This is a genomic window from Methylobacterium sp. J-072 (assembly GCF_022829425.1).
In the GTDB taxonomy this organism is placed as follows: Bacteria; Pseudomonadota; Alphaproteobacteria; order Rhizobiales; family Beijerinckiaceae; genus Methylobacterium.
Genome location: NZ_JAKSYK010000034.1, coordinates 1 through 50439, shown reverse-complemented (window position 1 = coordinate 50439; position 50439 = coordinate 1). Strand labels below are relative to the sequence as shown.

Below are 50439 nucleotides of genomic sequence, written 5' to 3'. Positions count from 1 at the left end.
ATGTTCTTCAGACGCGCCTCGTGACGCGTCCGATGTCGGTCCGTCCACATCTGCTCTCCACCCCGCCCCGCCAGGCGGAATTTGTGTTGCTACACGAGACAGATGGGGACGGCCGGCAGAGGCGCTCAAACAGGCTCTTAGTGAGCGGACAGGTGGATATCGCTCAGAACGCTCCATTCGGCGAATTAAACTTTGAGGATCCCTTGCCCGGAAGCGGACCACCGCAAATCCACCCCTTCCGACCGTAGGTCACTGCCTCGCCGAAGGACCCGCAAGGGGACGTTCCCGGCTTCTGCAGTGTGTCGTGAGCAGACCCGGCAACGATGTCTGCTTCCATGCATCGCTGCCCCGTACCGGACCAGCTGCAAACCACCCATCACGGACCTTCATACAGGCTATCTGCAACGGCGGGATCTGGCCGGAAGCGGCATGTCGGCTTTGGAGAAGGTCGGCCGGAAAAGCGGACAGGCCCTACCGACGTGTCCCGGTCGCTCCTCACTCGCTTGAGCCTGCTCGAGAGCGGACGTTCTTGACGTCAGGATGGAGACCCGAGGCGAGCACCCATTGGGCGATCCGTACAAATGCCGGGGCAGCATCAAGCAGGCGTTCCGGGGTTCAATCAGTCCCTGATCGGCCGGAGGATCCTCATCGGCGCGACGCCCTTCGAGCAGGCGAGATCCCGAGCGAGCACCGCGCCGAGGGTGTAACGGCAGTCCGAGCGGGATGGGGCTACCGGTGCGCGGGTACCCGGCGGCCCAGTTGAAGATGCGGTGGGCGTTGAAGAACCACCGCTCCTGCGCACGGCTCATCACCCGCAGGAGGCTGGCCATCGTACGACGAGCAGAGGTGAGGATCGCACCGATCGACGGCGCCTACGCATGGTGCCAGGAGTGATGGACGAATAGCGGCGCGAACGCCGGGATGATCGCGGCGGAGCGGGTGGGTGGAAGCGGCATGGCGGCGTCTCTTGGTAGCACCTCTTGGTAGGGACGCCACCAAACTAGCCTCACGCATGCTCCGTAACGTCACCCGCTCAAGACTCTCCCAACGGCCAAAGTCGAGGTCGGTCGGGTGCTCCTACCGAGCTAAAAAGCTTCAGACACGCGATCGCGAGTCATGGCATATAGATCAGCCGAGCGCTGTCTTTAACGGTCGAGGTCTGAGGCCTGTCAGAGACGAGTCTGACCAACTCACCTGCGGAACCTCATGCGAGCAGCCGTTCTCGCAGAACGTTTGCAGCGTACGTCGATCCAGGCCGACATCGCGCAGCATATCGTCATCCATGGCCGAAAGAATTCTGTAGTTTCTCGCGGCTGCACGCTTTTTCTGAAAAGACCTTACGATCGAAAACATCATGGTCCGCCCTCCGCCAGCCCAAATACGAGCCTCCAGGCACATATCGGCGACAAGTATGATTGCTGTATCCTGATGTACGCGCATCGCTCATTTGAACGATATGGCGGTCCAGCTATGATCTGTTTTGGATTGGCTTGGGGTTTCGAACACCCATCGTAAGCGCCAACAGCAACTTTCAAACTGCATCGACATCAAATTCGAGCGCGAATCGAGAACTATGCACGTGGCACAGCATTGAGATCACACGCGAGATTCCAGCTCGGATTCCAAATGCGATTGTACGGGCCGTACCGCCTGCTATTCGGGGGGTCGGCGAGTAATTTCGTTGTCAAGATAAGTCGCCCACTCAGACAAATTCGTGAGCTGCGAGCCGAACATTTTACTGATCTGATGGAAGCCCAGAGCCCGGTAACTTTCGAACTGGCTTTCCGAAAACCACTGATTGGCCGTACTTTCATGCGGGAAAGCTGTGCTGGTGGTGCCATAGGCGCGGACCTCGGCGGGGATATCCTTGAGAAAGCTTGGCTTGATGTATATTAGAGATGCCGCGTCACGGGCGCCTGGATAGGTGATCGTACCTCGCGCATAGCCCATGGCACCGGCACGTTTGCCCTCACGCTCGATCGTCGAGCGGGAACGAATCCGCATCTCGCCCATCTGGACTTTCGCCAATCCGTCGACCTCCGCCTTGCGGATTACATTGCCGAGATCGAAGAAAGTGCATTTCTCGTCCTGACCCGCATCGATCACCACGATCCGCGCACATCGCCGCCGCAGCATCTCGTAGACGCCGAGATTATCGAAATGGCCGCCATCTGACAGATAAATTGCCTGTCGCACATCGGTGCTGCGGCCGCCGAGTTCGCTCAGGAGCGCGAGCACGGAGTTGGCCGGCTTGGCGAGCTTCAGGTCATCCCGGCGTGCGACCGCGGGGTTGGGTAGCCAGGCCCCGAGCCGAACGTTGAAGAGCGTCATCAGGAAGGCGATCATGCGCGACGAATGATAGCCCCAGTTCGGGCTGACTGCCGCACCGGAGATCGTCAGGAGCCCACCGAGCAGGGGCCCTTTGCCGGCGCTGACTCTGTCGCCCCGGGTTTCCATACCGGCATATTCCGATGTCCGGATATACGCCCCGCGCGGACCACCCGTCCGAGGCATGTCGCGCGCCATGTCCGCGCGGTCTAGGATCGCTGAGCCGCAGGCGAAGGGTGTCGCGGTGAACGAGGCGGCTTTTCGCTCCGCCCACTCGGTGTGTAGGAGGTCCGTGAGATTGAGCGTCATATTGACGACGGGCAACAGCCGCTTTTCCGTCCCGAGTTCGGCGATGCGCGGACTGTCTGCTTCGTCGAAATCGGTGAAGGGATCGGCGTCACGCCGTGTCCGCGCCGAGCCGAGAAAGCCCCGGGTCAGGCGGTTGCGGTAGACGCCGTGCATCGAGAAGCGGTTGACGTTGACGCGGCCGAACAGCCAGACGGCGCCACCTAGGAGCGCGGCCACCACCAGATCCATTATCAGGATCATTCCGTAGGGATTGATGCCACAATCGACACTTGCGTTAATGCCAAGTTGCGTCCAGCGCGGCAGCAGGCAGTCGCCCCATCCATCGTGCACGTAGCCGAGAAAGCGGCCGAGGGACCATCCCATCAGCGCGAATAGGCTGATCCCGAAGACCGCCGCCATCGCGCTCAGGCCCATCATCAGGAGGTCGTCCATCCGCCCCTTGGCGGCCAGAGACTGCGCGCGGGCGAAGACCTGCTTGCCCAGGACGGCGGCGGCCGGGCCGGTAGCGAGGGCGCCCAACGCACTGAACAGACCAGGAAGTTGTGCGTCGTCGCGACCGAGGGCGACGGCAGATAAGATCAGGCAGCACAGGCACAGGCCTGCCCAACCCACCGCGGCCAGCAGGAGTTGCCCGTCGATCCGCGCGACCCATTCGCGGTCGAGGTCGGCGCATTCCGCGCTCTTCCGGAACCCGATGAAGATGACACTCTGGAGAAGGTGGATGACGATCAGCGCGGGTGGGGCCGCGACCGTCAAGATTTGTGAAACCTGAGCCCGCCCGGCATCGAAGCTGGCGGCGGCGTCGCCCACCAGCCAATCGATGCTCAAGCCGGCGCAGATACTGATCAGCGTGGCCGAGACAAGACTGCTGGCGAGCCAGGGGCCGACATTCCGCTCGTACAGCCAAAGGCCCGGATGGCCCTTCGACGTTTGCCATATCAAACCGCTGAGATAGGCTGCGACCTGCACGGTGAAATATCCGACGCCCAGCTGGTACAATGACAAGGGCGATACCGGCAGCGCTTGCTCGAACAGCGCGCGGAGCGTGAACGGCAGAGCAAGGGCCCAGAGGCAGGTCGGCGCGATGATGCCGGCCGCGATCAACGTCGGGGAGGCGTACGCCGTTAGTTCGCCCTTCCGCGGCCGATGACTCGGCAAAAGAGTGCAGGCGCTGAACGTCGCAACGAACAGCGCCGCGCTGCCGAGCACCAAGGGAAGCCACAGCGTACTTCGGCTCGCAGCCTCGAGTGCCGTCCTGTAGGCAAGCAATCCGAGGGGAACGAACAACAATAGTGGAAAGATGAGCAGCCAATTGAGAATGGTGTTTCTTACGTAGAGAACGATGCCTGCCCAGGTGTCCCTCGACAGAATCCCGACTTCCGGGGTCAGGTAGTTCGTGTATCGCCGCAGCTTGGCGAAGATCTCGTTGCCCGAGTCGCCGAGCTGGCGTTCAGCCTCGGCTATGCCGCCGCACTGACGAATGAACGTCTGCAACCAGCCGCCTGCGAAGCCGCCCCCCGATACCGTCGATAGGTAGTGGAATTCGCCGAGCATCCGCCGGTTGGCCAAGGCCTGCAAGGCGCCGAGGCAGAAGGTGGCGCTGCGGATACCGCCGCCGGACAGACACAGGCCGGCGAGCCGGGCTTGGTCGGCCCGCGCCTGCCAGGGCGTTTGATCGCCGGGCTGCGGCGGCCCGCAGAAATGGTCCATTTCCTCTTGGAGCACCTGCTTCGTTTCCAGGTACCACGCGTCGCCGCCCGTCGTCACCGCGGGCAGATGATGTGGAGGGGCGTCCGCCTGAGTTTCTGCGATACTTGTGCTCATCGCTCCTCCCACCGCCTGCGCGGTGCCCGACTTCGCAGTTCAGCCGACGCAGGACAAAGGTGTCCTCGCTCCAATCGACATAGTAAATAATCAAGTAAAATGGCAATATATCGAAGATATAATAGCAAATATTGAAAGATAAAATTCACAATTATAGCATAGGTCGGATATATGACACCGCTTAGCATATGCTTGAAGTGGGGCTGGTCGCGGTAGAATTGCGTCTTTGAGTGATTGCCACACCGGTGATGGCGAGCATTGCCGGTCACCGGAATTTCACCGAAAATCTGTATTCGAACATCATCCATTTGAGGGACGCGCCTGCCTGGATCGGTGCTTATTAGATTTGGTGAGACGTTTCGCGAAGACAGGGTGCCCACCATGTCCCAGGTGCGATCGTGACCCGCTCCAAGGCCGCACATGTGGTCGCGCTCACGGCGATGATCCTGGTCCCGACGCAGGCCGGGTTGCGGGCTGCGGCCCAAGAGCCGGAGGGGAGTCCGCGGTTTCTTCAGCAATCCTGGAATCCGCAGGAGCGAGCGTGGTTCTACGGTGCGAGCCAGGGTTCGCAGATCATGCCCTATGCATGGTTCATGTCGCTGGAGCGTCCGGACGGCGACAGGCTCTTCGTCGAGGATGGGCTCACCCGCTTCGGATACCTGCCGAACCCGTATGACGGGGAGCGCGGATCGATCCGCAGCGGGCTTCCCATCGGCTTCGTGAAGGATGTGGACGATCGCGGCGAATGGATCGGCATGACCTGCGCCGCCTGCCACGTGAACGTGGTCGAATTGCGCGGGCAATCGATCTTGGTCGATGGCGGCCCAGCAAATGCAGACATGTTCGCATTCATTGAGGAACTCAGCCGAGCCGTCGCCCTGACAACCGACGATACGGCGCGTTTTGAACGCTTCGCCCGTCGCGTAATCCCGCCGGAACTGTCGGCGCCGGAAGCAGGTCCATCCGAGGCCGACCGCCGCCGACTACGTATGAGCCTGGCCCGGTTTGCCGAGGACTTCTCCCGTTACGTCGAGTCGAGCCGAACCGCGGTGCCTTGGGGACCAGCACGCCTGGATGCCTTCGGGATGATCTTCAATCGGGCGACGGGCATCGATTTGCACGACCCGCACAACATCGCCCAACCCGATGCACCCGTCAGTTACCCCTTCCTGTGGGATACGTCTTGGCATGACCGGGTGCAGTGGAACGGCTCGGCCCCGAACGGGCTCGCCGTCGAGCGACTGGGCAGGAATGTCGGCGAGGTGCTGGGGGTGTTCGCACATGTCGACATCCGTGAGCCGACCCTGCCGCCGCTCTGGTTCGAGACCTCCGTGGACCGGGTCAACCTTCTGCGGATCGAGAACCAATTGGGCGCCCTCACAGCTCCGGCTTGGCCAGACCGGATCGCGCCGCGCACGGAGGCGCAGAACCAGGACGCTGCAGCAGGAAAGGTTCACTACGACAGGTATTGCGTGTCCTGCCACGCGATCGCCCCGACTGACGCGATCCGCAATCTGAAGGTGACCCTGACGCCGCTGGCGGAGATCGGGACTGACCCGAAGATGGCAACGAATGCTGTGGCCCGGCGCGCGCGAACCGGAATCCTGGAAGGTGTCCGAATGCCGTTTCTGGCAACGACGCCCCCGTTAGCCGCCGAGACGAGCAGCCTCGAACTCGTGGCCGCGATCGTCGCCGGCGCGATCCTGGCGCCGATTGACCGCGGACTGGACCTGTCGGGAATAGGGGCGGACCAGACCATTATCCTCGACCGGTTGCTCAAGCGAGGTGCAGCCGCGCTCGCGTCCCGCAACGAAATGCTCAACGATCTCTCGACGTCCGGCGGCAAGAGTCTCGCTGCCGAATACATCAACGCGCGGAGAGACCGCGATCTTCTGGTTTATAAAGCACGTCCTCTCAATGGTATTTGGGCGACGGGTCCGTATTTGCATAATGGGTCAGTGCCGAATTTGCACGAACTTCTGCTCCCTTCAACCCGACGATCTAAGACGTTCCGTGTTGGCAGCCGCGAACTGGATGAGGCCCGCATCGGCTTCAGGTCCGACACTGGCCCATTCTTGTTCGACACCGCGCTGCCGGGCAATGCCAATACCGGCCACGAAGGGCCTGCTTACGGGACGGGGCAACTTGACGACGTGCAGCGCCGGCAGCTCCTGGAGTATTTGCGAACCCTCTGATTGCGCGCGGTATGCGGCGTAGATTTCTATCGTGGAAGTATTGAATTGTCGTCCGACTGCACTCGCAATAGAATAAATGGTTTCGGCGCTCATCGGATCTGACCGGAAGGTTGGAGATCTAACGACACTCAGAATTCCGCACTCATCGTGGAGCGTGGCCATGCAGGATCTCGAGGCGTATTCGCATCTGGTAGGGTCAATCTACGACCGTGTCGGCCAACCGGAAGAATGGTCGGCTCTCCTAGAGGATCTGACGGGGTTCGTCGGCGGGCGTGTCGGTCAGCTTGCTGTGTTCAGCCTCGAGGGGAACCGCAAGCCGATGTGGGCGGTGTCCGGCTTCGAACGGTCGCGGTACCGCGAGTTCCTCTACCGGCATGCCACCGAGGATCCGCGCCTCCCCTACATCCTGTCGAACCAGGGCAAGGTCATCCGAGCCGAGGAAGGGATCGATGCCGCGCGGTTCCGGGAGACCGCCCTGTTCAAGGAAGTCGTGCAGCCCTTCGAGATCGAGCACAGCCTCGTCACCTACTTTGCCAAGGAAGCTGATGTCATGGCCACGCTCGCGGCCATGCGCGGCGAGGCGGCTGGACCCTTCCGGTCTGACGAGGCGCGGCGCCTGGCAATGCTTGTCCCGCATCTGCGCCGGGCCTTCGAGTTGTACGCGCTGATGCGGCAGGCGTCAGAGCGAACGTCCGATCTCGCTTCCGCCCTGGATCTGCTGGATGCCGCTGTGATCCTCACAGACTCTCGCCTGCACGTGGCGCACGTCAACCGCGCCGCCGAAGCGCTTGCACAGTCCCGCACCGGCGTGTCTTTCGCTAAGGGCAGCCTCGTCTTCAAGGATAGCCAAACCGGACGGCGAATAGCGCGCGCCGCCAGCGAGGCGCTCTCGGCTGCAAGCGGTGACGTCGCAATCACACATGCAGACCACATCGCCGTGACCTGCGGTGAAAGCGGCGTCCTATATCGCGTGTCGTTGCACCCGCTGTCGAAGCGGCCAGCGAGTACCGGGTCAAGGGTGAAGGCTGAACTGGCGATCGTGATCCGGACCGGAACACAGAAGGTCCAGGAAAGTAACGCTGCACGGTTGCAGAAACTGTTCGGGCTGACTGTCGCCGAGTCGATTCTCGCCAACGCAGTGGCTTCGGGACGGTCCCTCAACGCACATGCCCAGGACCGTGGCATCGCGATCTCGACCGCCCGCACACAATTGCGCGCTCTGTTCGCCAAAACTGAAACGCATAGGCAGGGCGAACTCGTCGCGCTTCTGCGTGAGGGATTGGACGTCTCCCTCAACTGACGCACCGAGCATCGGGACGGAACCTTCGAGTTTCACCGCGAAGTAAACTGGAGGGCGCGCATGCGCACCGTCGCTCCCAAGACACCCTGCCTCGAATTCTTAGAGGCCCTGCCGGTGTCGAAGCGCTGGCAGTTCGCCCGGGAATGGATCGCCCGCGCGCCGAAACCCTTCTTCGCGCAGTTGCGTGCGCGACGGACCGCCCTGGATTGCGGTGCGGTTGTCTTGGTCGCCGGCCGCGCCGAGGTCGAAGAAATCCTGTCCTTGCCGCAGGTCTTCTCCGTCGCGCTCTACAAGCCCAAGATGGGCGAGTTCATGCTGGCGCTCGACGGCACGGAGGTGAATTACCGGGATAAGGCGGTCATGCGCGCCGTGCTGTCCTGGCGCGACCTCCCGGCTATCCGGGATTTGGCGGGCAACATCACCGACACAGCCCTAGAAGAAGGCGGCGGAACCATCGACGTCGTCGCGTCGATCTCGCGTTTGGTGCCCTTGCGAATCGTACAGCGCTTTTTCGGGTTCGCGGCATCCGATGCCGACCTTCTGCGCTGGTCATACGCCAACCAGTTCGACCAGTTCAATAACCTGCCCTTCGACGAGCGAGCCGATGCAGACGCGATTCACGCAGCGGCGGATCTGGCACGTGGGGAAATGCGGGCGGCGTTCGCATCGATCATCCCGGCGCGCCTCGCGGCCATCGAATCCGGCACCGATCTGCCCGACGATGTTCTCACTCGGCTGCTCCGGTTGCATCTGCCGGTGGCAACCGGCTTCGGTATGGACCGCGTCGTCATCAATGTCGGTGGGTTGCTCATCGGGGCCATCGAGACGACGTCGGAGGCCGTGGTGAACGCTCTCGCCGAACTCCTGAGCCGGCCGGCGATCCACGAGGCTGCGCGCACGGCCGCCCGGTCCGGTCCTGCCGCCTTCGACGGCTACGTATGGGAGGCGCTGCGCTTCGCGCCGATCGTCGCCTTCATGTTCCGCCAGGCGGAAACCGACCATGTGCTCGGTCGGGGCAGCGCTAACGAGACCGGTATCGCGAAGGGTAAGATCGTCTTGCCCCTCAGCCTATCGGCAATGTTCGACCCGAATGGAGTGCCCGAACCGGAACGCTTTGATCCCACACGCCCGGATCAAACCTACCTGCATTTCGGCAGGGGTCATCACGAATGCCTTGGCCGCTATGTAGCTGGCGCAATGATTCCTGAAATCGTTCGTCGCATCCTCCTTCGAGACGACGTGCGGGCCGACGGCGCCGTCGAGGACGAGGGGACGCCATTCCCGACCGCGTTCAGGATTTCCTATGATGGAAGGTCGATAGAAACCTCCAAGCTCGCTTAGCCGGCCGCACGAATAAAACACCGCCTAGATCACGAGCACGCCGACGGAACGAGGCGAGGCAGCCTTCGAGCGGAGTTCCGACGGTCACGTTGCTTGGTTCACTTGGTCAAATTCTGGCTGAACATTCTTCTGCCCGGAACTCAACGTGCATGTAAACCCTCACGTTTACAGCCAAATTAGTAGATAAATACTATTACATCCCGCTACCTGCTGCATCCAAATTTTTACTATTCCGCAGCCGCCGAATTAATCACCCCTGTTAAAGCTTTGTCAACTCAAATCTCGGAGCATCAACATGCCATCCCTCAAGGATTTTCAGGACGATTACGAGCAAATTTGGGCGTCGCTTCAGATCCGGCCGGAGAAATTTGCATTAGTGCGCAAACTGGCGCAGCAACTCGCTAGTGGCAAGTCACGGTACCAGGAAATCGAGTCGCGCACGGGCGTGCCCTGGTGGTTCATTGGGCTCTGCCACTATCGAGAATCGTCTTTTAACTTTGATACTTATCTCGGTAATGGACAGCCGCTTGAACGACGGACCACTATTGTCCCAAAGGGGCGCGGCCCCTTCACCGGACCACAGGCATTTGCTGAAGGGGCGATCGACGCGCTGCGTCTTGAGGGCTTGGTTGGGGTTAGCGACTGGAGCACTCCGCGAGCACTCTATCGGCTCGAAGGCTTCAACGGCTACGGCTACCACGGCAAGGAGGTAAATTCGCCTTATCTTTGGGGCGGATCGACAGCCTATGGGCCACCAAGCGCGCGCGGTGGAAAGTTTGTGCGTGACCACGTGTTCGACCCGAACGCGATCGACACACAAATCGGTACCGCCGTGATCTTGAAAAGCTTAATCGACATCGACGCATCTATTGAACTCATGGCGCCGCGATCCATAAAGGTCGATGTGTTACGTGAGCCCGACGACGAGCTCGCTGACAGCACGCTATGGGTTCAGCAATCTCTCAATCGCCTCGGTGCGGTGCCGAGCCTCGTCGAGGATGGCCGGAACGGACCGCGGACCATGACAGCCGTTTCGAAATTTCAAGCGCGGTGCGGCTTGGACGATACTGGCCTCTCAGATGCGCACACGATTGCCGCTATCCAAGAAGCGCTGCATCCGGCGGGGCCGGGCAATGCAGTGCTGACACGTATCGATGACTTGGAGCGCCACGTCGCTATGAAAGCGGCTGCTACGACGCAACCCGTCTCGATGCATCCGATGGTGATCTCGTCAGCGAATGTCGCGCCCGCCACGCCGCCCATTGATGTCGCAGCACGGCTCGACGACCTCCTTCAAGCCTTGCGTCGGCAGATCGACGGGGCGCAATTTGCGACCGCGCGGGCGACCCCAGGCTTGGCTTCAGCGGGCCCTGACGGCGCGGCACTCGGACAGGTCAATGGCGCGCTCGGAGAGACGATCGGACAGCTGCTATCTGGCAAGAAGTCGGCAATCGGCATCACAGGCGCTGTTGTGACGCAAATACTCTCACAGGTTCCACTTAGCACAGGTTTGGGTCAAGTTCTGGCACAGCTCACACCGGCTTTCGGACTCAGCCCTTACACAATGCCGATTTTTATAGGGCTTACAGCATGGGGGGTGCTCGGAAAATTCGAGAAATGGGCTGCGGGGGCAATTAGGCCGACATCGTAGCACGCGGCGTATTTTCAGTCGGATCAACCGCGCCTCAGCTTGAGTGGCCAGCGATGTGCCGTAACTCAGACATTCCATCTGTTTGAAGCTTCCGCCGCCAACAAATCCCTGGCGCCGTCGAGGCTAAAGAGCTTAGCGCGAAGCAGACGACTGGGTTTGGCCGAAAGCAGACGGACGGCTTCGGGCGTCAGAACCGAAGAAACCGACCCTCCTTGTTGCAGTTCAGCTCATATCCGCACGAAGGTGCGTATCACCCCTTCACCAACTTGCACGTGCTTTCGGAGAGCGGCCGGAATGCCTGCTCGCCGGGAATGGTCTTCAGGATCTTGTAGAAATCCCAAGGCCCCGCCGACTCTGACGGTGCTTTCACTTGGGCGAGGTACATGTCGTGCACCATGCGTCCGTCCGGGCGCAGCTTGGCGTTCCGCGCGAAGAAGTCCTGGATCGGCAGTTCGCGCATCTTGGCCATGACCCGCAGGCCGTCATCGGTCCCGGCGGCCTCGGCCGCCTTGAGGAAGTGGAGCACGGCCGAATAATCGCCGGCTTGCACCATGGTCGGCATCCGGCCGCCCATCCGCTCGCCGAAGCGCCGGGCGAAGGCGCGCGTCTGCTCATCCATGTCCCAGTAGAAACCCGTCGTCAGGATCATGCCTTGAGCGGCCGGCAGTCCAACGGAATAGATATCAGTTAGGAAGATATTGAGACCGCCCAGCCTCTGCCCGCCCTGCAGGATCCCGAACTCGCTCGCCTGCTTGATCGTGTTGATCGTATCGGCGCCGGCATTGGCCATGCCGATGATCTTCGCCCCCGAGGCCTGCGCCTGCAGCAGGTAGGACGAGAAGTCGGGGTTGGGGAACGGGTGCTTGACCGATCCGAGCACCGTGCCGCCCTTGGCCTTGACGACGCGGGTGACCTGCGACTCTAGGTCGTGCCCGAAGGTGTAGTCGGCCGTGATGAAGAACCATGTATTCTTCGGATCGTCCGCCAGAGCCGAAGCCGTTCCAGCGGCGAGGGAGTACGTGTCCCAGGTCCAGTGGGCACCAGTCGGCGAACAGGCGGCGTTGGTCAGTGCCATGGAGCCGGCACCGGAGTTGATGTCGATCTTCCCCTTGCTGCGCGCGACCTCGCGCACGGCCAGACCGGCAACGGAGGAATTCGTATCGAAGATCGCGTCGACGCCCTCTGTATCGAACCAACGGCGCGCGATCGAAGAAGCGATGTCCGCCTTGTTTTGATGGTCTGCGAAGATCAGCTCGACCTTTCGGCCATCGATCGGCCGGCCAAAATCCTCCACCGCGAGTTGCGCAGCTGTCACGGATCCCCGGCCGGCGAGATCCGAATAACCGCCGGACATGTCGGTCAGAATGCCGATCTTGATGCCGCCATCGGCATATTGGGCGGATGCCGGTACGACGGTGAGGGTGGCGGCGCCGAACGCAACGGCCGCTGTCAAGGAACGACTGATCATTATATCCTCCCGTATTATATTGCTCTCGATGCGACCTCCCGACTTTGAAGAGATCGGGCAGCGCAACCAGGCGACGCTGGTCAGCGACCGCTTACGGCAGAAGACATTCGTTCTGCCGTTCAAAGATAGCTTCGGCCGTCGAGGTAGGCCTTGCGCCAGCGCTTGATCTCGACACGGTCGAACAAGCCCACCTTGTGAAACGGGTCCGCCTGGATGAGTGCCTCGGCTTCCGCGCGGGTGTCGACATCGACAACGTACAGGCCGCCGCCGGCATCGCTCCCGTCGTCGTTCAGCTTCGCGCCACAGGCCAGGAGCCTGTCCTTGATCCGGTCGAGGTAGACGAGATGCTCCGCACGATTGGCCTTGCGAAGGTCGAGGCTTCCGGGCTTGTCGAACGTTTCGATCATATACGGCATGGGCGTTGATCCGTCAGTTGGCTGCGATGGCTGAAGGATGCTGCGCCAGCGGCGTGACGCTGATCGACATGTACGGATAGAGTGGCAGCAAACTCAGGATGTCGTGAAGCTCGTCGTTGCCGGCAGCGTCGAACACGCTGTAGTTGGCATATTGCCCAGCGATGCGCCAAAGGTGCCGCCACGTGCCTTCATGCTGCAGCTTTTGCGCATAGGCCTTTTCCTGGGCTTTCAGGCGATCCGCCTCCACTTTGGGCAAAGTTTCCGGGATGTTGACCTGCATGTGGACCATGTAGAGCATGACGCCGATCCTTTATCGTCGTGACTTCCGAACGCTTCCGACCTCGGACGCATTGCAGTGAACGCTATAGACTATAGACGAGATCAAACTCAAAACGCCGCGGTGCCGTCGAGTCCGACGTGGACCTTCGTGCCCCACACGGCCGATGCTGTGGGCCGCCTTGTGCCTGAGCAGGGCCGGTACGACCCGCACCGCGCCGCTGCTCCTGGAGGGTTATCGGTGAACGGCATGCATCAGGCATCGGCGCGGATCAGGTTGGAAGCCTTCTCGGCGATCATGAACACCGCCGCCTGCGTGTTCCCGGAGACGATGCGCGGCATGACCGAGGCGTCGGCCACGCGAAGCCCTGTCACCCCGCGTACGCGCAGCTGCGGATCCGTGACCGACTCGGGATCGCCACCCATGCGGCAGGTGCCGCAGATGTGGTAGATCGTCTGACCGTCGCGGCGGGCGAAGTCGAGCCAGTCCGCATCCGTCCGGCAGTCCGGGCCCGGGTTGAGTTCGGCGCCGCGGAACTGGTCCATCGGCCCCTGCGCGACGATGGACCGGGCGATCTTCATCCCATCGACCATCGCACGGCGGTCCTCCTCCGTGGCGAGGAAGTTCGGGCGGATCGCCGGGGGCATTAGCGGGTCAGGCGAGGCGGCGTGGATCGTGCCGCGCGACTCCGGCCGCAGTTGCGTGACGCCGATCGTCATGCCGGGCAGGCGATCGAGCTTGCGCTCGGCGGCATTGGCGTAGCTCGCGTGCATGAAGAAGTACTGCACGTCGGGCCCGTCGAGCCCCGGTCGCGTACGCACGAAGCCGTGGGCGAGGCCGGTCCCGAGCGAGAGGATCCCTCGCCGGGTGGCGAGGTAGCGCGCCGCCGCGAGGCCGAGGCGGAGGCCGCGGGTCTGCTCGTTCAGCGTCACTGGCAGGCGCACGCGCCAGTTCATGCGCGTGCAGTAATGGTCCATGTAGTTGGCGCCGACGCCCGGGAGCGCGCGCCGCACCGTCACGCCGAGCCCGGCGAGGATCGCCGGATCACCGAGGCCGGACAATTCCAGGATCTGCGGGGTCTGGGCGGCCCCGGCGGCAAGGATCACCTCCCCGCGGCAACGGAAGAGCCGCTCGCGCCCGCCAACCAGCGCGGCGACGCCGCTCGCCCGATCCTGATCGAATGTCAGCCGCAGGACGTGCGCGTCCGTCACGACGGCGAGGTTCGCGCGTCCCAGCGCAGGCCTCAGGTAGGCGTCGGCGGCGCTGATCCGCCGCCCGCGCCGCTGATTGACCTGGTAATAGCCGAAGCCGTCCTGTCTCTCCGCGTTGTAGTCGGGATTGCGCGGATATCCGGCCGCCTGCGCGGCGGCGATGAGGGCTTCCGCGATCGCCGGCCGCTCGGCGACTTCGGTGAGGGGCAGCGGTCCGCCGCGGGCGCGCAACGGATCCGGCGGCCCGTCATAATCCTCGAGTCTGCGGAAGTAGGGCAGCACGTCCGCGAAGCCCCAGCCGCGGCACCCGGCCTGCGCCCAGGCATCGTAATCCTGCGGCTGCCCGCGCACGTAGATCATGCCGTTGATCAGCGTCGAGCCGCCGAGGCCCCGGCCCCGCGGAACCGCGATCACCCGGCCTCCGGTCGCCTCCTCCGGTTCGGTTTGGAACCGCCAGTTGTAGGACGGGTGCTGGAGCATGCGGCTGAATCCGGCGGGGATCGAGACCCAGGGGCTGCGCGCGCGTCCCCCCGCCTCCAGGAGCAGCACCCGGTGTGTCCCGGATTCGCTCAGCCGGTTGGCCAGCACGCAGCCCGCCGTGCCGCCGCCCACGATCACGTAGTCGAAGTCACCCGCCGCAGCGGCGTCGATATCGATCCGTCCCAACGATCCAGCCTCACAATGCGCCCATGTGGCGGGCCATCAGGGCGATCTGGCGCTCCAGCATCGGCAGGCCCTTCTGGATGCGGCAGCCCGCAGCCTGCGCCGCGGCGAGCAGCGGCGTCGTCTCGGGCGCCATGATCGCCTCGGCGACGAACTGGCCGGCATGGAGGGCGGTCAGATCGAAGGGGGTGGCGTCCTGCGGACGCATCCCGAGCGATGTGCCGTTGACGAGAAGGTCATGGTCCGCCTGGCCTCCCTCGGCCGCGACGGCGAGGGTGGGGTAAGCGGCGCGCAGGCGTTCCGCCAGCGCCTGCGCGCGGTCGGCGGTGCGGTTCAGGATCGTCAGGCGCGCGACGCCCGCCTCCGCGAGCGCGAAGGCGATGGCGCTCGCCGCGCCGCCGGCCCCTGCGAGCGCCGCGCTCCGGCCACGGGGCTCCACGCCCGAAGCACGCAGGGCCTCGACGAAGCCGATGCCGTCCAGCATCGTGCCGACCATGCGCCCGTCCGCCTCGCGCCGGACGCAGTTCACGGCCCCGATCTGCTCGGCCTCGCGGGTGAGCGCGTCGCACAAGCCGGTCATCGCCGTCTTGTGCGGCACCGTGGCGATGAAGCCGCCGAAATTGCGCAGATGCTGGAGTCCCTCGATCACTCCGGCCAAGCCGTCCGCGGTCACGTGGAGCGGGACGAGGATGCCGTCCACCCCGTGACGGGCGAAGAGAGCACCCATCACCTCGGGCGCCTTCACGTGGTAGATCGGGTCCGCCACGATCCCGTAGACCCGGGTCCGTCCGGTGATCCCGGCCGCGGTGATCGCCCCGTCCATGGCCACCCTCCCTTCCATGCCCTGCCTCGACCTGTCTCGGCTCACGTCATGTACAGGCCGCCGGCCACGTCGACGGTCTGGCCGGTGACGAAGCTGGCTTCCGCAGAGGTCAGGTAGAGGGCGAGGTCCGCGACCTCCTCAGGGATACCGAGGCGGCCCATCGGCGTCAGGCGAGCCTGTTCGTCGTTGACCGCGCGGCCCACCGCCCGGACCATCGGGGTCTCGATCCGGCCCGGCGCGATCGCGTTGACGCGGATGCCGAACGGGCCGAGTTCGGCCGCGAGGTGCTTGGTGAGGCCGATCAGCCCCGCCTTCGAGGCCGCGTAATGGCAGGCGACGATCGGCGAGTAGGTCTTGCCCGCCACCGAGGACAGGTTGACGATCCAGCCGCGCCCGGCCGCACACATCGCCGGCGTCAGCGCCCGGACGGTGTTGAACGCCCCCGTCAGATTCACCGCCACGACGCGGTTCCATTCCGCCGGATCCATCTTCCAGACGCGGTGGGCCGCTCCGTCGTGCTTGGGCGAGATGCCGGCATTGTTGACCACCGTGTCGAACGCGCCGTCCAGCGCGGCGGCGGCCTCGGACAGAGCCGCCTCGACCGCCGGATAATCGGCGACATCGAGTTGCATCGGCAGGGCGCGCCCGCCCGCAATCTCGATGGCCGCGACCGTCGCCACCACATCGTCCGGGCTCACGTCGGCGACGCCGACCCGGGCACCACGCGCACCGAAGCCCTCCGCGATCGCGCGGCCTATCCCGCGCCCGGCTCCCGTGACGAGGACGCGCCGGTCGGCATGGCTCGGTCGCCGCGCGATCGCGTTCGGGTTCGTCTCCCGCTCGGTCATCTCAGATCCCCAGATAGGCGCGACGCACGTGATCGTTGTCGAGCAGGGCCGCGGATACGTCGGCGAGCACGATCTCGCCGTTCTCCAGCACGTAGCCCCGATCGGCGACCTGGAGCGTGTGGAACACGTTCTGCTCGACGATCAGCACGGTGGCGCCGGTCTTCACGATCCGGTCGACGACCGCGAAGACCTGCGCCACCACGATCGGCGCGAGGCCGAGCGAGGGCTCGTCGAACATCAGGAGCTTGGGGCGCGCCATCATCCCGCGGGCGATGGCCACCATCTGCTGCTCGCCGCCCGACAGGGAGCCGGCATTCTGGTCGAGGCGCTCGCGCACCCGCGGGAACAGGTCGAGCACCTCCGCCAGCGTCTCCGCCTGCCGCCCCCGCGCCGCGCGGCGGTAGGCGCCCATCAGCAGGTTCTCCCGCACCGTCATCTCGGGGAAGAGCTGACGCCCCTCCGGGATCAGGGTGACGCCCCGCTCCACCATCTCGTGGCCCGAGAGCCGTGTGACGTCCTCGTCCTCGAACAGGATCCGTCCGCGGGTCGGCCTCACCAGGCCGGCGATGGTCCGCAGCGTTGTCGTCTTGCCGGCGCCGTTGGCGCCGACGATGGTCACCACCTCGCCGGCGCGCACGTCCAGCGACACGGCGTGCAGGATGCTGGTCGCGCCGTAGCCGGCATCCACGCACTCAAGCGTGAGCATGGACGAACTCCTTGCCGAGATACGCCTCGATCACGGCGGGATCCCTTACGACGTCCTGCGGGCTGCCCTGGGCGATGATCTGCCCGGAACTCAGGACGATCACCCGGTCGGAGAGCGCCATCACCGCCTGCATGACGTGTTCGATGGCGACGATGCTGACGCCGGAATCGCGGATCGACAGCATCAGGTCGATGGCGCGGCGCACATCGGTCTGGTTGATGCCGGCCATCACCTCGTCGAGGAGCAGCACGCGCGGGCGCATCGCCATCACGCGGGCGACCTCGAGCCGCTTGAGGCCGCCGATGGTGAGGCCGCGGGCCTCACTTTGGAGCCAGGGCGCGAGCCCCATCCGCTCGGCGGTCTCGCGCGCGACCTCCCGCGCCTCGCGCACGTCGCGGTGGCGGTAGAAGGCGCCGACCATGATGTTCTCCTCGACCGTCATGGCCGCGAAGGGCTGCACGATCTGAAAGGTCCGGCCGACGCCGAGGGCGGCGAAGTCCGCCGGTCGGCCCGGTCTGTGCCAGGTCCCATCCGGCGCGCGGACGCTCACCGTTCCGGCATCGGGCTTCAGGAAGCCCGAGATCATATTGAAGACCGTGGTCTTGCCGGCCCCGTTCGGACCGATCAGGCCGAGAATCTCGCCCTCGCGGAGCGTGAAGCCGACATCGTTGGTCACGTGCAGGCCGCCGAAGCGCTTCTGCAGACCCTCGACCTGGATGACGGCATCGCCGACCGGCCGCCGCTCCGCCGCCCGCGGCGCGGCGGCGACCGCACCGGCTTGTACCCCGCGGACGCCGGTTTTCGTCCGTTTGAAGCGCGCGACGAGCCCCATCAGGCCGTTGGGCAGGAACAGGACGACGAGCACCAGTACGAGGCCGTAGACGAGCCCATGGAGCCCGAGCGCCTTCGCGCCGATCCAGCCTCGGGCGAGCTCGGTGATCGGCACGAGGAGGAGCGCGCCGAGCAGCGGTCCGAACACCGTGCCCAGCCCGCCGATCAGAGCGAACATCGCGATCTGGATCGACAGGGTGAGCGAGAACACCGCCGCCGGCTCGATGAAGGTCAGATACATGGCGTGGAAGGTGCCGACCATCGCGGTCAGCGCCCCCGACACCGCCACGGCCACGAGCCGCATGCCCACCGTCGGCACGCCCGCGGCGCGGGCGGCCGATTCCCGCTCGCGGGTCGCAACGAGGTAGAACCCGATCCGGTGGGTCCGCATCCACCACGCGACCGCCAGCGTCAGCAGCAGCAACCCGAAGGCGATGGCCAAGGGCGGCCAGCGATCCCGGAACACCATCCACGCCCAGCCGAACTTCAGCGGGATCATCAGCCCGGTGGCGCCCCCGGTCAGGTCCCGGAAATGCAGGGCCAGCACGCGGAAGACCTCGAGGAAGGCGATCGTCGCCAGCGAGAAGAACGGCCCGTGCAGCCGGAAGCATGGATAGCTGATGGCGAGCGCCACCAGCATGGCGAGCGCGGCGCCCGCCACCATGCCGATCCACGGGCTGATGCCGGCGCCGACGAGCAGCATGCCGCAATAGGCGCCGAGCCCGTAGAAGATGCCGTGGCCGAGGGAGAGCTGGCCGGCATAGCCGCCGACGATGTTCCAGGCGGTCGAGAGCGCCGCGAAGACGCAGATCGTGATGAAGACGTGGTAGACGAACGGATTGCCGATCGCCACCGGGACGGCCACGAGCGCCGCGAGAACGAGGGCCAGCGCCACGGCGCCCGGGCGCGGGAGCGCGGCGCGCACGGGGACCGGTGTCGCGGGGATCGGGATATCGGTCATCGCGGCCCCTTCACGGCGAGACGTGGGACAGCCGAAGCTGTCGCCCGAAGAGGCCCGAGGGCTTCAGGATCAGGATCGCCAGGAACACGCCGAAGACAGCGACCTCGCGCATGTCGGCGCCGACATAGAAGCCGGTGACGCTGTCGATCAGGCCGATCAGGATCGCCCCGACGAAAGCGCCGCGGATCGAGCCGAGGCCGCCGAGCACGACGACCACGAAGGCGATCAGCACGAAGTAGGTGCCGCTGTTGGGCGAGGTCGGATAGAGCGGCGCGATCAGGACCGCGGCCACCCCGACGCAGGCCGCACCGATCCCAAAGGTTAGGGCGTAGATCCGGTTCACGTCGATGCCCATCAGCTCGGCCGCGGCGCGGTTCTGGGCCACGGCCCGGATCGCCCGTCCCGTGCGCGTCCGCGCCAGGAAGGTCTGCAGCCCCGCCACCAGCAGGATCGCCGTGCCGAGGATCACCACCTGCCCGAGCAGCACCCGCACCGGCCCGATCTGCAGCGGCTGGCGCAGGCCCGACGGCGGCGTGTTGGCGATGTCGGCCCCGAAGACGAGAAGGGCGAGGTTGATCAGCACCGTCGACAGGCCGACCGTGGCGAAGATCTGGATGTGATGATCGCCCGCGGCGAGCAGCGGCTGGATCAGGAACCGCTGGGTCAGGGCGCCCAGAAGGAACAGGACGGGGACGACGAGGATCACCGCGGCGAATGGGTGGAGGCCGAGCCCGGTCACGGCAAGGTAGGTCAGGTACATCCCGACCATCAGGAACTCGCCGTGGGCGAAGTTGACCACCTTCACGATGCCGAAGATCAGAGTCAGCCCGACGCTGACGATGGCGAACAGGCCGCCGAGCATCACGCCGTTGGCAAGCACCTGGAGGAAGACGTCCATCCCCGATCTCCGTGACGGCGGTTATCGGCGCGTCTGCATCGGCGCGACGGCGGCGCTCTCGGGATAGACCGTGACGAGCTTGCCGCCCTGCCACTGCATGCCCATCATCGCGGCGCGCTCGTTCTGGTTGTTCTTGCCGAACTTGAACCCGTAGCCGACCGCGGTGACGCCGTCCTTCACGTCGATGCCCTGTGCCGCCTTGACGATGGTGTCGGGCTCGAAGCCCTTCGCCTTGTCGATGGCCTGGAGGATGAGCTTGGCGCCGACGTAGTTGTTGAGCGAATGCCCGGAGCGCGGCGCGGCGCCGTATTTCTTCCGGTAGGCCGCCACGAAGGTCTCGAGGCCCGGCGTGTACTGCGTGTTGACGAGGTACTGGGTGAAATCGGTGTCGAGGACGCCCTCGATGACCTTGTGCCCGACCGCGTCGGCAGTGGGCTGCATCGAGTATCCGCCGCCGCCGCCGATGATGGCGCCCGGCTTGAAGCCCGCCTCGTTGGCCTGCTGGAGGAACAGGACGGAATCGTTCTGGTAGGAGGTCTGGAGCAGGACGTCGATGCCGCGTCCCTTCAGGTCCAGGACGAGCGAGGACATGTCGACCGTCGCGGCCGGATAGCCCTGTGCGGTCACGACGTTGAGCTTGGCCTGGGCGGCATATTTCTTCTGGAAGCTCGCCACCGAGGTGCCGTAGCTCGAATCCTCGTAGATGATGCCGATCTTCAGGTCCTCGGGCTTCTTGCCGAGCCCGGCCGCGACCTTGTTGACGATCATCTCGACCGCGAGCTTGGCCATGTCCTCGGCCGTCGGGTTGGTGCGGTAGAGATACTGCAGCCCGCGCCCGGTCACCTCCTCGGCCACCGCGCCGAGCTCGAAATACGGGATGCCCGACAGCTCGGCCACCTGGCTCGCGGCGATCGAGCGAGCCGACGAATAGGAACCGAAGATCGCCACCACCCGCTCCAGGGAGATGAGGCGGCGCGCCTCGCCGATCGCCTGGTTGTTGTCGACCGCGTCGCCCCGGGCGAGCACGACCTTCTGCCCCTGGACGCCACCCGCGGCGTTGATCTCGTCGACGGCGATCTCGACGCCCCGTGCGCTCTCCTCGCCCAGGAGCGCGAGTTGCCCGCTGAACGGGAAGAGCGCGCCGAACGTCACGTCGGCGGCCCGGGCCGTCGCCTGGGCCGCGGCGCCCAGCGCGAGGGCGGCGGCGAGTGCACGCGCCAGAACTCTCATCGTTTCCTCCCGTGTCAGTCGTCGACCCAGCGCTTCGCGCGCCTTCTCGTCGGGTCGGTCGGCGGCGTCAGTAGGCGAGCGCGTCGTTGCCCTCGAAGCTGGTGATCGGCGGGTAGGCGCGCTGGTCGGTGATCACGTCGATCACCGTCACGGCGCCGCTGGCGAGCGCGGCGTGCAGCGCCGGCGCGAGATCCCCGGGGCGCTCCACGCGCGTTCCGGCGCAGCCGCAGGCCCGCGCGATCGCGGCATGGTCCACCGCCTCGAAATCGCAGACGTCAGTGAAGTCGCCGAACAGGCTCAGCTCCGCGTGTTTCTGGTAGCCGAGGATCTGATTGTTCAAGACGACGACGATGACCGGAAGCCGCATGCGCCGCGCCGTCTCCAGCTCCGACCAGACATGGCCGAAACCGCCGTCACCGGTCACGCAGATCACAGGCGCCTCCGGGCGCGCCGCCTTGGCGCCGAGGGCGAAGGGCAGGCCCCAGCCGAGGCCCGCGATGCCGCGCGGTGTCAGGAAGCGCTGGCCGGACGTCCGCGCAGTGAGGAAGTTGGCGATCCAGATCGAGGCGTAGCTCGCGTCGGCGACGACGATTGTCTCGGGCGTCGTCACCGCGTCGATCTCGGCCATGATCCGCTCCGGCCGGATCGGTGTGGCCTCCATGTCGACGAGGCGGGCCAGGTCGTCGGCGTGGGCCTCACGGGCACGGACGATCGTGTCTTCGAGAGCCGCGCGGCGGCCCTCGAGCCCGGACAGATCGCGCTGCCGAAGGGCCTCGGCGAGGGCGGCGAGCGTCAGCTTGGCGTCGCCGACGAGGCGCAGGGACTCGTAGTTGCGGCCGACCTCGCCCCCGTCCACGTCGAGATGGATGAATCGGGCCCCCTTCGGGTAGAGCGACCAGCTATCGGTGCCGTTCTGGTTGGTGCGGTTGCCGACCAGGAGGACGACATCGGCCTCCGTGACGAGCGTGCGCAGATGGGACGAGCGCCCCCGTGGCGCCATGAAGTAACCGACCACGCCGATCGAGAGCGGGTCGGTCTCGGCGACGGCGCCCTTGCCCATCACCGTGGTGGCAACCGGCAGTCCGAGTGCCTGGAGCGCGATCAGTTCGGGGCCTGCACCCGAGGAATGAACGCCACCACCCGCGATCAACAGCGGGCGCTGCGCTCCGGCGATCAGGTCGGCGGCCTGCGCGATCCGGGCCGGATCGGCGACCGTGCGGTCGAGGGGGTAGGTGCCGAGGCTGGCCGAACGGCGGGGCGCGGCGGCCTCGAAGTCGGGGCGCTCGTCGAGCAGGTCGAGGGGCACCAGCAGCACGGCCGGCCCCGGACGCCCGGAGGCCGCGGCGGCGAAGGCCATGTCGACGTAATCGTCGATGCGCTCGGCGACCGCGACCCGGCGCACCCATTTGGCGACGCCCGCGAACAGGGCGAGGTGATCGAGTTCCTGGAAGGCGTTCCTGTCGGTGAAGCGGCGGTGGACGTCCTGGACGATCGCCACGACCGGAATAGAGGCCTTCAGGGCTTCCGCGAGCCCGGGCACCAGCAGGGTGGCGGCGGGGCCGTTCTGGGCCGCGACCACCGCGACGCGGCCGGAGATCCGCGCATACGCATCGGCCATCGCGGCGCCGGCGTTCTCGGTGCGGTAGCCGATCTGGCGGATGCCGTGATGCGGCGCGGCCAGGAACAGGGCCGAGGGGATGCTCTGGCCGAACACGTCGCGGACCCCGTGCCGGTGGAGCGCGGCGGCGAGGGCGTGGGCGCCGGTCATGTTGGCGCGCTCGAACATCTCGGACATCAGCGGCTCCCTCGCACGGTCTCGCCCATCGCCAGGACGATCTTCCCGATATGCTGGCCCGCATCCATGCGGGCATGGGCCTCGGCGACCCGGTCGAACGGGTACACGGAGTCGATTGGCGGCCGCGCCCGCCCCGCCGCGAGCAACGGCAGGACGTGCTCGGCGAGGGCATCGGCGAGGCGCGCCTTCAGGGCGACCGGACGGGCCCGCAGCGTCGAGCCCGTCAGCGTCACCCGCTTCATCAGGAGCGGCTGGAAGTCGATCTCCGTCACGCGCGAGCCTTGCTGGAAGGCGATCTGCGCGATGCGCCCGTCGACCGCCACGGCGTCGAGATTGCGGGCGATGTACGGGCCGCCGACCATGTCGAGGATCACGTCGGGCCCGCTTCCGCCGGTGGCCGCCCTGGCTGCGGCGACGAAATCGTCCTGCCGATAATCGATCGCGGTATCCGCGCCGAGCCTCAGGCAGGCCGCGCACTTCTCCGGCGAACCCGCGGTGACGAGGACCTTGGCGCCGCGCGCCTTCGCGAGCAGGATCGCGGTCGTGCCGATGCCCGAGGAACCGCCGTGGATCAGCAGGCTCTCGCCCGCCTGCAGCCGGGCGCGCTCGAACACGTTGCTCCACACGGTGAAATAGGTCTCGGGGATTGCGCCCGCCTCGACCGCCAGGAGGCCTTCCGGCACGGGAAGCGCGACGGCCTCGTCGACGACGGCCCATTCGGCGTAGGCGCCGCTCTGCACCAGCGCCATCACCCGGTCTCCAGGCTGAAAGCGCCCGGCACCGGGCCCGAGGGCCTCGACGATGCCGGCGAGTTCGAGCCCGAGCACGTCGGAGGCGCCGGGCGGCGGTGGGTACCGGCCCTCGCGCTGCATCACGTCCGGCCGGTTGATGCCCGCCGCCTCGACGCGCACGAGCACTTGGCCCTGGCCCGGCTCCGGACGAGGTCGCTCGACGATCCGGAGGACTTCGGGACCGCCCGGCCCCGCGGCGATGACCGCTCGCATCCCGGTGCTCATCCCCCCTCCCCCTGCGTTGCAACGGCTTCGGGAAGAAGCAGCACCTTCATGGCCTGCCGACTGCGCGCGAGATCGAACGCCGCCCCGGCTTCGGCGAGGGGGCGTCGATGCGTGATCAGCGCCGCGAGCGTCCCGGCATGGGCGGCGAGAAGGCGGATCGCCTCGTCGAAGGCACGCGCCGTGGTGTCGTGGGCCGCACGAAGCTGCTTCTTGCTGCGAACGAAGCCGGTCAGATCGAGGTCGAGGGATCCGGAGTGGATTCCGGCCACCACCAGCACGCCGCCCGAACGCAGCACGGCCAACCCCTCGACCACCGACCGGGCTGATCCCGTCGCCTCGATCACCCGGTCGGCCTCCCCGCCAAAGGCATGCCGGACAGCGGCTTCCAGGCTGCCGCCGGTGAGATCTGTGGTCTCGCGGATGCCGATCCGGCGGGCGAGGTCGAGGCGGGCGGTGTCGTCGAGGCCGGCGAGCAATACGGCCGCGCCCCGGAGCTGCGCCACGAAGGCGATGCAGAGCCCGATCGGGCCCGGCCCGAGCACCACCACTCGGTCGCCAGGCCCCACCTCCGCCACGTCGACGGCGTTGACCGCCACCGCCAGGGGCTCGGCCAAGGCCGCGACGGTCAGAGGCACGTCGTCAGGGAGACGGCGGCAATTCGCGGCCGGAACGACGACCTGTTGGGCAAAGGCCCCGTCGGCGTGCAGGCCGACGACCCGCCGGCCCTGGCAATCCTGCGGCCGGTCGGCGGAGCAGGCCGCGCAGTCCCCGCACGCCACCGTGGGCCAGCACGTGACCCGGTCGCCCACCGCGAGCGCCGTCACGCTGTCTCCCACAGCCCGGACCGTACCGGCGAACTCATGGCCGAGGGTGACCGGCATGAAGGCGGTCATGAAGCCGTAGCCCGGCGTCCACTCGTAGGCGTGGATGTCGCTGCCGCAGATGCCAGCAGCGGCAACCGCGATGGTCACGCGGCCCGCGCCCGGGCCGGGCGGTGCATCGACGTGGACGAGGTCTGCCCCGAAGGCAGCCGTCGCCTTGCGCAACGCAAGCATTTCCGTCCCCTGTCTACCGCTCGGCCTCGCGGCCCGGCAGCCCGCGACGCGGTGCGAGCCGTCGACGCAGTATGTAATTTGTTATAACAAACATCGCGCAATGAGGCGGAATATGTCAAGCGCTTCGGCGTCAGAACCCGAAACCGGCGAAATCTTGCCGGACTGGGTCCGTCCGATCGTCAAGGAGAGCCTAAGCGAGCGCGCTTATCGCGAGCTTCGCGTCGCGCTGATGCGCGGGCAGCTGCGACCAGACACGCGATTGCGTCTCCGCCCGATGTCGGCCCGGTTCGGCATCAGCGCGACACCCATGCGCGAGGCCCTGCTCAGACTCGTCTCCGAGAAGGCGCTGGCCCTCGATGCGCGCGGCAGTGTCGTTGTGCCCAGGCTGGCCCTGGATCAGCTCCTGGAGATCCGGGCGATCCGCACAGACCTCGAGGGACGGGCGGCTGCCGCGGCCATCGCTTCACCTGTCGCGGAGATTGATGCTCTCGAAGCGATCCACGCGCAGATCTCACAGTGCCATGCGAGCCGCGACTTCGCGCGCGCCGTGAACCTCAACACCGAGTTCCACTTGTCGCTGTGCAGGCTCGGAGGGATGCCGATCCTGTATGAGATCGTCGAACTGCTATGGGTGCGATGCGGCCCGATCCTCTCGCACCTCTATGACGACGGTGTCCCTGATTGGGAGCCCCATCCCCATCGGCGCATCATCGACGCCTTGCGCCGGGGCGACTCGGACGCGGCGCGCGATGCGGTCCGAGAGGATATCGAGCGCGGTGGCAGCGGGTTGTTTGCCCATGTCCGCGCGTCTCCCGCGGGGTGATCCGGGGAGGGTGCCTGGGACCCGCCGAAGAGATCTTTGGCCTGCCCCTCCAGCATCTGGCCGTAAGCTCTGCGTTGCCCGCCGCGCCGCGTGGATCGGACTCGATCAGTCAGCCGGAACGGGCGGCGATGGCAAGGTTTCCTTCGCGTCGGCGGGCGGCTCGACCTTGGCGACATTCAAGGTCATGCAGACGAGGTCGTAGTAGCCGCTGACTGCGATGAGATCCATCGCCCCCTGTTCTCCGAACCGGGCGACCACCGACTTGTACAGGGCGTCGGACACTTGCCTGTCACGATGAAGCTGGGTCGAGAAATCGTAGATCAGCGCCTCGTCGGTACTCATGCTGGCCGGCCGCCGGCCGGCCTTCAAGTGCTCGGCGATCGAGGGGCGAAGGCCAGCCTTAATGGCCAGCGGATGATGCGCGTACCATTCATAGCCGGAACTCCATACCCGGCCGGTGATCAGGATTGCGAACTCGTTGAGATCACGAGGCAGGCTCGTATTGAACCGGAGGTACTCGCCGACTTTTTGTAGACGATTGCTGAGTTCGGGTGAGCGCAGCCACGCATTGAACGGGCCGTCAAGGGATTTTCGCGGTCCGGAGAGGATCGCGTCCGCGGCGCTCTTCTGGGCTGCCGTCATCTGATCTGGTTGCAGAGGCGGGAAACGCTCGACGGTCTGCACTGAGGTGTCGTTCGCAGCCAGCAGCAGGCTGACGGCGGCTAGAACTAGCACTTTCATCGGCGCTCCTCCCATTCCGGATTTTGCAACCGAATACGGTCATGTTGGCCAAACGAACCGTTTGTGTCTATCCGTCCGTCAATATGAACAGTCTTCATGGCGGCATTGATCTCTGAATGCCGACTCCCTGCCCGAAATGCCCGCCATGCAGATCGTCCGCGCTGCCCTTCCGGAAGCCTTCGCGAGGGCGCTCGGAATGGAGTTGCTCGTCCCGCCCGAAATTCAAGTTGTGTGACCGGCAGCGTCCAGATTCGAAATCTGCGCGGCCGCAGCGTTCGCTATCAAGATGCTGACAGCGTCTGCCCACAGACCGGACTGGGCTCGTTTCAACCGTCGAGGGCGATCGTCATCAACATACTGCAAGCCGCGCTTGCCGGCCCGGCAGTTGGATACCACTGAGCGCATCTCGGTCACTCGTTTAGGCCGGGATCCGCGTGCCATCCCAGGCGAAGACGCCGCCGGTATCCTTCACGCCGAGGCTATCGAGCACGCGTAGAAGACGGGACGCGCTCACGTCGGGTTGAACGACATTCTTAGTCGGATCTGACCGGAAGGGCCGCGACAAGGCGGAAGCGACCGTACCCGGATGCAAGCCGACGACGAGTGCCTCCGGTCGAGTGCGAGCCACTTCGATCGAGAGGGTCCGCAGGATCTGGTTCAACGCCGCTTTCGACGCGCGATAGGAGTACCAGCCGCCCAACCGGTTGTCGTCGATGGAGCCAACCCGCGCCGACAACGCCGCAAACACGCAGCGTCCCCGGCGCGCCAGCACCGGCACGAAATGCTTGGCGACGAGCGCCGGGCCGATCGTGTTGACCGAAAAGACAGCGGCCATCGCGGCGGGATCGAGCGCCTTGAATGTCTTCTCGGGCGAAACGCCGTCCTGATGAAGGATGCCGGTTGCGATGATGACCAAACCGACAGGTCCGGCCGCACTGACGTTGGCCGCAGCCGCAGCGATCGTCGCCTCATCGCCGAGGTCGATCGGAACGGTGCGAACGCCTCGGGGAGTTGACGGCTCCGAACGGGAGAGCGCGAAGACCGGGGCGTAGGCTTCGCTGGCAGCGAGGGCGCACACCAGAGCACGGCCTATCCCGCCCGAGGCGCCGATGACGACCGCGCTGGTCGAGGCTGGCGCCGTCAACGCGAAGCCCTGCCGACGTTCGCAGAGGGTCGGTCCAGCTTGCGGAAGATCAGGCTGAGGTTGTTGGCGGGCATCGCGACGCGCTCGGCGAGATGGAGCCCATGCGTGTCGGCGGCAACCGCGACGGCCTCGACGTCACGGACACCCCAGGACGCGTTCCTCGTGCGCAGGCCATCGTCGAACGCGGCGTTGCTCGGCGCGGTGTGGGCACCATCCTCCCGAAATGGGCCATAGAGGTAGAGAATTCCCCCCACAGGAAGCGTCGCACCCGCGCCGGCCATCAGCCCGGTTGTCGCGTCCCAGGCCGCGATATGGATCATGTTGATCGCGACGATCGCGTCGACCTTCGCCACCGGCCATAGCTGCCGGGTTGCATCGATCGCCAGCGGGGCCCGGAGATTCGCGAGGCCAGAGGCACGCGTATGGGCGACGATGCTGCGGCGCGCCACCTCGTCCGGATCGCTGGGCTGCCAGTCGAGGGCAGGCATCGCCCGGGCGAAGTGGACGGCGTGCTCGCCTGATCCGCTTGCGATCTCCAGAACGAGGCCGCTGGGTGGAAAGACGCGCCCCAGGATTTCGACGATCGCCGCGGCGTTGCGCGCAACGGCCGGCGAGAACAGGGCATCCGACATGGGGGGCTTCAAGCGATGATCCCTTGGGGCCGCGTGGTCTTCCACCGCAGCATGTCTGTTTTTGGCGGTTCGCGCACGCTCCCCGAATGGCCAGCATGGGCGCAAAGCCGAAGGTCCGCTTCTGGGCGTGGACCCAACTTCTGCTCCTCACACCCGTTGCAGACTTCGCGAGTGAGTATCGAACGCCGAATTCCAGCCGCCAGGTCACCAAGCCAAAACCGCAGTCGAGCCCGCGGCTGGAATGCTCCATGCCATTGGGTCAACACCTCCATTCCGGCGCGGCGATGGAGGCGGCGCCTTGCACATGGGTGATGATGCTGCACGATTGCCAAGCTGAGAAAGAGGGCGCAGTCCGAGGTCGGTTCGAAACGCGAGACCTTCCCTCCGAATGTCTGTCACAACCCTGAAGCCAACCGCGATAGCTCGCGATGGGCTACCGCCGGGCCAGCGCGGCCGGGCCATGGCCGCGGTGCTCACCGGGGTGGCACTCGCCACGCTCGACACCGCCATCGCCAACACGGCGCTGCCGACCATCGCCGCTGACCTCGGGGTCGATCCTGGCGCCTCGGTCTGGATCGTGAACGCCTACCAACTCGCGGTCGTGGCGACGCTGCTGCCGATCGCGGCGCTCGGCGAGATAGTCGGGCAGCGGCGGATCTACGTCGCTGGCCTCGTGCTGTTTACCGGCGCCTCTCTCATATGCGCCCTGGCCTGGTCCCTGCCGACACTGGTCGCTGCGCGCGTGCTTCAGGGAATCGGGGCGAGCGCACTGATGGCGGTGAACATCGCGCTGATCCGCTTCATCTATCCCGCACATCAGCTAGGTCGCGGCGTCGGGCTCAACGCCTTCGTTGTCGGCGTTGGCTTCGCAGTCGGTCCGACCGTGGCGTCGCTGATCCTGCTAGCCGCGCCCTGGCCGTGGCTGTTCGCCGTCAACGTGCCGATCGGCCTCGGCGCCCTCGCCTTGGCCTGGACCGCGTTGCCGGAGACCGGACGTTCCGGGCACAACTTCGACGTTGCCGGCGCGCTGCTCAACGCCGCCGCGTTCGCGCTCCTCGTGCTCGGGTTGGGTGAGGCCGCACACGAGGGGCCGCTTTGGCGCATCCTCCTGGAAGTCGGCGGGGCGCTCGCCTGCTTCACCCTGCTCCTGCGTCGCCAGGCCGGGCACCCGGCGCCGATGCTGGCCGCTGATCTCCTAAAGCGCCCGCTGTTCGCGTTGTCAGCTCTGACCGCTGTATGCTCCTTCGCAGCGCAGGGGCTCGCCTTCGTCTCGCTGCCGTTCCTGTTTCAGCACACGCTCGGCCGCTCGCAGGTCGAAACCGGCTTCCTGATGACGCCCTGGCCATTGGTGGTCGCGCTGATGGCGCCGGTAGCCGGCCGCCTCTCGGACCGCTATGCGCCCGGCCTGCTCGGCGGGATCGGGCTTGCCGGCCTCGCGCTCGGCATGGGGCTGCTCGCGCTGCTGCCCGCGGATCCCAGTGTCCCGAACATCATCTGGCGGATGGCAATCTGCGGGGCCGGGTTCGGTTTCTTCCAGGCCCCGAACCTGCGCGCCATCATGACGAGCGCACCAGCTAACCGATCAGGCGGGGCGAGCGGCATCGTCGCCACGGCGCGGCTGCTCGGTCAGACCCTGGGCGCCGCCCTCGTTGCGGCGTGCTTCGCGATCGCGGAAGCGCACGGTCCAGCCTTGGCGATGGGGCTTGGGGCGGCCTTCGCTGGGTTTGCGAGCGCGGTGAGCTTCACGCGCCTCGCCGTGGCGTCCTGAGCGCGCTTGGCCTGTCGGAAGGTTCAGGGATGGAATCCGTATGACTGACGGCGTCGTGAGTGGAACGCTCGACGAACACGGGCGGGCCTACAAACGTACGGTTTGGGCGATCGCGATCGGCATCGCGATTTTCGCCGCCGCACAGGTCACGTACGCCCTCTCCGTCAGCTCGGCCCAGTTCCTCAAGGATGCGCTCGACTGGATCTACACGGTCCTGCTGAACGCCGTGGCGGCGTTTGTGTTCGGGCGCGGCGCACGGGCTGAGCAACTGTCCGCCTACCTCATCGCCGCCGTCCTGACGGTCGGGGGCCTGCAAACGCTCTACGACCTGTGGGACAAGGTAGCGGATCCGCGACCGATCGATCCCGGGCTGCTCGGCTTCTCCGCCGCGAGTGCGACGGTGATCGCCTACCTCACCGCGGGCAGCTTGGCGCGGTTCCGCCACGACACCAATCCGCTGATCAAGGCAACCTGGCTCAGCGCGCGCAACGACGCGATCGCGACCACGTTCTCGGCCGGCGTCACGCTCGCCGTCCGCATGGCTCCCGTCCGCTGGCCGGAATACGCCATGGACGGGGTCGATGCCGCGCTCGCCTTTCAGGCTGCCGCGGAGACGATCCTCGCGGCACGGCGGGACAGGCAGGCGCCGTGACCATGTCGGGGATGAGGGCGGCTCCCCTCGATCGCAGACGAACCAGCCGAGTAAGTCGTGCGCGAGCTACGCGGCCGGCTCAGCGGCTCGCCGGTGGATGCCCTTGGTGCTGCGCCAAGAACGCCAGCACGGCGGCGTTGAAGGCTTCGGGGTTGTCCCGGTTCATCGCATGGGCCGCGTTCGGGATCACGATCGCAGCCGGGATCGCAGGATTGCACTTCCGGGCCGCGGCAAATCCTTCCGGATACCGTTTCGGGCTGCGCTCGCCGGTCAGCGTCAGGACGGGGAAGCTGAACTTGGCGATGTCGGAGCAGGCGATGTTTCCCCGTTCGCCGCTGTCGACCCCGGTGCCGAGATTGTCGAGCAGGATCTCCTTCTGAAGAGTAGAGCGCTTGGCCCAGGTGCCAGGCCCATTCAACCCGTCGGTGAACTCTTGACCCGCCTTCTCCTTGTCTCCGGCCGCAAGGTTGGCTCGTAGCGTCGACACCAAACCCTTCACTTCGCCGGCCATGGCTTTGGTCTCAGGCGTCTCTGGCAGAAGCCCCTCCATGCCGCTGGCGTCCTCAAGGATCAGGGTCTTGATCAGCTCCGGGTGCTCTTTCGCCACCGTCAGAACCACGGCTCCACCCCGTGAATGGCCGAGCAGGTGGACAGGCCCAAGGTTAAGGTCTTGGATCAGGGCGGCCACGTCAACCGCGTGCTGAGCGATGGAGAAATCCTCACCGACACCATCCCAGCGTTCGGGATAGTAGTGGCGCAGGCTGAGGGATAGGACGCGGTATTGCTTCGACAGCACCGGTACCTGCGCGTACCAGATTCGGTAGTCACCGAGCGACCCATGAACCAGCACGACCGGCTCGCCGGATCCAGCCTCTTGGTAGGCGAGCGGATAACCCTGCACCTCCGCGGTTTTGACACCGTCTGGAATCGCCCACTGCGCGTAAGCCGCACCGGGAAGCCCTGAGAACAATCCGACCAATATAGCTGCCATCCTGAGCCGCATCACAAACGCCTCCCATATTTCTTCAGGAGAGTATCGCTTCCGCTGGACTGAATGTCACCGCACGCCCCGCCGATCCCGCGGCCGGAATCCGATACGGTCACCACCGCCTCGATGAACCAGCATGTTCGCGACGCGGCCGAGCCACTTTCCCTTTGTTGAGCTTTAAGCCTGCCCCTTCGACACGTTAGCCGGAGGGATAGCGACCGATGGCGAGCCACTGGCTGCCCCCGGGACGCGGCGGAGCCGAGCCCCACCACCCATCCTATCGGTACTGAATGTCCTTTTTGGGTTCGTACATCTCCGGGCCGTTCCTGAACTCCTCCAAAAACGTCGCACAGTACGGACACGGCAATGTCGCGATTGCTCACACGGATCAAAAATTTAGCCATTATCCCTATCACGATCTGCATTCGACCGACTTTAATGCCGTAGCCGAGTTGATTGAGTAATTGCTGATTAAATAATTTAAGTATTTGATTGCGTGCGACCTGCCGCTTGTTGCAGATCTATCCCGCACAGGTAAGATTTTTTGCCTTGAACAATGCAAAGGTCGCTACTGAAATTCTGCAACTATGTAGCCGACATCAGATTTATGTGATTTATAACGGCGCCGCATCTGCGCGCTTCCGCGCTAATGCTTGGAAGTACACACTCAAATAAGAACGGATTTTAGCAGCAGAATTGACTGCATAAGCTTGTATTTGATGCCGGTTGTCCGTAGGCCACAAGCACTTTCACAGGTGCTTAAGCCCATAATTCTTGAGAATCGGAAGTAGATCGTCTCGTGCGCGGATACGGTGCAGACGTGCAGCCTCCAGCGCCTCGACAGGTTTTTCTGTGCGAATGGCTTCGATGATCTTGCGGTGCTCGATGATCGAGGCGTCGAGCCCCCGGCGGAGATTGAGCGTCAGCATCCGCGCGCGGTGGGACTGGTCGTTAACTGCCTGGATGATCCGGCTCATCCGGCCGTTGCGCGCGTGCTGGATCAGCGCCGCGTGAAACGCACCGTCCGCCTCGCCCCACGCTGGCAAATCTCCGCTCTTGTGCGCGTCCGCCATCGCTTCCGTGTGGACATCGAGGACCTTCGCGGCGGCGAGCCGCTCGACCTCCGGAAGCATAGCAACGAGTTCTGCTGCACGGCCCTCGATGCCAATGATCACGTCGTAGATCTCGCGCACATCATCGGGCGCGAGCGCCAGAATCAAAATGCCTTTACGCGGCAGCACCCGTACGAGCCCGTCTTCTTGGAGTCGGATCGCAGCTTCATGCACGGGGGTGCGGCTCATGCCCAACCGCAGCGCGATTTCCTGTTCGGAGGCTTGGTAGCCCGGTGCGAAGCTGGCTTCGCGGATCGCCGCGCGCATGGCGGCATAAGCGTCATCGACGAGTGAGGTTTTTTTCTCGCTCTCCTCCGTGTCCGGCCGTACTTCGGCTTGCACCCGCGCCATTCTTCATTTCCCCCGTTGAAGCACGCATATCATCTTCCATGCCTTTTGAGGAACGAGGATTGACACAGCGATTTAGGGCACCTAACCGTATTCTAGCTTGCATGGAAGATGGCGCTCCAGAATCAACGGAGCATCCCGGCGGCAGGAGGAAACGATGGACACGTCGCTTGAAAAAGCGACCATGCGCCGGGTTTCGTGGCGCTTGGTCCCCTTCATCTGCCTGCTCTATTTCATCGCCTTCATCGATCGGGTGAACATCGGGTTCGCCGCGCTGACGATGAACAAGGATCTCGGTTTCACGTCAGCCGTATTCGGCTTCGGAGCGGGCATCTTTTTCTTCGGTTACTTCCTGTTCGAGGTTCCCTCGAACATAGTCCTCGACAAGGTTGGTGCGCGGCTCTGGATTGCCCGCGTGATGATCACCTGGGGGATCATCTCGTTTGCGTTCGCCTTCGTGCAAGGCGAGTACAGCTTCTACACCCTGCGGTTCCTGCTCGGCGCTGCGGAGGCAGGCTTCTTCCCCGGCATCATCCTTTACCTGAGCTACTGGTTCCCGATCCGCTACCGGGCGGGCGTCGTCTCACTGTTCATGGCCGCCGCGCCGATCTCGGTTGTGCTCGGCTCGCCGCTGTCGAGCGCTCTGCTGGAGATGGAGGGCATCCTCGGTCTGCACGGTTGGCAGTGGATGTTCATCATCGAGGCCGTTCCGGCCGTCATCCTCGGCGTGATCGTGCTGTTCTACATGACCGACCGTCCCGAGAAGGCGAAGTGGCTCCCTGACGATCAGCGGGCGTGGTTGGTCTCCGAGATGAACGAGGAACACGCGCGCAAGAAAGTGGTTGCCGAGCACGGGATCGTAGCCGGTATGTGCGACCCCCGCGTCCTGGCGCTCGCGCTCATCTACTTCGGCACCTCGGCCGGTCTGTACACGCTCGGCATCTGGGCTCCGCAAATCATCAAGAGCTTCGGCCTGTCCACGATGGCAGTCGGCTTCCTAAATGGCGTTCCGCCAACCATCGCGATCATCGCCATGATCCTGTGGGCGCGGCACTCCGACAAGACACGCGAGCGCACGTGGCACGTCGTTATCGCTTGCCTCGTCGCGGCGGCGGGTCTGATGCTGGCTGGGGGAGCGTCCTCGACCCTTGCGGTCGTCGCGGCCCTCACCCTCGTCAACATCGGCATCAGTTCGGCCAAGCCACCCCTCTGGGCCATGCCGACGATGTTCCTGTCCGGTTCGGCCGCGGCGGTGGGCATCGCCACGATCAATTCGATCGGCAACCTCGGCGGCTTCGTCGGCCCCTGGGCGATCGGATGGATCAAGGATCGGACCGGCAGCTTCACGGGCGGCCTGATCTTCGTGGCTGGGCTGCTTGTCCTCTCCGCCGTCGTCACCCTCCTCGTCGCTCGCGCGGGGAGGCGTGCCGAACCCACGGGCGCCGTCGCCCGCTGAACGTTCCTCGTTCCTAGACCCTTCCAAACGCACGGAGATCCGTCATGACACAGACCTACAACATCGCCGCCATCCCCGCGGACGGCATCGGCATTGAGGTCATTGCGGCGGGTATCGAAGTGCTCGACGCCCTGGCTGAGAAAAACGGGACGTTCAAGTTCAAGTTCGACCATTTCGATTGGGGCTCGGATTACTACAAGAAACACGGCGTGATGATGCCCGCGGACGGCCGCGACCAGATCCGGAACCACGACGCGATCTTCTTCGGCGCGGTCGGTGCGCCTGACGTGCCCGACCACATCACCCTCTGGGGCTTGCGGCTCGCCATCTGCCAGCCGTTCGACCAGTACGCCAACGTCCGCCCGACCCGTATCCTGCCCGGCATCACCAGTCCCCTGCGCCACGTCACCGGTCCGGAACTCGACTGGGTGATCGTCCGGGAGAACTCGGAGGGCGAGTACGCGGGCGTCGGCGGACGCGTCCATCAGGGCCACGCCAACGAGGTCGCCACCGACGTGTCGATGATGACCCGTAGCGGCGTCGATCGCATCATCCGTTACGCGTTCAAGCTCGCCCAGTCCCGCCCACGCAAGCTGCTCACGGTAGTGACCAAGTCGAACGCTCAGCGCCACGCCATGGTGATGTGGGACGAGATCGCCGCCGAGGTCGCAGCCGACTTCCCGGACGTGACCTGGGATAAGATGTTGGTCGATGCGATGACCATGCGCATGGTGGTGAAGCCCCAGACCCTCGACACCATCGTGGCGACCAACCTGCACGCCGACATCCTGTCGGACCTCGCGGCCGCGCTGGCGGGCTCGCTGGGCATCGCGCCCACCGCCAACATCAACCCGGAGCGCACGTTCCCGTCTATGTTCGAGCCGATCCATGGCTCGGCCTTCGACATCACCGGCAAGGGCATCGCCAACCCGATCGCGACCTTCTGGACCGCCTGTCAGATGCTGGAGCATCTCGGCGAGAAGCCCGCGGCCGACCGGCTGATGCGTGCGGTCGAGCGCGTCACCGCCGATCCGAGCCTGCACACGCCTGACCTTGGCGGCAAGGCCACCACCCGTCAGGTCACGGACGCGGTGATCGCTGCCGTTCAGGGCGACAACGAGTAAGACGAGCGCCGTGTCTGATCCCGCCGCTAGCCTTGCCCGGCATCTATCGGAGCCGCTTCATGGTCGCTCGGTCATAGTTGGAGCGGGAAAGGCTGCGGCGTTGATGGCACAGGCCGTCAAGGCGGCTTGGTCGGGTGCTCATCGCCTCCGGCGAAGTTAATGTCCCCGCAGCGAGACCGAATACTGCGGTGATCCAAAGCTTCGCCGGATTGTAATTGTGAGGGCGTGGTGCGGCGGTAAGACTATCGCTCTTGCGAGCGGGGCGAGCCGCACCAAAAGGGTGGGGCAGTTGATCAGCGATGCATCCGATGAATCTGTGGCGTCGCAGTCGAATGCCGCGCGGAGTCATGCTCGGCATATGCGCGTTCGTTTTTGGCTGCCCGGCGCAGGCCCAGCAGGCTCAGCCTTTGCAGCCAACCGATCTGCCAAACCCATACCGCCTCGTCGAGGATTGGCCTACGCTGCCAGAGAGCATGAACGGCGGGCGCTGGGGCGAGGTCAGCCGGGTGCAGGTCGGCCCGCGCGGCAACATCTGGGTCCTCCACCGCTGCTTCGCCGTCACGCCGCCCGGTAGCGCGGTCTGCCTCGGTGCCTACAAAGACTATCCGCCGATCCTGGAGTTCGACCCGTCGGGCAAGCTGCTGGTTGGCCTCGGCGCTGGGTTGCTCGCCTACCCACACGGCCTCGCCATCGACGAGAAGGGCGACCTCTTGGTCACCGACGTCAACGACGAAGCGGCTGTGCTTGGCCTGCCCGCAACGAACGCTGACGGCGCGGTAATGGGCCAGGACGTCCTCAAGCTCAGTCCGACCGGCAAGGTGCTGCTGACGCTGGGCAAGGAGGGGATCTCAGGCAGCAGCTCCGACACTTTCGACCGCCCATCCGGCGTCGCCGTCGCGCCCAACGGCGACATCTTCGTCTCGGACGGCCACTACCCAAACGCGCGCCACAACGCTCGAATCATGAAATTCAATAAGAGCGGTCGCTTCATCAAAAGTTGGGGCAAGCTGGGGTCGGCGCCGGGTGATTTCGATGGGCCGCACGATATCTGTATCGGCGGATCCCAACAGCACGTCTACGTGGCCGACCGTCAGAACAAGCGCATCCAGGTGTTCGACCAAGACGGCAAGCTCATCGCCGCCTGGCCGCAATTCGGCCAAGTGAACTCGGTGTTCGTTGGCGCGGACGACACGATCTACGCCGGGACGGCATATCCAGACCCCGCCTATACAGGTGCGGCGCAAAATGACCCGACGGCGACGAAGGGCCTGATCAGAGGCATCATCGTCGGCAGCGCTAAGGACGGGACGCTGAAAGCCTTCATCCCCGACCCGGCCGATCTCAGTACGGTGGTGCGCGGGTCATCGGCGTCCGGCGTCACCGCCGATGAGCACGGTAACATCTACGCGGCAGACGTAGGCGCCCATAGCCTGCGAAAGTACCTGCTTCAGGGCCATCTCTGATCGACAATCGAAATTGGATTAGTTGTGGTCGTTCAAAGAGACGGTGCGAGTGGCCGCCCGAGCCAGCCCCGTAGAGACGAGGAGGATGGATTATGCTCAACCGCAAGCAACTCTTGGCCGGCTTGTCAGCGATCGGGGCCGCGGCGACTCTCGCCGGGACGGGCCGACGCACGTGGGCGGCGGGCGGCGAGCCCCGGGCGGAGGTCCGCCCGGGAGCGGCCGATCCTAATACGGCCGCCGGTCACAAGTCCCCCGCCCCGGAAGTGACGGCGGAGGCCGCAGCATTCGTGGTCTCGACCCAATACGAGGACCTGCCGCCGGAGCTGATCGCGCTCGGCAAGCAGCACATCCTGGACGCATTCGGCCTCGCCATCGCCGGCGAGAAGGCCGAGACCGGTCCGATCGTCCGCCGCTACCTCGCCGACATCGGCGTACTGAACGGACCGGCCACCGTGCTTGGTACCAATTTGCACGCCGGCCCACGCTTTGCCGCCTTCGCCAACGGCGTCTCCATCCACGCTGACGACTACGACGACACCCAGCTCGCCGTGGCCAAGGACCGGGTCTACGGCCTGCTCACTCACCCAACCGTACCGAACCTGCCCGCCGCGCTCGCGGTGGCGGAGGCGCTGGCTAAGTCCGGCCGCGACTTCATGCTGGCCTACCATCTCGGCGTCGAGGTCGCTACGAAGCTCGCCGAGGCGATTGCGCCTCGCTCCTACGAGAGCGGCTTCCACTCCACCAGCATGTGCGGGGTGTTCGGCTCGGCGGCGGCCGCGGGGAAGCTGCGCGGTCTCGACGCCAAGCAGTTGCGCAACGCCTTCGGGGTGGCCGGCGCGGAGGCCGGCGGCCTGCGCGAGAATTTCGGCACCATGACCAAGCCGTTCCAGGCCGGCCACGCCGCCGAGGCCGGGATCGCCGCCGTTGACCTTGCCGCGCTTGGATGGACGGCGGCCGAAGACATTTTCGAGGCCAAGCGCGGGTTCTTTGCGTCCTTCGGCGGCGGCTTTGACACTGTGGCGATCGTGGGTCGGTTTGGCCGGCCGTGGTCGCTCCTCTCGCCCGGCGTGTCGATCAAGCCCTACCCATCCGGCTCGCTCACCCACCCTGCGATGGACGTAATGGCCGGGCTGATCGCACAGCACGGCATCAAGCCGGAGGACGTGGAACGAGTGCGGGTTGGCACCAACCGGCAGATGCTGAACACGTTGATCCACCATCGTCCGACGACGGGCCCGCAAGGTAAGTTCAGCATGGAGTACTGCATGGCCGTCCTCCTCGTGCTGGGGAGGGCGGGACTCGCACAGTTCCAGGACGATGTGGTGAGCCGCCCCGACCTGCGGGCGATGGTTGAGCGGATCGACTTCTACAACGACCCAGCGGCCGACGCGGCGGGAACGGACAAGATGCGCAGCCTTGTCACCGTCCGGCTCAAGGACGGGCGGATTTTCTCGGGCCAGGACGATTTTGCCCGGGGCAGTCCGCAGAATCCAATGAGCTTTGAAGACGAGGTGCGCAAATTCAAGGACTGCGCGGAGTTTGCTGGTCTGCCGCGCGATAGAGCCGAGCGGATCGTGGTCTCCGTGCAGAACTTGGAGTCGGTGCCGGACATGCGGTCGGTCTTTGCCGGGATGTTCGCTTGACCGGAATCGTGGCAAGCTAGATGGACAGCCCGTCGAAGCGCCAGGGCTCCCATTCGGGCCGGAATGCTGCCCGGCTCAGCGGCCGACAGCAGGTGTCCCTCGGCGGCCACGCAGACCGTATTCAGCGAGCGGAGGAAGCGCTGCAACTGACGCATCGCCGAGGGCTTCTCAAAAAAGAACAGCGTGCGGCCGGAACACGGAGGTGACATGGCGCTGCCCACGAAGGCGCCCGCTGCACGCGTTGGCATGTTCGTATTTTGTTCTAAACCAACCGCACATGCAATCGCGGTGATCATGAGCATACGGTTTGGAACGGCCACAAACCCGCTGCTGCGGTGTGTCTTGAGCATTAGGTAAGCCGCCCCTGCCTCGGTCGTGCCGCAGCAGCATCGAAACGCTTAGGCTCGGCCTTTGGCTGCTCTTCGAGACAGCATTACAGAACCGAGGTGCATCAAGAAGCGGATCCGTCAACGACCTCGACAAGACACTGATCGGCAAATCGGCGCCGGTGGTGTGGATGGCGTGATCGATAAGGATCCGGTCAAGCCAGAGTGGATCTATGTGCGAGTCAAGTGATACGGACCCGCTAACAACGTCAGCGCTTTGGCGTCCGCCTCCATCTCGGCCCGAAGTGTCCGAGGCCAGACTCGTAAAAGCTCGAGGGATGCACAGCCGCACTCCAGTTTAGCGAGCAACACGATGACCAAGAAAAGCAATCGCCGCACGTATACGTCGAAGCCTGGATGCGATCGGCCCATTCATCCTCTGCCGGGCGAAATCTTACGGTGCATACAGCTGCGCGCTGAGGCGATCGGTCCGCTGCAGGCGGCATCTGAGATGGCGGCCATGAGCAGCGTCATGCTTGAGGGCTACACTGACGCGGGGCAACTGCGGGCGAAACCAGAAGCCGACTACGATGCCTTCATCGCGCGCGCCGCCAGCTTGCTGTCGTGCGAGGCCAGCCGCGCCGCCGACGGGCTCCGGCGTCTGACCTGGGCGCGGGTCCTGCAGCTCGCCGATGCGCTCGGCCCGTTCGTAGCCATGGCTGAGTTGGCGATGCAGTGCGGACTCATGATCTCCGCGTGCCGGGAAGCGGGATGGTTGAAACCGGGACCGGTGGTCAGTCCCTTCGACTTCGCCAAACGTGCCGACGGCACCAGCCTGCTGTAGTCCGCAACGAGTATGCGGCCGCACGCGTACCTCGACGCGTGCGGCCGGACCGTCGAGGATCTGACTACTCGGGTGAACTCTATGCCTCGATCCAGCCAACACCCCCCACTTGATGAAGATAGCTGGACAACCGTCGCATGACCCCTGCCGTCAACATAACGGCCTCCATTGGCTCGGCGCCGTTGAATTCACAGAGTAACTCCAGAGAAGCGCATCAATTTTTGGTGAGTTAATATAATCTATCATGTCGAATCCATTTGGTTGTGGCGCCTTGATCGATCGCCGTCCATATTCTACGAGTTCCCGCCGCCCTCCACCGGCACAAGGATGACGGGTGAGCAGATCATGTGCGGTTGACCGGTCGGCATCGCCGGCCGATTCCAGCGCAGGAGATCCTCCGGCCCGCTAGAGCGTTTTCGGTTTGCCCTGAGTCGATGCGGCGGGGTTCACGCGAGACTGTCGGGCTGATTCACTGATCGCTCTGGAGGAGGAGCGACCGATGGGACTGCCCTACAGTCAGGATCTGCGCGATCGGGTGGTGGAAGCCGCCGCCACGACCTCGCGCCGGCAGGCGGCGGCGCGGTTTGGGGTCGGTGTCGCTACTTCGATCCGCTGGATGGCCGCGCTCGCGACGACCGGGACGGTGGCTGCCCGTCCGCAAGGACGCGCGCGCCGCTCGAAGCTCGATCCGCACGAAGCGTTCCTGCGCGGCCTGATCGACGCGCAGGACGACATCACCCTGGAGGAGATGCGCGCCCGGCTTCGAGACGCGCACAATCTGACGGTCGGGCTCGGCACCCTTTGGACGTTCCTCGACGCGCGCGATCTCACGTACAAAAAAAGACAGCGCACGCCGCCGAGCAGAATCGACCGGACGTGAGGGCTGCGCGAGAGGCCTGGTTCGAGGGCCAGCCCGATCTCGATCCGGCCCGCCTCGTGTTCCTCGACGAGACCTGGACCGCGACCAACATGGCCCGCACCCGCGGGCGTTCACCGCGCGGCGAGCGGCTGCGCTCGCCCGTGCCGCATGGCCATTGGAAGACCACGACCTTCGTGGCAGGCCTGCGCCTGTCCGGGATCACCGCCCCGTTCGTGCTGGATGGGCCGATCAACCGGGACGCCTTCCAGACTTACGTCGATCGCGTCTTGGTGCCCGAGCTCGTTCCCGGTGACATCGTCGTCATGGACAACCTCAGCAGCCACAAGGGGCCGGCCGTGCGAGCTGCCATCGAGGCGGCCGGCGCGCGGCTGTTGTTCCTCCCGCCCTACAGCCCCGACTTCAACCCCGTCGAGATGGCGTTCTCGAAACTGAAAGCGCTGCTGCGCAAGGCCGCGGAGCGGACCGTCGAGGGTCTGTGGTCGGCCATCAGACGCCTCGTCGACACCGTCACACCCGACGAGTGCGCCAACTTCTTCGCCGCCGCAGGATATGAGCCAGATTAAACCGAAAACGCTCTAGCGTCGGTCTGCGACCACTGGCGCAACGACTGACCGAACAGTTCACTCGCTTTTCAAAGCCACGAAATGCCTCAGACGGGCTTCCCAGGAATGGGTGGCTTGCTGCCGTCCCCGTTCGATCCCGTTCGTCTGCGGGAAAGCGCCGGGCCTCGACTCGTAAAAGCCAATTGAAAATGTAGGCCAAAGCAACGCGTGGAAGCGCCCGCCGAGCCGACCCTACTTCATCAGACGATCCAATGCACTGCGAACCCGCAGTGCATATGACAGACTATTGCCTAAATGAAAATGGGAACAGTTGATATGACGATGCCTGATACGAACAGCTTCACCACCCGCAAAGCCTACATCGAAGCTTGGGGCACCTACTGCAAGGAGAAGATGGATGCAGGTTGGGAAGGCTACCTCATCACCCTAATGTTCAAGCACATCCCTGGATCTGAAGCGGCTAAGTTGCGGGTGATGGAACAGGAGCTGTGCCGGGTGTACGCCACACTGCTCACCCGCCTTTTCCACCGGCCCAATGCTCCCCGGAACCGTGACAAGCTGCCAATCATCGTCGCCGCACCAGACTACCCCGTCGCCAAGCAGGAGAAACACCTCCTCGGCGAGGTGCGGGTCAACGACGGACTTCACCTCCACGGGGTCGCCCTCTTTCACCCGGAACGGCGCCTAAAGGGAAGCATCCACGACCACTTCGACGAGAACCTGCAGTTCTACATCCACGGCGAGCACCCGCTGCTCCGGCTTCACCTCGCCCGCATCGAGACCCGGACTCGCTACGTCGTCGCCTACGGCTACAAGACCGTCCAGCGCCGCGCCGCGATCGGCGTCGACGGCTTCGTCATCCTCCCGCGGACCTCGGGCGAGATGCGATAGGGGCATCGGGAACGACGCAGAGCTTGGTGCTTGGTAATCAGCGAGGGGGCTCAGCTGCCCCACAGGGAGCCCTGTGGGGCAGCGCCGAGGACGCGAGCGGTTAGTTGAGTCACGCTGGCATTTTTCGCACGGTGCGAAAGGGGGTTGGATGGGGAGGCCTTCACCGCGGGTTTTCTTTCCTAACCACCCAACCTTGTTCCAGAGTATTACTCTTCGAACGGAGTAGGGGGCGCGTGAGCGCCCCCCGATCAATCGAGAAGGGTGTGCCCGAAAAATTCTATGATCGGCCGACCATCGACCACTCCCAGGACGCGACCACAAACGCCGAACCAGTTGCCAGTTACGAGTCTTGTCATGTCTCTGGCGTTTCCGTCGAACTTGCAGTGGACTACCTCCGTGCCTTTGAAGGTTTTGACGACCGGATAGTTTTGCTGCTCATCCCTCGTTCCGTAATCGGTCTTACCGTCATCCTTTGCTTGATCTTTGGCATTATCATCGCCGGATGCGTCGCTCGCATCGGATGCGACCTCATTATTGGGCTGCTTCGACCTGCGAGGAAACTTCACGTGCTGAGCTGCGAGCGCTCTGTATCCCCCTGCATCGGTGACCGCTTTTGACAGTTCGGGCAACGTAACCCCTTTCAGGAATAGGGGCTCAGTCGCCCGGTAGTACAAGCTCCCTTCTTTCGCATCTGTACGTACCTTGGATAGAACGAAGCGCAACGCCTCGCCCTTGCTCGGACGACGCTCAATCTGACGCATGAATTCGCCGTCAAGCACATCGGCACAATTTTTTCTAATGCCCCAGAGATGACTTGCTACTTCAAAGCAACTGATGATCTGCATGTCAATGCGCTCTCGGTAGCTGCCTTCTGCTTTATTGAACAGAGATTTGATACGTTCGATTTTCCGTTCGACACCACCCTTTTCGAGGAAGGCCGGTCGGTCGGTACGCTTCGCTTTAATGTGCCGTCGATTAGGTAGAGAAATACTTCTGAGAGCATCGAGACCAGAGACCAATCGTGGGGTCTTCAAACTTGCTTTGCGAGTAGAGATTTTCGAGTTACCCAACTTCTTTGCTCTTCTGCCGCCGGCATTCATCACGCAACCTCCGCCTGAACGAGGCTGCGAATGTCCTCGTACCGCCACGCGGTGATACGGGGCCCGAGTTTCACGGGTTGCGGGTAACGGCCCGACCGAACCCCGGCCCACCAGGAGGATTTGCTGATCGGCAAAGGGCCATGCGGATGGATGATCTGACTGAGACGCAAGCAAGTCGCCTCAAACACCATACCAGGAGGGCTGTTCCTATTATCACTTGAGCTTGACATTAATTATCTCCGCCGAACGACTGCCAACACCGCTTGTGCTGACCGATGTATGATGATCGACAACTAGGTGGCTGACGTCAGAAATTAACTCGCACGAGAAAAACAAGCAGCTGCTACAACGAGTTAGCTACGAAATTAACTCGTTGATTTTCGCTCGGAGGTTGGCGGAGAGTTCGGGAGCAACCGTGGGAATTACTACCACTTGCCCTGGCAATTTGGGAAACGCGATGAAGCGAGTCGCCCGCGGGTCAAGCACCCTATGCAACTGCTGCATCACCCCCCTCACCTGACCCAGATAAACTGGAAAGTCGGCGAGATTGGAAACGATCTCGTCGACGCTCTCAGCGAAATCGTCATCTTGCGGGTTCAATGACCAGTCGAATGGGGAGTGGTATTGCTCGACATAGAGGAAGGGGAAAGTGCAAGCTCTGCTACGCCATTGGTGCTCAAAAGTACGACGCGACATCGACCAGTCTGGTCCAAACGCCCCTGCCTCAACGAGGGTTTTTAGCTTCTCCAGCGTACGTCGGCGGCGACTGTGTGTTCTGGAGGACTCATTGTAAATCAAGTAATTGATAATCTGCGCGTAAAATTGACGATCGTCATAACGCGATTTTGTGTTTGTCACGATCTCAAAATCTGGGTTAAACGCAGCTTGCGGTGAGCTCAGCCGCTTGACGAGGTCCAGGGTCAAGTACTTATAAATTATATCTTGTTGTTTTTGATCAAGATCGGCTATTGTTAGACTCCCTAGTTTCTGGGCGGCATATGATGTTATGCAATTAATCATCGCAGGGGCATGAAACCCGGGCTCTGACGGCCACCGGATCCAACAGAGAAGCTGAAATAGCGCCTCCTGCGTCGCTGCCGGCTCCCTATCTTTATCGCCGCAGAGTTGCAGCAAAGTGTCAGCGATACGAATTTGACTGTCGGGCGCGGCCGAGTTCATCGCTCGTTGAATATCGTCACTTTGCCGTTGCCACCGGTAGACCGATGCGGTTGATATGCCGTATTTTTTTGCTATCTCGGTCGCCGTCATATCGGCGAGAAAATCCTCTGAAATTAGGTGAAGGTACCGCGCTTTCTCCTCAGGTGTCAGACGAACGCTCGTGCGATTCCGTCGGTCGATTAAGCGCTTCCGGGATTTGCGCGGCCTATGCATGTTACTGTGGTCCAAATTCAGAGCGGTTGCATGCTAGCGGCGAAACGCGCCCACTCTTCCATGAGGTCGCGCCGCTTTTCCAACAGGTCGCCCCGCCGGTAGGCGGCCTCAACACGGTTCTCGATCGTGTGGGCCAGTGCCATCTCGGCCACCTCCCGCGGCAGGCTCGTCGCCTCGGCCGCCCAGTCCCGGAACGACGACCGGAACCCGTGCGCCGTGATTGACGACCCCATCCGGCGCAGCGCCATCAGGAACACCATGTTCGACAACGGCCGATCGCCCCTGCGTCCGGGGAACACCAGCGCGGTGCTGCCACCCAATGCCCGAGCCCGGGCCAGCACGTCGCATGCCCGTCCACTCAGCGGAACCCGGTGCTCCCGCCCAGCCTTCATCCGCGCCGCGGGCACGATCCACAGCGCTCCCGCCTCATCAATCTCCGTCCACCGCGCTCCCAGAACCTCGCCAGTGCGCGCCGCCGTCAAGATTAGGAACTCGAAGGCCAATCGCCCGATCTCGCCCTGACCGCTTATACCCTGCAGCCGCGCGACGAAGGCTGGCACGTCGGCGTAAGGCAGGGCGGCGTGGTGCTCTTCCCGTTCGCCCTGCTTCGGAAGGCCCTTGGCCACCCCCTCGACCGGGTTGTCGCCACTCCGGTGACCGGCCGCTTTTGCCCAGTCCATCACGGTGCCGATCCGTTGACGCACCCGCCGGGCTGTTTCGCCTTTTGTCAGCCAGATCGGGGACAGCGCTCGCAGTACATCGGGGGTCTCGATCTGGTCGACCCGCTTCATGCCAAGGTGGGGGTGAGCGTAAGTGCGGAGGGTCGTGATCCACTGCGCCGCGTGCTTAGGGTTCTTCCAGGTCGCCTTGTGTTCGGCGTGAACCATTTCGGCGGCCGCGGCGAAGGTAGGGGTCGTCGCCAGTGCCTTCTTGCGTTCGGCCAGAGGGTCACCGCCACCGCGGGCAGTCTTGCGGTAAGCAAGGGTCTTCTCCCGAGCCTCGGCGAGGCTAATGAGACCGACGCCACCGAGACCGATGTCGCGTCGCCGGCCTTGCACCATGATGCGCAGGAGCCAGCGTTTAGCCCCCGAGGGGTCGACGACGAGGTAGAGGCCGTGGCCATCAGCGTAGCGGCCGGGGTGCTTCAGCGCTCGCACCTGGACGGTCGTCAGTGCCTTCTCGGGATGTCGCCCCTTGCCGCCCATCACCGGGTCCGCCTAACTCGCCTGCCCCACAATTTGACCCACATTGCATGTCGGCTGCAAGTGGATCTTACGGGATCGTATTGGACGAGCGCGTTGGTATCGAAACCTTGCTATCCCCTTCATAGGCTATAGCAAATCGGTCGATTTTGGACCTTCTCGGATCTCCTGGCATAATTGGGTTGGGCGGACTCCGTCTCCGCCAGCTTAGCGGCCATTCGCCGTCGCAACTGGCTTTTCCAAGTGCTCTCGCCGAGCCGTCTGCCCGATCTACGGGGACGAGCGACCTGACCGCACCGAGATGTCGGACCGCGCCGGTCGAAGGGCCAACGCCTCTCCAGACACAACGACAGGGCCTGCGCCGCGTGGACTTCCGACCTGGGTTCATGCCCCTCCCGATTCTGGCCGGTTCGCTCCCGTCGCTCTTGCGCCACCCCACGCAAATGCCGTCCGCCATTTAATCCGTCGCACCGCGTGCGGGGCGGCACGTCACGCTGGGGCGGGATGCACCATCTTAGTCTTGCACAAGACGAAACAGGCCCGAACGACCGGTCTGTAGTTTGCAGGAGCTGAGTTTCACCCATGAAGACCCGTATCGCCGCTGCCGTCACCGCGCTTGTCCTTGGCGTCGCCCCGATCTCGTCCGCCATGGCATCCAACGGTGCGCGCTGGACCGGCTTAACCCCCTATGAGGTCGAGACCACCGGTACCCTGGGGCTCGGGGTCCACGAGGGGTCCGTCTACGACCGCTGCCCGATGAGCTCGGCCGCGGAAGGCAACGCCAACCAGCAGACGCGCCCCGTGAAGCAGTACGGCCAGACCAGCGGCGGCTATCGGTGCTGATCCGGATCGCAGGCATCCCCGCATGGCGCTGAAAGCCTTCTCGTACGCGATGATCGGGGCCTTCGTCGGCGGCCTGCTGATGACCCTTCTCGGGTCGGCCGGCATGCTGCTGGGCTCCTGAGGTCCAAGCCTGGACTCGCGACGGATCCGATCGGATCGGCCTGCGGCGGGGTGCGAGCCCCGCCGTCTTTCTGCGTCCTGCCGAAACCACACCGCGATCCGACCGCGTTCAGTTCACCATCAGGTTGATGAACGACGCAACCAGAACGGGTTCAGGGAGCCGGCTCCATTCTCCTGGCATCCGGTCCGGCCAAGCGGGCCGACGGTTTCAGGAGGTCGTGTCATGGTGCGCTTCAAGACCCTCGCGATGGCCGCATCGCTCGCGGCGGGGCTCGCCACCGCCACGGCGGCGCAGGCGGCGCCGTTCGGTTATGGCCTGCCCGGCGGCGACGGGCTGATCGAGCGCGTCGCCGGTGGCTGCGGCCCGGGCTTCCATCCGAACCCGTGGGGCCATTGCCGTCCCAACGATCGCGGCTGGGGCTATGGCGGACCCCGCGGAGCCTATGGCGGCCGCCCGGGATACGGCTACGGCGGCGGATACGGCGGCTATGAGCGGGGACCCGGCGGCTACGACGGCCCGCGCCGGTCCTACGGCGGCTGGTAAGCGCCGTCCGAGGTCGTGATCGATCGGTCACGTCGGCCGCGACTGAACCGGCAGGCCTCCCGGCGGTTCTCCCGCCGGAGGCTGCCATGTCCGATCTGTCCCAAGAGCCCAAGCGCGTGAATGTCGAGGATCCGAATTCGGCGGCGTACTGGGCGCGCCGCTTGCAGGTGCCGGTCGAGGCTGTGACCGAGGCCGTGCGTGCGGTCGGCGACGAACCGGCGGCGGTCGCGGCGCATCTGGATCGGCCCTGGCCCTACGACGGCAGCGGAATCGTGTAGCGCACCGAGGCCACCGACGCCCCGGCATGCGCGCGGGGCCCGAGCCCGTCCTGAGCCTGATCACAACCAAGGGGCGCATTACTGCGGAATTTCGACATCTAGAATAGAATTATCAGCCAAATGGTCAGGCCGATACGCAGTATTTGCAGCTGTGTGCGCCGCAGTAACTGAGACATGCTCCGCACGGGCTCCGTGCAGAGCGTGCATTGATGATCGATGAATTCTCGGACGATCTGGCGAACGATACTGAGCCGGGCTCCGATCAGGCTCAGGAGGCCAACGGCGTGGCCTTTCTGCTCGCCAGCGCGGCCTATCTGGCCCTCGCGGACGCCTATCTGCGTCGGGAGGGCCCGAACGGCTTGACCGTGATGGATGAGATCGAGGGCCGGATCGAGGAGGCCCTGCAAAGCTTCCTGACGGAAACGTCCTACGACGACGCGCGCCCCGACATCCTCGCGCATGCGACGGCCAAGATCCGAGCCCTGCTCGAAGCGGGACGCTCGATGTCTCCGGGACCCGGCTCTCTCCAATAACGCCGTGCGCGGGCCGGGAGGGGAGCCGCCGGAGAGCGCCCCGCCTCCGCCCGTCTTCCGCCCCGTGACGCTATGGCCGCGGCGCGGATGGCTGCGGTGACGGCGTGGGGGCCTGCGGGTTCGCCTCCGGCGCCGGCTGGGGCTGCTGCGGTACCGGGCTCGGCGCGGTCTGGTCGGTCTGGAGGGTCTGGTTCGCCTTGGTCTGGATCTGGTCGGCCGTCTGCTGGCTGACGAAGCCGTAGGAGACGGCCGCCGCGAGGGCGACGGCGATGACCGCCCCGATGATCGTCTTGGTGAGCTTGGGCGGCATCAGCACCTCCTCTCCGTCGCGGGTGGCGTGTCAGGCGGCTTCCCGGCGCGTGACCACCAGGGCCCAGATCGTCGCCGGGATCCAGCCGATGATGGTCAGGTGGAGCAGGATGCAGAGAATGCCCTGGATGACCTTCCCGCGCAGGAACATGGCGAGCCATGGCGCGAGGAAGCAGATGATGATCATGATCATGGGTTGAACGGCTCCTTGCGGCTGACATAGGGAGCCGCGCGCGTTCAGCCAGACCTTTGCCGTGCGGGGCTCGACGCGGCAGGCCGCGCGTCCGGGATCCCCGGCGGGACGCATGAAGCCCGACAGGGGGACCCGTCCGGGAGGGCGGATCGGCTACCACGCATGCACGAGGTGCCCCCCGGCCAGCACGATGACGGCCAGCGTGACCAGCGAGATGCAGACTTTCCTGACCGCTCCGGCCGCGCGCGAGGGCCGGCGCCGGCCGTCCGGCGTCCTGAGGACCCTGATCTTCGGATCCGAGAGATGCTGCGTCAGGCTCTCGGGCAGCGGGCGCTGCGATGAGCCAGACTTCGACCGCCCCTTACGCATGCTGGTCCCTGATCACGACCGCTTCACCGTCAGCACCTCGTCCGCGCGGCATCGGCGCAAGCATCATCCCGAAAGGTGGTTGCCGGCTCTCGGAAAACGAGGCTGCAGCGTCAAAGCGTTTTCGGATCCGACATCCGGGATGAGGCGCCAGCGCTACCCGACGGTCACCGCGCCATCGATCGGGCTCACCGCGACGACGCGCGGCCCTCGAATCTCGGGATCGCGCTGCTCCCATGCGGACAGCGCCGCATTGGCCGCCTCGACGATCGCCCCCGGAGCGCCGCCGCCGATCTGGGGACGGATCGCCTCGACGAGCCGCGCCAGGATCGTCTGCTCCTCCAACGGGCGGTTCGGCATCGTCGCCCGCCTGCAGAACGCCGCGTAGACGTTCTCGGCGATCACACGGGCGGCGCGATCGGCGTCGGGTGTCTCGTGTGCCATCGTGGGTCCCCTCAAGAGCCTGTGGCCGTGGGCGCCTCCGCTACCTAGAGCGCTCGCCGCAGAAGGGGATACCGGCTCCGCGCAAGCGAGCGCGTCCTATCAAGGACTTAGAGCCTGTTCGACGTAACCGGGGCAGATATCCGGGCGTTCAGACCGTTGCGGCGTTTCTGACGAGGTCTGGGAGGGGCGGGATCGCGTCACCGTCTGGAATTCCGAGGCGGTCGCCGAGGTAGCGGAAGAACGAGACACGGAGTGTGGCGCAGGTCTTCATCAGGCCGAGCATGACGTCGCGGGCGCTGGGGCCGGCCTTGTTCATCGTCCCGCCGGAACTCTTACGCTTGCGCACGCACGGCCTGATGCCCGACACGGTCGTGGTCTCGGATGGGGCCGGTCAGTTCCGGGTCGGCACGCACGCGCTGTGCTGGGTTCATGCCGAGCATGACGTCGCGGGCGATGCGGCCGGCCTCGCTCATCGTCCCGCCGGAGATCTTCCGCTTGGTCACGCACGCGCGGATGTCGTTCTCCGAGCCGTTGGTGTGGAGCGGGATCTCGGGCCGCTCCAGCACGCGCA

The 50439-nt window shown here is 64.8% G+C and carries 46 protein-coding genes and 1 pseudogene; 19 read left to right on the top strand and 28 right to left on the bottom strand.

Annotated elements, in window-relative coordinates; genetic code table 11:
- Nucleotides 1-1128: 1128 nt before the first annotated feature.
- Together MKK67_RS03155 and MKK67_RS03150 are read right to left on the bottom strand one after the other, a co-directional pair.
- On the bottom strand, nucleotides 1129-1353 hold the full coding sequence (locus MKK67_RS03155; protein ID WP_243962189.1) for a DUF1127 domain-containing protein: 225 nt from the start codon (nucleotides 1351-1353) through the stop codon (nucleotides 1129-1131).
- A gap of 300 nt (nucleotides 1354-1653) precedes the next feature.
- Nucleotides 1654-4461, bottom strand: coding sequence for a hypothetical protein (locus MKK67_RS03150; RefSeq protein WP_243962187.1), 2808 nt, complete (start codon nucleotides 4459-4461; stop codon nucleotides 1654-1656).
- A 398-nt stretch (nucleotides 4462-4859) separates the two neighbouring features.
- On the opposite strand from MKK67_RS03150, the gene MKK67_RS03145 reads away from it, so the two are divergent.
- The 4 genes from MKK67_RS03145 to MKK67_RS03130 all read left to right on the top strand — a co-directional run bounded on the left by MKK67_RS03145 (nucleotide 4860) and on the right by MKK67_RS03130 (nucleotide 10948).
- The gene (locus MKK67_RS03145; protein WP_243962186.1) at nucleotides 4860-6656 is read left to right on the top strand and encodes a di-heme-cytochrome C peroxidase; all 1797 of its coding nucleotides are present in this window, start codon (nucleotides 4860-4862) and stop codon (nucleotides 6654-6656) included.
- Nucleotides 6657-6816: 160 nt separating this feature from the next.
- The gene (locus tag MKK67_RS03140; RefSeq protein WP_243962185.1) at nucleotides 6817-7956 is read left to right on the top strand and encodes a helix-turn-helix transcriptional regulator; all 1140 of its coding nucleotides are present in this window, start codon (nucleotides 6817-6819) and stop codon (nucleotides 7954-7956) included.
- Nucleotides 7957-8016: 60 nt separating this feature from the next.
- Nucleotides 8017-9297, top strand: a complete 1281-nt coding sequence (locus MKK67_RS03135; RefSeq protein ID WP_243962184.1) for a cytochrome P450 — start codon at nucleotides 8017-8019, stop codon at nucleotides 9295-9297.
- A gap of 295 nt (nucleotides 9298-9592) precedes the next feature.
- A complete protein-coding gene (locus MKK67_RS03130; protein ID WP_243962183.1) occupies nucleotides 9593-10948 on the top strand; it encodes a peptidoglycan-binding protein in 1356 nt (451 codons plus the stop codon).
- Between the two features lie 250 nt (nucleotides 10949-11198).
- On the opposite strand, the gene MKK67_RS03125 is transcribed toward MKK67_RS03130, so the two are convergent.
- The 13 genes from MKK67_RS03125 to MKK67_RS03065 all read right to left on the bottom strand — a co-directional run bounded on the left by MKK67_RS03125 (nucleotide 11199) and on the right by MKK67_RS03065 (nucleotide 25146).
- Nucleotides 11199-12416 (bottom strand): ABC transporter substrate-binding protein, encoded by a 1218-nt coding sequence (locus MKK67_RS03125; protein WP_279601407.1) that lies wholly within the window; start codon nucleotides 12414-12416, stop codon nucleotides 11199-11201.
- Between the two features lie 119 nt (nucleotides 12417-12535).
- On the bottom strand, nucleotides 12536-12832 hold the full coding sequence (locus MKK67_RS03120) for a YciI family protein (protein WP_243962182.1): 297 nt from the start codon (nucleotides 12830-12832) through the stop codon (nucleotides 12536-12538).
- Between the two features lie 13 nt (nucleotides 12833-12845).
- Nucleotides 12846-13130, bottom strand: coding sequence for a muconolactone Delta-isomerase (gene catC, locus MKK67_RS03115; protein ID WP_243962181.1), 285 nt, complete (start codon nucleotides 13128-13130; stop codon nucleotides 12846-12848).
- A 233-nt stretch (nucleotides 13131-13363) separates the two neighbouring features.
- On the bottom strand, nucleotides 13364-14986 hold the full coding sequence (locus MKK67_RS03110) for a GMC family oxidoreductase (protein ID WP_243962180.1): 1623 nt from the start codon (nucleotides 14984-14986) through the stop codon (nucleotides 13364-13366).
- 10 nt (nucleotides 14987-14996) lie between these two features.
- Complete coding sequence (locus MKK67_RS03105; protein ID WP_243962179.1) at nucleotides 14997-15824, bottom strand: shikimate dehydrogenase family protein; 828 nt, start codon at nucleotides 15822-15824, stop codon at nucleotides 14997-14999.
- Nucleotides 15825-15847: 23 nt separating this feature from the next.
- Nucleotides 15848-16654, bottom strand: coding sequence for a 3-oxoacyl-ACP reductase FabG (gene fabG / locus MKK67_RS03100; protein ID WP_243962178.1), 807 nt, complete (start codon nucleotides 16652-16654; stop codon nucleotides 15848-15850).
- Nucleotide 16655: 1 nt separating this feature from the next.
- Nucleotides 16656-17360, bottom strand: a complete 705-nt coding sequence (locus MKK67_RS03095; RefSeq protein WP_243962177.1) for an ABC transporter ATP-binding protein — start codon at nucleotides 17358-17360, stop codon at nucleotides 16656-16658.
- The gene (locus MKK67_RS03090) at nucleotides 17347-19152 is read right to left on the bottom strand and encodes an ABC transporter permease subunit (RefSeq protein ID WP_243962176.1); all 1806 of its coding nucleotides are present in this window, start codon (nucleotides 19150-19152) and stop codon (nucleotides 17347-17349) included. Before MKK67_RS03090 ends, MKK67_RS03095 begins: the two co-directional genes overlap by 14 nt.
- A 10-nt stretch (nucleotides 19153-19162) precedes the next feature.
- Nucleotides 19163-20050, bottom strand: coding sequence for a branched-chain amino acid ABC transporter permease (locus MKK67_RS03085; protein ID WP_243962175.1), 888 nt, complete (start codon nucleotides 20048-20050; stop codon nucleotides 19163-19165).
- Between the two features lie 21 nt (nucleotides 20051-20071).
- Nucleotides 20072-21280, bottom strand: a complete 1209-nt coding sequence (locus tag MKK67_RS03080) for an ABC transporter substrate-binding protein (RefSeq protein ID WP_243962174.1) — start codon at nucleotides 21278-21280, stop codon at nucleotides 20072-20074.
- A 67-nt stretch (nucleotides 21281-21347) separates the two neighbouring features.
- Nucleotides 21348-23075, bottom strand: a complete 1728-nt coding sequence (locus tag MKK67_RS03075) for an acetolactate synthase catalytic subunit (protein WP_243962173.1) — start codon at nucleotides 23073-23075, stop codon at nucleotides 21348-21350.
- Entirely contained in the window at nucleotides 23075-24091 is a 1017-nt protein-coding gene (locus tag MKK67_RS03070; protein ID WP_243962172.1) for an NAD(P)H-quinone oxidoreductase, read from the bottom strand. The genes MKK67_RS03075 and MKK67_RS03070 overlap by 1 nt, the downstream gene beginning before the upstream one ends.
- Nucleotides 24088-25146, bottom strand: coding sequence for a zinc-dependent alcohol dehydrogenase (locus MKK67_RS03065; RefSeq protein ID WP_243962171.1), 1059 nt, complete (start codon nucleotides 25144-25146; stop codon nucleotides 24088-24090). Before MKK67_RS03065 ends, MKK67_RS03070 begins: the two co-directional genes overlap by 4 nt.
- Nucleotides 25147-25258: 112 nt before the next feature.
- Between MKK67_RS03065 and MKK67_RS03060 the strand changes: the two genes are divergently transcribed.
- Nucleotides 25259-25969 carry a GntR family transcriptional regulator gene (locus MKK67_RS03060; protein ID WP_243962170.1) on the top strand — a complete coding sequence of 237 codons (711 nt, stop codon included), beginning with the start codon at nucleotides 25259-25261 and terminating at the stop codon, nucleotides 25967-25969.
- Nucleotides 25970-26074: 105 nt separating this feature from the next.
- Here MKK67_RS03060 and MKK67_RS03055 read toward each other — a convergent pair whose 3' ends face one another.
- From MKK67_RS03055 to MKK67_RS03045, 3 genes are all read right to left on the bottom strand, one after another.
- Nucleotides 26075-26710 (bottom strand): carboxymuconolactone decarboxylase family protein, encoded by a 636-nt coding sequence (locus tag MKK67_RS03055; protein WP_243962169.1) that lies wholly within the window; start codon nucleotides 26708-26710, stop codon nucleotides 26075-26077.
- Nucleotides 26711-27128: 418 nt separating this feature from the next.
- Complete coding sequence (locus MKK67_RS03050) at nucleotides 27129-27854, bottom strand: SDR family NAD(P)-dependent oxidoreductase (RefSeq protein ID WP_243962168.1); 726 nt, start codon at nucleotides 27852-27854, stop codon at nucleotides 27129-27131.
- Nucleotides 27851-28486, bottom strand: coding sequence for a DUF938 domain-containing protein (locus tag MKK67_RS03045; RefSeq protein WP_243962167.1), 636 nt, complete (start codon nucleotides 28484-28486; stop codon nucleotides 27851-27853). The genes MKK67_RS03050 and MKK67_RS03045 overlap by 4 nt, the downstream gene beginning before the upstream one ends.
- A 388-nt stretch (nucleotides 28487-28874) precedes the next feature.
- Here MKK67_RS03045 and MKK67_RS03040 point away from each other — a divergent pair, with 388 nt between their 5' ends.
- Complete coding sequence (locus MKK67_RS03040; protein WP_243962166.1) at nucleotides 28875-30254, top strand: MFS transporter; 1380 nt, start codon at nucleotides 28875-28877, stop codon at nucleotides 30252-30254.
- Between the two features lie 40 nt (nucleotides 30255-30294).
- The gene (locus MKK67_RS03035; RefSeq protein ID WP_243962165.1) at nucleotides 30295-30906 is read left to right on the top strand and encodes a hypothetical protein; all 612 of its coding nucleotides are present in this window, start codon (nucleotides 30295-30297) and stop codon (nucleotides 30904-30906) included.
- Nucleotides 30907-30985: 79 nt separating this feature from the next.
- Here MKK67_RS03035 and MKK67_RS03030 read toward each other — a convergent pair whose 3' ends face one another.
- Together MKK67_RS03030 and MKK67_RS03025 are read right to left on the bottom strand one after the other, a co-directional pair.
- Complete coding sequence (locus tag MKK67_RS03030) at nucleotides 30986-31909, bottom strand: alpha/beta fold hydrolase (RefSeq protein WP_243962164.1); 924 nt, start codon at nucleotides 31907-31909, stop codon at nucleotides 30986-30988.
- A gap of 734 nt (nucleotides 31910-32643) precedes the next feature.
- Complete coding sequence (locus MKK67_RS03025) at nucleotides 32644-33357, bottom strand: GntR family transcriptional regulator (protein WP_243962163.1); 714 nt, start codon at nucleotides 33355-33357, stop codon at nucleotides 32644-32646.
- A 154-nt stretch (nucleotides 33358-33511) separates the two neighbouring features.
- Between MKK67_RS03025 and MKK67_RS03020 the strand changes: the two genes are divergently transcribed.
- From MKK67_RS03020 to MKK67_RS02990, 8 genes are all read left to right on the top strand, one after another.
- Entirely contained in the window at nucleotides 33512-34810 is a 1299-nt protein-coding gene (locus MKK67_RS03020) for an MFS transporter (protein ID WP_243962162.1), read from the top strand.
- Nucleotides 34811-34854: 44 nt separating this feature from the next.
- Complete coding sequence (locus MKK67_RS03015) at nucleotides 34855-35934, top strand: tartrate dehydrogenase (protein WP_243962161.1); 1080 nt, start codon at nucleotides 34855-34857, stop codon at nucleotides 35932-35934.
- A gap of 10 nt (nucleotides 35935-35944) precedes the next feature.
- Nucleotides 35945-36094: a DUF4147 domain-containing protein gene (locus tag MKK67_RS32840; RefSeq protein WP_409568361.1), complete on the top strand. Its 150-nt coding sequence runs from the start codon at nucleotides 35945-35947 to the stop codon at nucleotides 36092-36094.
- Between the two features lie 148 nt (nucleotides 36095-36242).
- On the top strand, nucleotides 36243-37397 hold the full coding sequence (locus tag MKK67_RS03010) for a 6-bladed beta-propeller (RefSeq protein WP_243962160.1): 1155 nt from the start codon (nucleotides 36243-36245) through the stop codon (nucleotides 37395-37397).
- Nucleotides 37398-37660: 263 nt separating this feature from the next.
- The gene (locus MKK67_RS03005) at nucleotides 37661-39040 is read left to right on the top strand and encodes an MmgE/PrpD family protein (RefSeq protein WP_243962159.1); all 1380 of its coding nucleotides are present in this window, start codon (nucleotides 37661-37663) and stop codon (nucleotides 39038-39040) included.
- 699 nt (nucleotides 39041-39739) lie between these two features.
- On the top strand, nucleotides 39740-40210 hold the full coding sequence (locus MKK67_RS03000) for a hypothetical protein (RefSeq protein WP_243962158.1): 471 nt from the start codon (nucleotides 39740-39742) through the stop codon (nucleotides 40208-40210).
- Nucleotides 40211-40709: 499 nt separating this feature from the next.
- Nucleotides 40710-41653, top strand: a protein-coding gene (locus MKK67_RS02995) for an IS630 family transposase (protein WP_243962157.1) whose coding sequence is annotated in 2 segments (ribosomal slippage) — nucleotides 40710-41046 and nucleotides 41046-41653 — 945 coding nt in all. Because the reading frame shifts where the segments join, the coding sequence is not laid out codon by codon here.
- Nucleotides 41654-41968: 315 nt separating this feature from the next.
- Nucleotides 41969-42544 (top strand): hypothetical protein, encoded by a 576-nt coding sequence (locus tag MKK67_RS02990; RefSeq protein ID WP_243962156.1) that lies wholly within the window; start codon nucleotides 41969-41971, stop codon nucleotides 42542-42544.
- A 248-nt stretch (nucleotides 42545-42792) separates the two neighbouring features.
- Here MKK67_RS02990 and MKK67_RS02985 read toward each other — a convergent pair whose 3' ends face one another.
- From MKK67_RS02985 to MKK67_RS02970, 3 genes are all read right to left on the bottom strand, one after another.
- Nucleotides 42793-43647 (bottom strand): hypothetical protein, encoded by an 855-nt coding sequence (locus tag MKK67_RS02985; RefSeq protein ID WP_243962155.1) that lies wholly within the window; start codon nucleotides 43645-43647, stop codon nucleotides 42793-42795.
- 354 nt (nucleotides 43648-44001) lie between these two features.
- On the bottom strand, nucleotides 44002-44913 hold the full coding sequence (locus MKK67_RS02975) for a helix-turn-helix domain-containing protein (RefSeq protein ID WP_243962153.1): 912 nt from the start codon (nucleotides 44911-44913) through the stop codon (nucleotides 44002-44004).
- Nucleotides 44914-45053: 140 nt separating this feature from the next.
- On the bottom strand, nucleotides 45054-46241 hold the full coding sequence (locus MKK67_RS02970) for a tyrosine-type recombinase/integrase (RefSeq protein WP_243962152.1): 1188 nt from the start codon (nucleotides 46239-46241) through the stop codon (nucleotides 45054-45056).
- 579 nt (nucleotides 46242-46820) lie between these two features.
- Between MKK67_RS02970 and MKK67_RS02965 the strand changes: the two genes are divergently transcribed.
- The 4 genes from MKK67_RS02965 to MKK67_RS02950 all read left to right on the top strand — a co-directional run bounded on the left by MKK67_RS02965 (nucleotide 46821) and on the right by MKK67_RS02950 (nucleotide 48556).
- Nucleotides 46821-47081: a hypothetical protein gene (locus tag MKK67_RS02965; RefSeq protein WP_243962151.1), complete on the top strand. Its 261-nt coding sequence runs from the start codon at nucleotides 46821-46823 to the stop codon at nucleotides 47079-47081.
- 343 nt (nucleotides 47082-47424) lie between these two features.
- On the top strand, nucleotides 47425-47745 hold the full coding sequence (locus MKK67_RS02960; protein WP_243962150.1) for a GCG_CRPN prefix-to-repeats domain-containing protein: 321 nt from the start codon (nucleotides 47425-47427) through the stop codon (nucleotides 47743-47745).
- An 86-nt stretch (nucleotides 47746-47831) separates the two neighbouring features.
- Nucleotides 47832-48023: a DUF3606 domain-containing protein gene (locus MKK67_RS02955; protein ID WP_243962149.1), complete on the top strand. Its 192-nt coding sequence runs from the start codon at nucleotides 47832-47834 to the stop codon at nucleotides 48021-48023.
- 209 nt (nucleotides 48024-48232) lie between these two features.
- The gene (locus tag MKK67_RS02950) at nucleotides 48233-48556 is read left to right on the top strand and encodes a hypothetical protein (protein ID WP_243962148.1); all 324 of its coding nucleotides are present in this window, start codon (nucleotides 48233-48235) and stop codon (nucleotides 48554-48556) included.
- 70 nt (nucleotides 48557-48626) lie between these two features.
- On the opposite strand, the gene MKK67_RS02945 is transcribed toward MKK67_RS02950, so the two are convergent.
- The 5 genes and pseudogenes from MKK67_RS02945 to MKK67_RS02925 form a co-directional block, all read right to left on the bottom strand.
- Nucleotides 48627-48866 (bottom strand): hypothetical protein, encoded by a 240-nt coding sequence (locus MKK67_RS02945; RefSeq protein WP_243962147.1) that lies wholly within the window; start codon nucleotides 48864-48866, stop codon nucleotides 48627-48629.
- A 30-nt stretch (nucleotides 48867-48896) separates the two neighbouring features.
- Nucleotides 48897-49058: a YqaE/Pmp3 family membrane protein gene (locus MKK67_RS02940; RefSeq protein ID WP_243962146.1), complete on the bottom strand. Its 162-nt coding sequence runs from the start codon at nucleotides 49056-49058 to the stop codon at nucleotides 48897-48899.
- Nucleotides 49059-49580: 522 nt separating this feature from the next.
- A complete protein-coding gene (locus MKK67_RS02935) occupies nucleotides 49581-49868 on the bottom strand; it encodes a hypothetical protein (RefSeq protein WP_243962145.1) in 288 nt (95 codons plus the stop codon).
- Nucleotides 49869-50016: 148 nt separating this feature from the next.
- Nucleotides 50017-50184 (bottom strand): hypothetical protein, encoded by a 168-nt coding sequence (locus MKK67_RS02930; RefSeq protein ID WP_243962144.1) that lies wholly within the window; start codon nucleotides 50182-50184, stop codon nucleotides 50017-50019.
- Nucleotides 50185-50200: 16 nt separating this feature from the next.
- Nucleotides 50201-50439, bottom strand: a pseudogene (locus tag MKK67_RS02925) (hypothetical protein); the annotation flags it as partial.

Excerpts from the sequence above, each read along its gene's own strand:
- MKK67_RS03155 (WP_243962189.1), bottom strand. The coding sequence starts at position 1,353 with ATGTTTTCGATCGTAAGGTCTTTTCAGAAAAAGCGTGCAGCCGCGAGA.
- MKK67_RS03150 (WP_243962187.1), bottom strand. The coding sequence starts at position 4,461 with ATGAGCACAAGTATCGCAGAAACTCAGGCGGACGCCCCTCCACATCAT.
- MKK67_RS03140 (WP_243962185.1), top strand. The coding sequence starts at position 6,817 with ATGCAGGATCTCGAGGCGTATTCGCATCTGGTAGGGTCAATCTACGAC.
- MKK67_RS03135 (WP_243962184.1), top strand. The coding sequence starts at position 8,017 with ATGCGCACCGTCGCTCCCAAGACACCCTGCCTCGAATTCTTAGAGGCC.
- MKK67_RS03130 (WP_243962183.1), top strand. The coding sequence starts at position 9,593 with ATGCCATCCCTCAAGGATTTTCAGGACGATTACGAGCAAATTTGGGCG.
- MKK67_RS03125 (WP_279601407.1), bottom strand. The coding sequence starts at position 12,416 with ATGATCAGTCGTTCCTTGACAGCGGCCGTTGCGTTCGGCGCCGCCACC.
- MKK67_RS03120 (WP_243962182.1), bottom strand. The coding sequence starts at position 12,832 with ATGCCGTATATGATCGAAACGTTCGACAAGCCCGGAAGCCTCGACCTT.
- catC (WP_243962181.1), bottom strand. The coding sequence starts at position 13,130 with ATGCTCTACATGGTCCACATGCAGGTCAACATCCCGGAAACTTTGCCC.
- MKK67_RS03105 (WP_243962179.1), bottom strand. The coding sequence starts at position 15,824 with ATGGAAGGGAGGGTGGCCATGGACGGGGCGATCACCGCGGCCGGGATC.
- fabG (WP_243962178.1), bottom strand. The coding sequence starts at position 16,654 with ATGACCGAGCGGGAGACGAACCCGAACGCGATCGCGCGGCGACCGAGC.
- MKK67_RS03095 (WP_243962177.1), bottom strand. The coding sequence starts at position 17,360 with ATGCTCACGCTTGAGTGCGTGGATGCCGGCTACGGCGCGACCAGCATC.
- MKK67_RS03090 (WP_243962176.1), bottom strand. The coding sequence starts at position 19,152 with ATGACCGATATCCCGATCCCCGCGACACCGGTCCCCGTGCGCGCCGCG.
- MKK67_RS03085 (WP_243962175.1), bottom strand. The coding sequence starts at position 20,050 with ATGGACGTCTTCCTCCAGGTGCTTGCCAACGGCGTGATGCTCGGCGGC.
- MKK67_RS03080 (WP_243962174.1), bottom strand. The coding sequence starts at position 21,280 with ATGAGAGTTCTGGCGCGTGCACTCGCCGCCGCCCTCGCGCTGGGCGCC.
- MKK67_RS03075 (WP_243962173.1), bottom strand. The coding sequence starts at position 23,075 with ATGTCCGAGATGTTCGAGCGCGCCAACATGACCGGCGCCCACGCCCTC.
- MKK67_RS03070 (WP_243962172.1), bottom strand. The coding sequence starts at position 24,091 with ATGAGCACCGGGATGCGAGCGGTCATCGCCGCGGGGCCGGGCGGTCCC.
- MKK67_RS03065 (WP_243962171.1), bottom strand. The coding sequence starts at position 25,146 with ATGCTTGCGTTGCGCAAGGCGACGGCTGCCTTCGGGGCAGACCTCGTC.
- MKK67_RS03060 (WP_243962170.1), top strand. The coding sequence starts at position 25,259 with ATGTCAAGCGCTTCGGCGTCAGAACCCGAAACCGGCGAAATCTTGCCG.
- MKK67_RS03055 (WP_243962169.1), bottom strand. The coding sequence starts at position 26,710 with ATGAAAGTGCTAGTTCTAGCCGCCGTCAGCCTGCTGCTGGCTGCGAAC.
- MKK67_RS03045 (WP_243962167.1), bottom strand. The coding sequence starts at position 28,486 with ATGTCGGATGCCCTGTTCTCGCCGGCCGTTGCGCGCAACGCCGCGGCG.
- MKK67_RS03040 (WP_243962166.1), top strand. The coding sequence starts at position 28,875 with ATGTCTGTCACAACCCTGAAGCCAACCGCGATAGCTCGCGATGGGCTA.
- MKK67_RS03035 (WP_243962165.1), top strand. The coding sequence starts at position 30,295 with ATGACTGACGGCGTCGTGAGTGGAACGCTCGACGAACACGGGCGGGCC.
- MKK67_RS03030 (WP_243962164.1), bottom strand. The coding sequence starts at position 31,909 with ATGCGGCTCAGGATGGCAGCTATATTGGTCGGATTGTTCTCAGGGCTT.
- MKK67_RS03025 (WP_243962163.1), bottom strand. The coding sequence starts at position 33,357 with ATGGCGCGGGTGCAAGCCGAAGTACGGCCGGACACGGAGGAGAGCGAG.
- MKK67_RS03020 (WP_243962162.1), top strand. The coding sequence starts at position 33,512 with ATGGACACGTCGCTTGAAAAAGCGACCATGCGCCGGGTTTCGTGGCGC.
- MKK67_RS03015 (WP_243962161.1), top strand. The coding sequence starts at position 34,855 with ATGACACAGACCTACAACATCGCCGCCATCCCCGCGGACGGCATCGGC.
- MKK67_RS03010 (WP_243962160.1), top strand. The coding sequence starts at position 36,243 with ATGAATCTGTGGCGTCGCAGTCGAATGCCGCGCGGAGTCATGCTCGGC.
- MKK67_RS03000 (WP_243962158.1), top strand. The coding sequence starts at position 39,740 with ATGACCAAGAAAAGCAATCGCCGCACGTATACGTCGAAGCCTGGATGC.
- MKK67_RS02990 (WP_243962156.1), top strand. The coding sequence starts at position 41,969 with ATGACGATGCCTGATACGAACAGCTTCACCACCCGCAAAGCCTACATC.
- MKK67_RS02975 (WP_243962153.1), bottom strand. The coding sequence starts at position 44,913 with ATGACGGCGACCGAGATAGCAAAAAAATACGGCATATCAACCGCATCG.
- MKK67_RS02970 (WP_243962152.1), bottom strand. The coding sequence starts at position 46,241 with ATGGGCGGCAAGGGGCGACATCCCGAGAAGGCACTGACGACCGTCCAG.
- MKK67_RS02965 (WP_243962151.1), top strand. The coding sequence starts at position 46,821 with ATGAAGACCCGTATCGCCGCTGCCGTCACCGCGCTTGTCCTTGGCGTC.
- MKK67_RS02960 (WP_243962150.1), top strand. The coding sequence starts at position 47,425 with ATGGTGCGCTTCAAGACCCTCGCGATGGCCGCATCGCTCGCGGCGGGG.
- MKK67_RS02955 (WP_243962149.1), top strand. The coding sequence starts at position 47,832 with ATGTCCGATCTGTCCCAAGAGCCCAAGCGCGTGAATGTCGAGGATCCG.
- MKK67_RS02950 (WP_243962148.1), top strand. The coding sequence starts at position 48,233 with ATGATCGATGAATTCTCGGACGATCTGGCGAACGATACTGAGCCGGGC.
- MKK67_RS02945 (WP_243962147.1), bottom strand. The coding sequence starts at position 48,866 with ATGCCGCCCAAGCTCACCAAGACGATCATCGGGGCGGTCATCGCCGTC.
- MKK67_RS02940 (WP_243962146.1), bottom strand. The coding sequence starts at position 49,058 with ATGATCATGATCATCATCTGCTTCCTCGCGCCATGGCTCGCCATGTTC.
- MKK67_RS02935 (WP_243962145.1), bottom strand. The coding sequence starts at position 49,868 with ATGGCACACGAGACACCCGACGCCGATCGCGCCGCCCGTGTGATCGCC.
- MKK67_RS02930 (WP_243962144.1), bottom strand. The coding sequence starts at position 50,184 with ATGAACAAGGCCGGCCCCAGCGCCCGCGACGTCATGCTCGGCCTGATG.